The 56,753-nt window shown below is 72.1% G+C and carries 55 protein-coding genes (1 of these 55 running past the window's edge); 35 read left to right on the top strand and 20 right to left on the bottom strand.

Annotated features, from left to right (window positions below; genetic code table 11):
• Positions 1–701 precede the first annotated feature (701 nt).
• Entirely contained in the window at positions 702–4,364 is a 3,663-nt protein-coding gene (gene smc, locus ABWI07_RS26795; RefSeq protein WP_353820159.1) for a chromosome segregation protein SMC, read from the top strand.
• Positions 4,365–4,380: 16 nt separating this feature from the next.
• Here the strand turns inward: smc and ABWI07_RS26800 are convergent, their stop codons facing one another.
• Entirely contained in the window at positions 4,381–5,487 is a 1,107-nt protein-coding gene (locus ABWI07_RS26800) for a helix-turn-helix domain-containing protein (protein WP_353820160.1), read from the bottom strand.
• A gap of 227 nt (positions 5,488–5,714) precedes the next feature.
• On the opposite strand from ABWI07_RS26800, the gene ABWI07_RS26805 reads away from it, so the two are divergent.
• Together ABWI07_RS26805 and ABWI07_RS26810 are read left to right on the top strand one after the other, a co-directional pair.
• The gene (locus ABWI07_RS26805) at positions 5,715–6,920 is read left to right on the top strand and encodes a sensor histidine kinase (protein WP_149257810.1); all 1,206 of its coding nucleotides are present in this window, start codon (positions 5,715–5,717) and stop codon (positions 6,918–6,920) included.
• Positions 6,920–7,606 carry a response regulator transcription factor gene (locus tag ABWI07_RS26810; RefSeq protein WP_149257809.1) on the top strand — a complete coding sequence of 229 codons (687 nt, stop codon included), beginning with the start codon at positions 6,920–6,922 and terminating at the stop codon, positions 7,604–7,606. Before ABWI07_RS26805 ends, ABWI07_RS26810 begins: the two co-directional genes overlap by 1 nt.
• Before the next feature lie 196 nt (positions 7,607–7,802).
• On the opposite strand, the gene ABWI07_RS26815 is transcribed toward ABWI07_RS26810, so the two are convergent.
• Positions 7,803–8,336, bottom strand: coding sequence for a hypothetical protein (locus tag ABWI07_RS26815; RefSeq protein ID WP_353820161.1), 534 nt, complete (start codon positions 8,334–8,336; stop codon positions 7,803–7,805).
• 803 nt (positions 8,337–9,139) lie between these two features.
• Between ABWI07_RS26815 and ABWI07_RS26820 the strand changes: the two genes are divergently transcribed.
• The 16 genes from ABWI07_RS26820 (at position 9,140) to ABWI07_RS26895 (ending at position 24,776) form a co-directional block, all read left to right on the top strand.
• Positions 9,140–9,547: a globin domain-containing protein gene (locus ABWI07_RS26820; RefSeq protein WP_160160857.1), complete on the top strand. Its 408-nt coding sequence runs from the start codon at positions 9,140–9,142 to the stop codon at positions 9,545–9,547.
• A 3-nt stretch (positions 9,548–9,550) separates the two neighbouring features.
• Positions 9,551–10,702 carry a globin domain-containing protein gene (locus tag ABWI07_RS26825; protein WP_149257806.1) on the top strand — a complete coding sequence of 384 codons (1,152 nt, stop codon included), beginning with the start codon at positions 9,551–9,553 and terminating at the stop codon, positions 10,700–10,702.
• A gap of 5 nt (positions 10,703–10,707) precedes the next feature.
• Positions 10,708–11,379 carry a DivIVA domain-containing protein gene (locus tag ABWI07_RS26830; RefSeq protein WP_160160856.1) on the top strand — a complete coding sequence of 224 codons (672 nt, stop codon included), beginning with the start codon at positions 10,708–10,710 and terminating at the stop codon, positions 11,377–11,379.
• 136 nt (positions 11,380–11,515) lie between these two features.
• A complete protein-coding gene (gene ftsY, locus ABWI07_RS26835) occupies positions 11,516–12,670 on the top strand; it encodes a signal recognition particle-docking protein FtsY (protein ID WP_149257804.1) in 1,155 nt (384 codons plus the stop codon).
• A gap of 236 nt (positions 12,671–12,906) precedes the next feature.
• Positions 12,907–14,247 (top strand): ammonium transporter, encoded by a 1,341-nt coding sequence (locus ABWI07_RS26840; RefSeq protein WP_149257803.1) that lies wholly within the window; start codon positions 12,907–12,909, stop codon positions 14,245–14,247.
• Positions 14,247–14,585, top strand: coding sequence for a P-II family nitrogen regulator (locus tag ABWI07_RS26845; protein ID WP_149257802.1), 339 nt, complete (start codon positions 14,247–14,249; stop codon positions 14,583–14,585). Before ABWI07_RS26840 ends, ABWI07_RS26845 begins: the two co-directional genes overlap by 1 nt.
• Positions 14,586–14,596: 11 nt before the next feature.
• Positions 14,597–17,191: a [protein-PII] uridylyltransferase gene (locus ABWI07_RS26850; RefSeq protein ID WP_353820162.1), complete on the top strand. Its 2,595-nt coding sequence runs from the start codon at positions 14,597–14,599 to the stop codon at positions 17,189–17,191.
• 87 nt (positions 17,192–17,278) lie between these two features.
• Positions 17,279–18,853 (top strand): signal recognition particle protein, encoded by a 1,575-nt coding sequence (gene ffh, locus ABWI07_RS26855; RefSeq protein WP_149257801.1) that lies wholly within the window; start codon positions 17,279–17,281, stop codon positions 18,851–18,853.
• A 228-nt stretch (positions 18,854–19,081) separates the two neighbouring features.
• Complete coding sequence (rpsP, locus tag ABWI07_RS26860) at positions 19,082–19,531, top strand: 30S ribosomal protein S16 (RefSeq protein WP_141577564.1); 450 nt, start codon at positions 19,082–19,084, stop codon at positions 19,529–19,531.
• 1 nt (position 19,532) lies between these two features.
• Complete coding sequence (locus tag ABWI07_RS26865) at positions 19,533–19,775, top strand: RNA-binding protein (RefSeq protein ID WP_179843326.1); 243 nt, start codon at positions 19,533–19,535, stop codon at positions 19,773–19,775.
• Positions 19,776–19,786: 11 nt separating this feature from the next.
• Complete coding sequence (gene rimM / locus ABWI07_RS26870) at positions 19,787–20,299, top strand: ribosome maturation factor RimM (protein WP_149257800.1); 513 nt, start codon at positions 19,787–19,789, stop codon at positions 20,297–20,299.
• Positions 20,296–21,159 (top strand): tRNA (guanosine(37)-N1)-methyltransferase TrmD, encoded by an 864-nt coding sequence (gene trmD / locus ABWI07_RS26875; protein ID WP_353820163.1) that lies wholly within the window; start codon positions 20,296–20,298, stop codon positions 21,157–21,159. The genes rimM and trmD overlap by 4 nt, the downstream gene beginning before the upstream one ends.
• A gap of 118 nt (positions 21,160–21,277) precedes the next feature.
• The gene (gene rplS / locus ABWI07_RS26880; protein ID WP_149257798.1) at positions 21,278–21,628 is read left to right on the top strand and encodes a 50S ribosomal protein L19; all 351 of its coding nucleotides are present in this window, start codon (positions 21,278–21,280) and stop codon (positions 21,626–21,628) included.
• A 168-nt stretch (positions 21,629–21,796) separates the two neighbouring features.
• Complete coding sequence (gene lepB / locus ABWI07_RS26885; protein WP_353820164.1) at positions 21,797–22,678, top strand: signal peptidase I; 882 nt, start codon at positions 21,797–21,799, stop codon at positions 22,676–22,678.
• A gap of 1,061 nt (positions 22,679–23,739) precedes the next feature.
• A complete protein-coding gene (locus tag ABWI07_RS26890) occupies positions 23,740–24,465 on the top strand; it encodes a ribonuclease HII (protein WP_353820165.1) in 726 nt (241 codons plus the stop codon).
• Entirely contained in the window at positions 24,462–24,776 is a 315-nt protein-coding gene (locus ABWI07_RS26895; RefSeq protein WP_149257795.1) for a DUF2469 domain-containing protein, read from the top strand. The genes ABWI07_RS26890 and ABWI07_RS26895 overlap by 4 nt, the downstream gene beginning before the upstream one ends.
• 287 nt (positions 24,777–25,063) lie before the next feature.
• Here ABWI07_RS26895 and dprA read toward each other — a convergent pair whose 3' ends face one another.
• Genes dprA through ABWI07_RS26910 form a run of 3 tightly spaced genes read right to left on the bottom strand, consistent with a single transcriptional unit; the run spans position 25,064 to position 28,173 of the window.
• Positions 25,064–26,266 carry a DNA-processing protein DprA gene (gene dprA / locus ABWI07_RS26900; RefSeq protein WP_353820166.1) on the bottom strand — a complete coding sequence of 401 codons (1,203 nt, stop codon included), beginning with the start codon at positions 26,264–26,266 and terminating at the stop codon, positions 25,064–25,066.
• Positions 26,263–27,819, bottom strand: coding sequence for a YifB family Mg chelatase-like AAA ATPase (locus tag ABWI07_RS26905; protein ID WP_353820167.1), 1,557 nt, complete (start codon positions 27,817–27,819; stop codon positions 26,263–26,265). Before ABWI07_RS26905 ends, dprA begins: the two co-directional genes overlap by 4 nt.
• Entirely contained in the window at positions 27,820–28,173 is a 354-nt protein-coding gene (locus ABWI07_RS26910; RefSeq protein WP_149257792.1) for a YraN family protein, read from the bottom strand. It abuts the gene before it with no gap.
• A 156-nt stretch (positions 28,174–28,329) separates the two neighbouring features.
• On the opposite strand from ABWI07_RS26910, the gene ABWI07_RS26915 reads away from it, so the two are divergent.
• Positions 28,330–29,241 (top strand): tyrosine recombinase XerC, encoded by a 912-nt coding sequence (locus tag ABWI07_RS26915; protein WP_235036605.1) that lies wholly within the window; start codon positions 28,330–28,332, stop codon positions 29,239–29,241.
• 99 nt (positions 29,242–29,340) lie between these two features.
• Here ABWI07_RS26915 and ABWI07_RS26920 read toward each other — a convergent pair whose 3' ends face one another.
• Complete coding sequence (locus ABWI07_RS26920; RefSeq protein ID WP_353820168.1) at positions 29,341–30,039, bottom strand: murein hydrolase activator EnvC family protein; 699 nt, start codon at positions 30,037–30,039, stop codon at positions 29,341–29,343.
• Positions 30,040–30,429: 390 nt separating this feature from the next.
• On the opposite strand from ABWI07_RS26920, the gene rpsB reads away from it, so the two are divergent.
• The 5 genes from rpsB (at position 30,430) to ABWI07_RS26945 (ending at position 34,793) form a co-directional block, all read left to right on the top strand.
• Entirely contained in the window at positions 30,430–31,407 is a 978-nt protein-coding gene (gene rpsB / locus ABWI07_RS26925; RefSeq protein WP_149257790.1) for a 30S ribosomal protein S2, read from the top strand.
• Between the two features lie 84 nt (positions 31,408–31,491).
• Complete coding sequence (tsf, locus tag ABWI07_RS26930; RefSeq protein WP_149257789.1) at positions 31,492–32,328, top strand: translation elongation factor Ts; 837 nt, start codon at positions 31,492–31,494, stop codon at positions 32,326–32,328.
• Between the two features lie 58 nt (positions 32,329–32,386).
• A complete protein-coding gene (gene pyrH / locus ABWI07_RS26935) occupies positions 32,387–33,166 on the top strand; it encodes a UMP kinase (RefSeq protein WP_149257788.1) in 780 nt (259 codons plus the stop codon).
• A gap of 74 nt (positions 33,167–33,240) precedes the next feature.
• On the top strand, positions 33,241–33,798 hold the full coding sequence (gene frr, locus ABWI07_RS26940; protein ID WP_149257787.1) for a ribosome recycling factor: 558 nt from the start codon (positions 33,241–33,243) through the stop codon (positions 33,796–33,798).
• Positions 33,799–34,019: 221 nt separating this feature from the next.
• Positions 34,020–34,793: a phosphatidate cytidylyltransferase gene (locus ABWI07_RS26945; protein ID WP_353820169.1), complete on the top strand. Its 774-nt coding sequence runs from the start codon at positions 34,020–34,022 to the stop codon at positions 34,791–34,793.
• Positions 34,794–34,867: 74 nt separating this feature from the next.
• On the opposite strand, the gene ABWI07_RS26950 is transcribed toward ABWI07_RS26945, so the two are convergent.
• The gene (locus ABWI07_RS26950) at positions 34,868–36,013 is read right to left on the bottom strand and encodes a suppressor of fused domain protein (protein ID WP_149257786.1); all 1,146 of its coding nucleotides are present in this window, start codon (positions 36,011–36,013) and stop codon (positions 34,868–34,870) included.
• A gap of 161 nt (positions 36,014–36,174) precedes the next feature.
• Here ABWI07_RS26950 and rlmN point away from each other — a divergent pair, with 161 nt between their 5' ends.
• The 3 genes from rlmN (at position 36,175) to ABWI07_RS26965 (ending at position 38,779) form a co-directional block, all read left to right on the top strand.
• Positions 36,175–37,320: a dual-specificity RNA methyltransferase RlmN gene (gene rlmN, locus ABWI07_RS26955; RefSeq protein ID WP_149257785.1), complete on the top strand. Its 1,146-nt coding sequence runs from the start codon at positions 36,175–36,177 to the stop codon at positions 37,318–37,320.
• Positions 37,321–37,387: 67 nt separating this feature from the next.
• A complete protein-coding gene (locus tag ABWI07_RS26960; RefSeq protein WP_149257784.1) occupies positions 37,388–37,891 on the top strand; it encodes a DivIVA domain-containing protein in 504 nt (167 codons plus the stop codon).
• Positions 37,892–37,954: 63 nt separating this feature from the next.
• On the top strand, positions 37,955–38,779 hold the full coding sequence (locus tag ABWI07_RS26965) for a DUF1963 domain-containing protein (protein ID WP_149257783.1): 825 nt from the start codon (positions 37,955–37,957) through the stop codon (positions 38,777–38,779).
• Positions 38,780–38,976: 197 nt separating this feature from the next.
• Here the strand turns inward: ABWI07_RS26965 and ABWI07_RS26970 are convergent, their stop codons facing one another.
• From ABWI07_RS26970 to ABWI07_RS26995, 6 genes are all read right to left on the bottom strand, one after another.
• Positions 38,977–39,669: a hypothetical protein gene (locus ABWI07_RS26970; protein WP_353820171.1), complete on the bottom strand. Its 693-nt coding sequence runs from the start codon at positions 39,667–39,669 to the stop codon at positions 38,977–38,979.
• Positions 39,666–40,382: an ATP-binding cassette domain-containing protein gene (locus tag ABWI07_RS26975; protein WP_149257781.1), complete on the bottom strand. Its 717-nt coding sequence runs from the start codon at positions 40,380–40,382 to the stop codon at positions 39,666–39,668. Before ABWI07_RS26975 ends, ABWI07_RS26970 begins: the two co-directional genes overlap by 4 nt.
• Before the next feature lie 121 nt (positions 40,383–40,503).
• Complete coding sequence (locus ABWI07_RS26980; protein WP_149257780.1) at positions 40,504–40,941, bottom strand: HIT family protein; 438 nt, start codon at positions 40,939–40,941, stop codon at positions 40,504–40,506.
• Entirely contained in the window at positions 40,934–41,425 is a 492-nt protein-coding gene (locus ABWI07_RS26985) for an NUDIX hydrolase (RefSeq protein WP_353820172.1), read from the bottom strand. Before ABWI07_RS26985 ends, ABWI07_RS26980 begins: the two co-directional genes overlap by 8 nt.
• 27 nt (positions 41,426–41,452) lie before the next feature.
• Entirely contained in the window at positions 41,453–41,710 is a 258-nt protein-coding gene (locus ABWI07_RS26990; RefSeq protein WP_149257779.1) for a type II toxin -antitoxin system TacA 1-like antitoxin, read from the bottom strand.
• Positions 41,711–41,806: 96 nt separating this feature from the next.
• Positions 41,807–42,268, bottom strand: coding sequence for an Lrp/AsnC family transcriptional regulator (locus ABWI07_RS26995; protein ID WP_149257778.1), 462 nt, complete (start codon positions 42,266–42,268; stop codon positions 41,807–41,809).
• Between the two features lie 164 nt (positions 42,269–42,432).
• Here ABWI07_RS26995 and ABWI07_RS27000 point away from each other — a divergent pair, with 164 nt between their 5' ends.
• The 6 genes from ABWI07_RS27000 to ABWI07_RS27025 are packed head-to-tail and all read left to right on the top strand — an operon-like array spanning position 42,433 to position 49,461.
• Positions 42,433–43,866: a gamma-aminobutyraldehyde dehydrogenase gene (locus ABWI07_RS27000; protein ID WP_353820173.1), complete on the top strand. Its 1,434-nt coding sequence runs from the start codon at positions 42,433–42,435 to the stop codon at positions 43,864–43,866.
• A 37-nt stretch (positions 43,867–43,903) separates the two neighbouring features.
• A complete protein-coding gene (locus tag ABWI07_RS27005; protein ID WP_149257776.1) occupies positions 43,904–45,058 on the top strand; it encodes an ABC transporter ATP-binding protein in 1,155 nt (384 codons plus the stop codon).
• Positions 45,055–46,308, top strand: coding sequence for a polyamine ABC transporter substrate-binding protein (locus ABWI07_RS27010; protein WP_353820175.1), 1,254 nt, complete (start codon positions 45,055–45,057; stop codon positions 46,306–46,308). Before ABWI07_RS27005 ends, ABWI07_RS27010 begins: the two co-directional genes overlap by 4 nt.
• Positions 46,308–47,171: an ABC transporter permease gene (locus ABWI07_RS27015; RefSeq protein ID WP_353820176.1), complete on the top strand. Its 864-nt coding sequence runs from the start codon at positions 46,308–46,310 to the stop codon at positions 47,169–47,171. The genes ABWI07_RS27010 and ABWI07_RS27015 overlap by 1 nt, the downstream gene beginning before the upstream one ends.
• Positions 47,168–48,013 (top strand): ABC transporter permease, encoded by an 846-nt coding sequence (locus ABWI07_RS27020; RefSeq protein WP_149257774.1) that lies wholly within the window; start codon positions 47,168–47,170, stop codon positions 48,011–48,013. Before ABWI07_RS27015 ends, ABWI07_RS27020 begins: the two co-directional genes overlap by 4 nt.
• Positions 48,014–48,015: 2 nt before the next feature.
• Entirely contained in the window at positions 48,016–49,461 is a 1,446-nt protein-coding gene (locus ABWI07_RS27025) for an NAD(P)/FAD-dependent oxidoreductase (protein ID WP_353820206.1), read from the top strand.
• A 13-nt stretch (positions 49,462–49,474) separates the two neighbouring features.
• Here ABWI07_RS27025 and ABWI07_RS27030 read toward each other — a convergent pair whose 3' ends face one another.
• Positions 49,475–49,993, bottom strand: a complete 519-nt coding sequence (locus tag ABWI07_RS27030; RefSeq protein ID WP_353820177.1) for a PH domain-containing protein — start codon at positions 49,991–49,993, stop codon at positions 49,475–49,477.
• Between the two features lie 136 nt (positions 49,994–50,129).
• Here ABWI07_RS27030 and ABWI07_RS27035 point away from each other — a divergent pair, with 136 nt between their 5' ends.
• The gene (locus ABWI07_RS27035) at positions 50,130–50,750 is read left to right on the top strand and encodes a hypothetical protein (protein WP_149257773.1); all 621 of its coding nucleotides are present in this window, start codon (positions 50,130–50,132) and stop codon (positions 50,748–50,750) included.
• On the opposite strand, the gene ABWI07_RS27040 is transcribed toward ABWI07_RS27035, so the two are convergent.
• The 6 genes from ABWI07_RS27040 to ABWI07_RS27065 all read right to left on the bottom strand — a co-directional run.
• A complete protein-coding gene (locus tag ABWI07_RS27040; protein ID WP_353820178.1) occupies positions 50,711–51,910 on the bottom strand; it encodes a hypothetical protein in 1,200 nt (399 codons plus the stop codon). The two genes, ABWI07_RS27035 and ABWI07_RS27040, sit on opposite strands and share 40 nt — an antisense overlap.
• 174 nt (positions 51,911–52,084) lie before the next feature.
• Positions 52,085–52,930 (bottom strand): transporter substrate-binding domain-containing protein, encoded by an 846-nt coding sequence (locus ABWI07_RS27045; RefSeq protein ID WP_500202340.1) that lies wholly within the window; start codon positions 52,928–52,930, stop codon positions 52,085–52,087.
• Positions 52,927–54,435 (bottom strand): GlnX family signal transduction membrane protein, encoded by a 1,509-nt coding sequence (locus tag ABWI07_RS27050; RefSeq protein WP_235036601.1) that lies wholly within the window; start codon positions 54,433–54,435, stop codon positions 52,927–52,929. The genes ABWI07_RS27045 and ABWI07_RS27050 overlap by 4 nt, the downstream gene beginning before the upstream one ends.
• Positions 54,432–55,334, bottom strand: a complete 903-nt coding sequence (locus ABWI07_RS27055) for an FHA domain-containing protein (protein WP_353820180.1) — start codon at positions 55,332–55,334, stop codon at positions 54,432–54,434. Before ABWI07_RS27055 ends, ABWI07_RS27050 begins: the two co-directional genes overlap by 4 nt.
• Positions 55,335–55,336: 2 nt before the next feature.
• Complete coding sequence (locus ABWI07_RS27060; RefSeq protein ID WP_149257770.1) at positions 55,337–56,668, bottom strand: vWA domain-containing protein; 1,332 nt, start codon at positions 56,666–56,668, stop codon at positions 55,337–55,339.
• Positions 56,665–56,753: the 3' end of a PP2C family protein-serine/threonine phosphatase gene (locus ABWI07_RS27065; protein ID WP_353820181.1), read on the bottom strand. 1,285 nt of this gene lie beyond the right edge of the window; the window shows 89 of its 1,374 coding nt (coding positions 1,286–1,374); its start codon lies beyond the right edge, outside the window — the gene reads right to left on this strand; it ends in the stop codon at positions 56,665–56,667. Before ABWI07_RS27065 ends, ABWI07_RS27060 begins: the two co-directional genes overlap by 4 nt.

A 56,753-nucleotide genomic window follows, 5' to 3' on the forward strand; every position in this document is an offset into this window, starting at 1 on the left:
CGTTCTCGCCTTGCGGCTCGCTGCGCGATCAGGTTCTCGCTTCGCTCGAACCTGCCTTCGGACGCGATCGCGACCATTGAGGTCGTCGCGTGGTTGCGGCGGTGGTTGAGGTAGTCGCGGTGCCTGTTGTTTGCAGTGCTCTCCTCCTTCGGGCCTGGCGGCCCTCCATCGTCGGGCACTGCGGGCGATCGCTGGCATCGCTTCGTCTCGCCTTGCGGCTCGCTGCGCGATCAGGTTCTCGCTTCGCTCGAACCTGCCTTCGGACGCGATCGCGACCATTGAGGTCGTCGCGTGGTTGCGGTGCGGGCTGAGGTCGGTGCGGTCGGAGACTCGTCCTCGGCCCTTCGGCCCTCGGGGCGCCGTGGTCTACGGGCGGGCGCCTGCACCGCTCTGGTCGTGCGCGACCAGGTTTTCGCATTGCTTGAACTTGCCTTCGGACGCGAGCGCGGGGCCCGAGCAGTCGCGTGGGGTGGCGGTCGTTGTGGTGGCCGGGGCCCGTCAAGGTGCGCGGCTCGGTGGGTGATCGGGTGTCCGTCTCTCGGGCGGTGTTGTTCTGATCGCCCTGTTCTCCTTTCTCCGGTCTCCCGGTCACCGTTGTGGGGCGCCGCCTTGGGCTGGTGGGCGAGTGCCGTGCTCGTGGGTGGTGCTCCCGGTATTGTTCGATGTTCTCGGTGTGGGCACTGGAGGGGGACGGCTAGCGCGTGTATCTCAAGACTCTGACGCTGCGCGGCTTCAAGTCCTTCGCGTCCTCCACCACGCTCAAGTTCGAGCCGGGGATCACCGCCGTCGTGGGGCCCAACGGGTCCGGCAAGTCCAATGTCGTGGACGCGCTGGCGTGGGTGATGGGGGAGCAGGGCGCCAAGTCGCTGCGCGGCGGCAAGATGGAGGACGTCATCTTCGCCGGGACGGCCAACCGGGCGCCGCTGGGGCGCGCCGAGGTCGTGCTGACGATCGACAACTCCGACGGCGCGCTGCCGATCGACTACACCGAGGTCACGATCAGCCGGCTGATGTTCCGGTCGGGGTCGAGCGAGTACGCGATCAACGGCGACTCGTGCCGGCTGCTGGACATCCAGGAGCTGCTGTCGGACTCCGGCATCGGCCGCGAAATGCACGTGATCATCGGGCAGGGGCAGCTCGACCGCGTCCTGCACTCGGGGCCGGAGGGGCGCCGCGCGGTGATCGAGGAGGCGGCGGGCGTCCTCAAGCACCGCAAGCGCAAGGAGAAGGCCCTCCGCAAGCTCGACGCGATGCAGGGCAACCTCACGCGCGTGCAAGACCTGACGGGTGAGCTGCGGCGGCAGCTGAAGCCGCTCGGCAAGCAGGCCGAGATCGCGCGCCGGGCCGCGGTGATCCAGGCCGACCTGCGGGACGCCCGGCTGCGGCTGCTCGCCGACGACCTGGTCACCCTGCGGACGAGGCTGGAGCAGGAGGCCGCCGACGAGGCCGCGATCCGGGAGCGGCGCACCGAGACCGAGCGGGCGCTGGCCGAGGCGCAGGAGCGCGAGGGCGTCCTGGAGGCCGAGGAGGCGGAGCAGGCGCCCAAGCTCGCGCAGGTCCAGGACACCTGGTTCCAGCTGTCGGCGCTGAAGGAGCGGCTGCGCGGCGTCGCCGACCTCGCCGCCGAGCGGCACCGCAACGCCGCCGAGGCGCGCGAGGAGGAGCGGCGCGGGCGCGACCCCGAGGACATGGAGCGCGAGGCCGCCGAGATCCGCGAGCAGGAGGAGATGCTCCGCGCCGCGCTGGACGAGGCGCGCGACGGGCTGTCCCATGCCGTGGACGAGCGGTCGGCGGCCGAGGAGGCCCTCGCCGCCGAGGAGCGCCGCCTGCAGTCCGCCGCCCGCGCCGCCGCCGACCGCCGCGAGGAGCTGGCCCGGCTGCGCGGCCGGGTGGAGGCGCTGCGCAGCAAGGCGCAGGCCGGGCGGTCGGAGATCGGGCGGCTCGCGCAGGCGCGGGAGGAGGCCGAGCAGCGCGCCGAGTCCGCGCAGGCCGAGTTCGAGGCGTTCGAGGCCGAGGTCGTCGAGGACCCGGCGCTCGCCGCCGAGCACGAGACCGCCCAGGAGGCGCTCGCCGCGGCCAAGGAGGCCGCCGAGTCCGCCCGCGCCGCCGTGGACGGCCCGCGCCGCGCGCTGAAGGAGGCCCGGACGGCCGCGGGTGCGGCCCGCACCGCCGACCAGGCGGCGCAGAAGAAGGTCGCGGCCCTCCAGGCGCGCATCGAGGCCCTGAACCTGACGCTCGCCAGCGCCGCCGACGGCGGGGAGGCGCTGCTGGCGGCGGGCTCCGACGGCTCGCTCGACGGTGTGCTCGGCACGGTCGCGTCGCTGCTGAACGTCCGGTCCGGATACGAGACCGCCATCGCCGCCGCGCTCGGCAACGCCGCCGAGGCCATCGCCGTCGGATCGCTGGACACCGCCGAGGCCGCCCTCGCACTGCTGCGCTCCCGCGACGCCGGACGCGCCGGGCTGGTCGTCGGCGGCGGGGCGCCGGCGCGGGCCGAGCGGGTCGCCGGCGTCGACTACGCGGTCGACGCGGTCACCGTCCCGGACGCCGTGCGGCCCGCGTTCGAGCACCTGCTGCGGGACGTGGTCGTGGTCGACGACGTCCCTGCCGCGGCCGCGCTCGTGCGCAGGGAGGCGTCGCTGCGGGCCGTCACCCGGGACGGGGAGCTCGTCGGGGCGCACTGGGCGCAGGGCGGCGCCGCGGGCGGCGGGCAGAGCCTCCTGCAGATGCGCGCGACGCTCGACCAGGCCACCGAGGATCTCGCCGCGGCCGAGACGGCCGCCGCCGTCGCCGCCGACGGCCTCGCCGCGGCGGTGGAGCACGAGCACGCCGCCCAGAGCGCGGTCGAGGCGGCCGAAGCCGCCGCCGGGGAGGCCCGGTCGGGCGTCGACCACGCGCAGGCCGCGCTCGACCGCGTCCGCGCGCGGCTGCGGGAGTACGACGCGCAGGCCGCGCAGGAGGCCAAGCGCGCCGCGCGCCTGGAGGCCGACGTCCGGGCCGCGCGGGGTGAGGCCGAGCGGCTGACCAAGGCCCTCGACGCGGCCGGGGAGTCCCTCGAACGCGACACCGAGGCGGCCGAGGAGCTCGCGGTGCGGCTCGCCGAGGCGGAGGAGGCCGCCGAGGTCGCCGACGAGGCCGGGCACGACACCGAGGCCCGCGACGAGCTGAACGCCAGCTGCCAGGAGCTGCGCAGCGTGGAGATGGAGGCGCGGCTCTCGGTCCGAACCGCCGAGGAGCGCGTCCAGGCCATCGCCGGACGCGCCGACGCGCTCGAACGCGGCGCGCGCCGCGAGCGCGAGGAGCGCGCCCGTGCCGCCCAGCGCCGCGCCCGCCGGGAGGAGCAGGCCAGGGTCGCCAAGGCCGTCCTGCGGGGCGCGCGGGCGGCACTGGAGCGCATCGAGCACTCCCTCGCCGCCGCGGTGCGCCGCCGCGAGGCCGCGGAGCAGGCCAAGGCGGCGCGCGAGGCCGAGCTGAAGGTCGTCCGCGGGCAGGTGCGCGAGCTGTCCTCCACCCTCGAACGCCTCGTCAACGTCGTGCACGGCAACGAGGTCGCCCGCGCCGAGCAGCGGCTGCGGCTGGAGCAGTACGAGCAGCGGGCCCTGGAGGAGTTCGGCCTGGAGGTCGAGGCGCTGGTGTCGGAGTACGGGCCCGACCAGCTCGTCCCGGCCGACCCGGAGAAGGGCGAGGACGCGCCGCCCCTCCCGTACGAGCGCGCCGTCCAGGAGAAGCGCGCCAAGACCGCCGAGCGGCAGCTCAACCAGCTCGGCAAGGTCAATCCGCTCGCCCTGGAGGAGTTCGCCGCCCTGGAGGAGCGGCACGCGTTCCTCACCTCCCAGCTGGAGGACCTCAAGAAGACCCAGCGCGAGCTGCTCGGCCTCGTCAAGGAGGTCGACGACCGCGTCCAGCAGGTGTTCGCCGCCGCCTACGACGACACCGCCCGCGAGTTCGAGCGGATCTTCGCGCGGCTGTTCCCCGGCGGCGAGGGCAGCCTCTCACTGACCGAGCCGGGCGACATGCTCACCACCGGCGTCGAGGTCTCGGCCCGCCCGCCCGGCAAGAAGGTCAAGCGGCTGTCGCTGCTGTCGGGCGGCGAGCGGTCCCTGGTGGCCATCGCGTTCCTCGTCGCCGTGTTCAAGGCCCGCCCGTCCCCCTTCTATGTGCTGGACGAGGTCGAGGCCGCGCTCGACGACACCAACACCCAGCGGCTCATCACGGTGTTCGAGGAGCTGCGCGAGTCGTCCCAGCTGATCGTCATCACGCACCAGAAGCGCACCATGGAGGGCGCCGACGCGCTCTACGGCGTCAGCATGCGCGGCGACGGCGTCACGCAGGTCGTCAGCCAGCGCCTGCGCGACCTCGACTGACCGCGCGCCGGGCGGGCTACGGCGCCGCGGCGGGCGAGAAGAGGTAGCCGCGCACGCCGGACCGGGCGCACGCGGTGTGGATCGCTTCCAGCGCCCCGACCTCCCGGACGCCGATGCCCACGCACATGCCGTCGCCGCCCGTCGCCTGCGGGACGATGCGGAACAGCGGCCCGCCCTTCACCGGCCCATCCACCGGCGCCAGCCCGAACCGCTGCCGCGGATCGTCCCCGCACTTCTCCAAGGGCAGCGGGGAGCGCTCGGCGGGGGTGTCGAGCGTCGCGCACCGCAGTTGGCCTTCCGCCGTGTACGCCCTCAGCTGGAACGTCCCGGCGGAGGCGGGGACGGCGGCGAGCCGGATCCGCTGGAGCGGGTCCTCCGCCACGCACCTGTCCTGCGCCAGCCGCGGCTTCATCCGGTCGTCCGGCAGGATCGACAGGCAGTTGCCGGTCCGGTCGCCGTAGGCCAGCGGCATGACCGTGTACCAGCCGGGCGGGGGCGGCGCGGCCCTTCCGCCCGGGGGCGGCGCGGTCTCGCCGGACGTCCCCGGGGCGGTCCGCGGCCGGTGCGGCTCCGCCCCGCCGCCGAACACCCCTGGCAGCGTCGAGGCCACCACGGCGATCGTGATGATGGCGGGCGCCGCCACGAGCAGCGACACCCGGCGCCGGCCGCCGGACGCGCGTGGAGCCGACCTGCGGTTCCACGGACGCGGCGGCGGCGCCGCGCGGTGCTCGGAGCCGTTGCCGGGAGCCGGTGTGGGCGCGGTGGGCACCGCTGCGGCCGCCAGGTCCAAGTTCATCGGGGGCAGCTCGGCGAACCACTTCTCGTTCCCCACGGCGGCGGAGGGGCCGCAGAGGCGGTCATAGGCCAGCAGCCAGCGCTCGCGCTCGTCCGGCGGAAGGCCGCATGCGGTCACGAAGGAGGCCGTCAGGTCCCGGCTCGGCGGCGTGCCGCCCTGGAGGAACCCCTCGATTCCGGACGGGGTGACCGCGCCGTCCGCGCGCATGCGGTCCTCGAGCTCGGAAAGGGGCAGGCCGGACCATTGCCGCAGACGGCGCATCAGGTCGAGGAAATCGGCGGGGCCGCGGGCCTCCTCCGGCCGCGGAACCGCGCTCGGAGCCGGCACCGGTGTCCTCCCGCGAACGGGAACGCTTGTTCTCGGGGGCATCGTAGCGATCTTCTCCGCCGGAATGACTAATGTTCCCTATGTGGTCTTTGACCAGATCCATGGCGTCATGAGTTCAGCGCCGGTCATGAGCTCGGCGCTCGTCCAGAGTTCGGCGCTCGTCAACGGGAGGGGCCGCCGCGATGCCGCGCTCCGGTGTACCGGTTCCACCTGATTTGCGGCGTTCTGTGGAGAGCAGGATCGGTGCCACGTTCGTCCTTCTGACGCAGCTGCGCGTCCTCGTCATCGGCGTGACCGTGGTGGTGGACGGGCAGGTGCGCGGCGACCCCTGGGCGCTCGGCGTGCTCGTCCTCGCGGCCGTCGCCTCCGGCGCGGTGCTGGCGGGCTGGGAGAAGGTCGTGCCGCGGCTGCTCGCGCAGCCCGCCCTGCTGGCCTTCGACGTGCTCGCCGGCTACGCCGTGCTGCAGGTGGGCGGGATCTTCGGCCCCTACTTCCTCGTGACCGTGGTGACCGCGGGTCTCGCCGGCCTGCTGTACCGGTGGCCGGTCACCGCGCTGCTGTGCGCCCAGCAGGCCGTCCTGTACTACACGGCGCTCTACCGCAACGCGCCGTCCGAGGAGGACGGCGGCGCCACCATGCCGCTGCTGGTCATGCTGCCCGTCTTCTACGGGGTCGCCGCGCTCGCCGGGGCGGTGCTGCGCCGCCTGTTCGACGAGCACGCCGCCGCCGAGGAGGCGCGCTGGCGGGCGGAGGCGCAGGCGATGGCCGCCGAGGAGCGGACCCGGCTGGCCCGCGACATGCACGACTCGCTGGCCGGGACGCTCTCGGGCATCGCCATGTCGGCGAACAGCCTGCCCGCCTGGGTCCGCAGGTCCCCCGACCGCGCCGAGGCCGAGGCGCGGCGGATCGCCGACGCGGCCCGGGTCGCCATCCGCGAGGCGCGCTCGCTCATCGCCGGGCTGCGCGACGACCCGGCCGGCGTCTCGCTGGGCGACGCCCTGCGGAGGCTGGCGGGGGAGTGGGAGGACCGCACCGGCGTCCCGGTGCGAGTGGACGCCGAAGCGGGCGCGGACCTCCCGGCGCCGCGGCGGCGCGAGATGGTCACGATCGTGAGAGAGGCGCTGGAGAACGTGCGGCGGCACGCGCACGCGTCCAGCGTCGCCATCGTCGCCGCGGTCGTCGGCGGCGACCTGGAGGTGCGCGTGCGGGACGACGGCAAGGGCATGCCCGAACGGCCGGACGACCCCGGCCGGCTGGACGTACTCTCCGGCGGCGGCCATTACGGCCTCGTCGGCATGCACGAGCGGGCCGCGCGGGCGGGCGGCCGGCTGGCGGTGCGCTCGATCCCGGGCGGCGGCACCGAGATCACGGCGTCGATGCCGGCGGCGGACCCGGACCCCGAGCCCGCGCGGGCCGCGCTCGGGGGTGGCTGATGGACGAGCCCGTCGAGGGCGAGCCCGGCCGCTACCGCGTCATGGTCGTGGACGACAACCCCTTCATCCGCGCCGGACTCACCTCCGCGCTGGAGGCCGCCGGCGACATCGAGGTGGTGGGCGAGGCGGGCGACGGCCACGAGGCCGAGGAGCTGGCCCGGCGGCTGGTGCCCGACGTGGTCCTGCTCGACGTCCGGATGCCGCGCTCGGACGGGGTGAGCGCCGCCGCCGCGCTGAGCCGGATCAGCCGCGTGATCATGCTGACCCAGGTGGAGGAGCCCGAGGTCGTTCTGTCGGCCGTCCGCAACGGCGCCGTCGGCTACCTCGTGCACAACACCTTCACCGTGGACGAGCTCGCCGCGGCGATCCGGGACACCGTCCGGCACCGGGCCCACCCCCTCTCGCACGCGGCCGGCGCCGCGCTCATCGACGCCGTGCGGGCCGACACCCCCGCGGCGCGCGCGGCCGATCCGGCCGAGCAGCGTGCGCGTTTCGGCCTTTCCTCCCGCGAGGCCCAGGTCATGAATCTGATCGTGCGCGGGCACCCGAACCAGGAGATCGCGGCCACGCTATTCGTCACCGAGAAGACCGTCAAGAACTACATCAACCGCATTTATGCGAAGCTCGGCGCGCCGAACCGGGCGACGGCCATCGTGACCTGGCTCGGGCTCCCTCCCCCTGGCTGAGCTGCACGTTCGTGGTTGGGGTCCCCGGCCGCCTCCGGTTGGGCCCTAGGGCCCTAGGGGTGCCCGCTGAAGATCGAATAGCGTTTCCGGCGAACGGATTCCATGAATGACGGCGCATTTCCGGCGGCTCTTCCTCCGGTGCGCCGTCCGAAGGAGATCATGCTTTTGCCGGCCTTGACCAGTGCGGCGCCCGATGTCATTCGACGATCTGCCAGACCTCTCCGTTGCGGCGCAGGGTGAACTCGCCTTGAAGGGTCCTCTCCGTCATGGAGCCGCTCGTCCAGTGCAGGGCGGAGAAGGGGATGACCGCCCTGCCGCCCGACAGCCGCCCGCCCTTCACGATCACGGTGCGGAGCGCCTCCCGCTCCCGCGGCCGGAGCCAGTGCGGCGTGCTGCGCACGCCGGCCGGGCAGTCGCCGCGGAGCGCGGGACCGCGGAGGAAGTCGCCGCCCTGCGCCACGTAGCGGCACACCGCGTCGTCACCGGCGGCCTGGCCGCGCAGGAACGCCTGGAGCGCGGCCCGCGCGCCCTCGATCCCCTCCCGGGCGCTCGGGTCGGACTCCTGCGCGGTCTCCGAGGGCGACGGGGACGGCGGCCGGGACACCGCGCCGCCGTCCCCGCCGACCTCTCCGTCGCCGTTCTCGCCGCCGCAGCCCGCCGTGAAGAACGCCGCCGCGAGCGCCGCGGCGGTGAGCGCGCCGCCGGTGCGGGCGGTGAACCGGTGGGTCATCGGGTGCCTTCCTCGGGTGTGGGTGTCGGCTCATCGTCAGAGCGCCGCCGTTCCGACAGATCAGACGGCCAGCCGAAGATTAATGCCTTGACCGGAGATCGGCCAGTGGACACGGCGTCGTCCGGTCAGGGAATCTGGACACCCGTCCGGACTGCTTTCCAAGGCGCGACCGCCATTTTCTCGGTCGAATTCCTCGGGTCGTGCGGGCGGAAGAAAGCGGCCTTGCGACCCCGGATCGAGTCGAAGGAAAGCGGGGCGGTCCGGCGAATCAATTTCGCGCGAGAAAGCGTGAGATCGATGGCGGCCGAGCATCGTCCGCGACGCTGAACATCCGCCGCTTCAGGGGCGGTCGGCCGGTCCAGGCGACCTGCCGAACCCTCGCCGAAACCGCCGGAAACCGTCCGCCGGCGGCTGGAGGGGCGCGCCGGATGCCGCGGGAACAGGGGCACGCGGCACCCGGCGCCCCCGAGGTCCCGCTGCCCGGCGCGGGACCGAACGCCATTCACCGTGATGCGCGTCACATTCTCCCATGGAACGTGACATCGCCCAGCGCTCACATTTCGGGCGGAGTGCCGGATCCGATCCCGGGCTTCTTCCCCCGACCTATAGCCGATTGGCGACTTCGCATCCGCGCCGGTGACGCGTAATCGGCGGGATCGACGTGCACCGACCGTGATGATCCGGCGACGCTGGCGGACTTGTGTGCCCCCGGCCAATCCACTACCCATATGCACCTGCGGTTCTCCGGCTCCCACATCGGACTCCCCTCGTCCGTACCGAGAACCGCCGGAGAGGTGCTGCCCGTGGATCCGCGGAAACTCAAAGACAATTTCGCCCTGGTGGCCGCGAACGGCCTGGACGTCGCCGAATATTTCTACGCCGACCTTTTCGCGCGGGATCCCCAGCTCAGGCCGATGTTCCCCGCCGCGATGGCCAAGCAGCACGAGGTGCTGCTGGCGGCGCTGTCCCAGATCGTCTCGACGGTGGACGACCCCGACGCGCTCGTCCCCTTCCTCACCGACCTCGGACGCCGCCACCACGGCTTCGGCGTCCTCGCCGAGCACTACGCCCCCGTCGGCGCCAGCCTGCTCGCCACCCTCGCCTACTTCAGCGGCCCGCAGTGGAGCCCCGAGCTCGAGAGCGACTGGACGGCCGCCTACGGCGTCGTCGCCAAGGTCATGACGGAGGCCGCGGCGGAACCCGTCGCCTGATCCGTGGACGCCCAGCGACTCAAGGACAGCTTCGCGCACGTCGCCGAGCAGGGCGACGCGGTCGCGCTGTTCTTCTACTCCGACCTCTTCGTGCGCAACCCCCACCTGCGCGACATGTTCCCGATCGGGATGAGCGGCCAGCGCGACAAGCTGCTGCGCGCCCTCGGGCACATCGTCTCCCAGGTGGACGACCTGGCCGACCTCGTCCCGTTCCTCCAGCAGCTCGGCCGGGACCACCGCCGGTTCGGCATCGTGGCCGAGCACTACCCGCATGTCGGGGCCAGCCTCCTGACCACGCTGCGGCACTACTCCGGGCCGGCCTGGAACGACGACCTCGAAAGCGACTGGAACGCCGCCTACACCCTCGTCGCCAAGGTCATGCTTGAGGCCGCCGACGAGAACGCCCTCAGCACGCCCGCCTGGTGGAACGGCCAGGTCGTCGCCGTCGAGCGGCGCCGCTTCGACATCAGCGTCCTGCGCGTCCAGCCCGACCGGCCCCTGCCGTACGTGCCGGGCCAGTCCGTCGCGCTGGAGGTGCCGTCCCGGCTGCGGCACTGGCGGTACTACTCGATGGCGAACGCGCCTCGTCCCGACCACACCGTCGACTTCCACGTCCGGCTGGTGGACGGGGGACCGGTGAGCCCCGTGCTGGTGCGCGGCACCCAGACCGGCGACCGCGTCCGCATGGGCGCCCCCATCGGCACGCTCACGCTGGACGAGAGCTCCCCGCGGGACGTCCTGCTCGTCGCGGGCAGCACCGGCCTCGCGCCGCTCAAGGCGATCCTGGAGCAGATCTCCCGCCGGACCGTCCCGCCGCGCGTGCACCTGTTCTTCGGCGCCCGCAGCCGCGACGGCCTCTACGACCTCGAGGACCTGACCAAGCTGGCGGGCGGGTTCCCCTGGCTCACCGTCGTCCCGGCCGTCTCGGACGAGCCGGGCGGGCACGGGTTCTCCTCGCTGCTCCAGTCGGGGGACGACGGGGTCGAGCACGGCAACCTGTCCGACGTGGTCGCCAGGCGCGGCCCGTGGGACGGCCACGACGCCTACGTGTGCGGGCCGTCGGTCATGGTCGGGCACACCGTCGAGCAGCTGACGCGGCTCGGCGTCCCCCGTGACCGCATCCGCCTCGAAACCTTCGCCGACGCACAGAGGTGAGCGCCTTGAACTCCCCGAACCTTCCGGTCGTCTCCGAGGGCTCGCGGCTGACCCCGGGCGAGCTCCACTCGGTGGTGTTCGCCCGGGCCGCCCTCGGGCGCCGCGGGTACGACGAGGAGCAGGTCCGCAACTTCCTGCAGTACGTGGAGCGCGAACTCGTCCAGATCTTCAACGACAAGGCCGCGCTCGCCGAGGAGGTGAACCGGCTGCGCGCCCAGGCCTCTTCTGGCTCCCGCGGCGTGATGGCGCCCGAGGACGCCCACTTCCAGGCCGTCCGCATCCTGTCGCAGGCTCAGCAGACCGCCGACCTGTACGTGGCGGACGCCGAGCGCTACACCAGGGAACTGGCACACGAGGCGAGGCTGCACCGGGAGGCGATCCTGTCCGACGCCAAGGGCCGCGCGGAGCAGATGCTGGAGGAGGCCCACCGCAAGGCCGCCGCCGTGGCCGACGCGGCCGTCCGCGCGGCCGAGTCGAAGGCCGCGCCCGCGCCCGCGTCGAGCCCGGCGCCCCTCCCGGACGACGAGCGCCTCGCCATGGAACGCGAGATCGCCTACCTGCGCACCTACAGCGACGTCTACCGCACCCACCTGCGCTCCTATCTGGAGGCCCTCCTCCGCAACGTGGACGAGTGGGAGTCGTCCGAACGGGCATCCCTTCCTGGGGGTAATGCCTGATCTACCGTCCCGGTGCGGGTACCGGGGCACCCCGGCGTCTCGCGCGGTTGCGCGCCCGGCCGGGCTCGCCGCATGATCGGCGGGCCCGGCGCAGCGTGTTCGCGCGGGAGTGCTCGTCTGGAAAACTGGGGGCGTTATGGAATTTGTGATCGTCATCGTCGCGCTGGCCGTGCTCGCGCTGATCATCGGCGGCGTCACGCTGCTGCGCCCGCGCCGGACCCGTCCGCGCCCGCCCGTCGAGCGCCCCTCCGAACGGACCGGCGGCGCCACCGCCGCCGACGTGGCGGAGGCCGGCGCCCCCACGATCGAGAAGGCCCCGCCGACGGAGGTCCCGCCGCCGCGGCCCACGGTGGAGATCGAGAAGCCGCCGCCCGGCGCGGGCCGGCTCGTGCGGCTGCGGGCGCGGCTCGCCCGCTCCCAGAACGCCTTCGGCAAGACCCTCCTCGTCCTGCTGTCGCGCGAGACGCTCGACGAGGACGCCTGGGAGGAGATCGAGGACACCCTGATCACCGCCGACATGGGCACGGCGGTGGCCCGGCAGGTCACCGACGACCTGCGGACGCGCGTCCAGGTCCTCGGCACGCGCAGCCCTGAGGAGGTCCGCGCGCTGCTCAAAGAGGAGCTGGTCAAGCAGATCGGCCCGGACATCGACCGCTCCCTGCACACCGAGGCGCACGGCGACCGCCCCGCCGTGCTGATGGTCGTCGGCGTGAACGGCACCGGCAAGACCACCACGTGCGGCAAGCTCGGCCGCGTCCTCGTCGGCGACGGCAACACGGTGCTGCTGGGGGCCGCCGACACGTTCCGCGCCGCCGCCGCCGACCAGTTGGAGACGTGGGCGACGCGGGTGGGCGCGCAGGTCGTCCGCAAGGACGAGGGCGCCGACCCCGCCAGCGTCGCGTTCGACGCCGTCAAGCAGGGCATCGAGACCAAGGTCAACGTGGTGATCGTCGACACGGCGGGCCGGCTGCACACCAAGACCGGGCTGATGGACGAGCTCGGCAAGGTCAAGCGGGTCGTGGAGAAGCAGGCCACGGTCGACGAGGTCCTGCTCGTCCTGGACGCGACGACCGGCCAGAACGGCATGCAGCAGGCCCGCGTCTTCGCCGAGGTCGTCAACATCACCGGGGTGGTGCTCACCAAGCTGGACGGCACCGCGAAGGGCGGCATCGTCGTCCAGGTGCAGCGCGAGCTCGGCGTCCCGGTGAAGCTGGTCGGGCTGGGGGAGGGGCCGGACGACCTCGCTCCGTTCGAGCCCGAGGCGTTCGTGGACGCGATCCTCGGCGACTGATCCGGTGCCGCGAGACCGGCCGGTCCGGCCTCGCGGACCGGTTGGTTCCGGCCTCGCGGGCCGGTGGAATCGGCTCCCGAACCGGCTGAAAAAGGCCTGTGAGGATTCGGAAACAGCGGTGAAACACGTCCGGGACGGTTTTCACACCGCGGAAACTTAGCGGCATACCGGGCGAAACGGCCGCGCCCGAGTCTCTGAGCATTCGAGGTTCCTGGCGAGGAGGGACACGCTCAGAGATGAAGATCGATAGCGGTAGTACCGCCTGGATGTTGACGAGCACCGCGCTCGTCCTGCTGATGACACCGGGCCTGGCCTTCTTCTACGGAGGGATGAGCCGGGCCAAGAGCGTGCTCAACATGATGATGATGAGCTTCGTCAGCATCGCCGTGGTGGGCATGGCGTGGGTCGTCTACGGCTACTCCCTGACGTTCGGCGACGGCGGGCCGCTCAGCTCGTTCATCGGCGGGTTCGGCGACTGGGGCCTGGTCGGCCTGGAGAACGCGGCGACGGCCGACGACGGGACGGGCATCCCGCAGCTGGTCTTCGTGGCCTTCCAGGCGACGTTCGCCATCATCACCGTCGCGCTGATCAGCGGCGCGGTCGCGGACCGTGCCAAGTTCGGGGCGTGGGTGGTGTTCAGCCTGGTGTGGGCGACCCTGGTGTACTTCCCGATCGCCCACTGGGTGTGGTGGTCCGACGGCCAGGACGGCGGCAAGTCCGGGTGGCTGTTCCACCTCGGCGCGCTCGACTTCGCGGGCGGGACGGTCGTGCACATCAACGCCGGCGTCGCGGCGCTCGCCCTGGTGCTGGTGCTCGGCAAGCGCAAGGGCTGGCCGAAGGAGCCGATGCGGCCGCACAACCTGCCGTTCGTCCTGCTCGGCGCCGGGCTGCTGTGGTTCGGCTGGTTCGGCTTCAACGCCGGGTCCGCCCTGTCGGCCGGCTCCACCGCGGCCGTCGCGTTCATCAACACGCTCGTCGCGACCTGCGCCGCCGCGTTCGCCTGGATCGTCGTCGAGAAGCTGCGCGACGGGGCGTCCACCACGCTCGGCATCGCCTCCGGCGTGGTGGCGGGACTGGTCGCGATCACCCCGGCCTGCGCGTTCGTCACCCCGCTCGGCGCCCTCGTCCTCGGCCTGGTCGCCGGTGCCGTGTGCGCGTTCGCGGTCAGCCTGAAGTACAAGCTCGGCTACGACGACTCGCTCGACGTCGTCGGGGTCCACATGGTCGGCGGCATCGTCGGCGCCCTGCTGATCGGGCTCCTGGCGACCACCGCCGTCAACGACGCCGGCGCCGACGGGCTGTTCGCCGGCGGCGGGCTCGCGCTGCTCGGCAAGCAGGCCGTCGCCGTCCTGGCGACGCTCGCCTACTCCTTCGTCGTCACCTACGTGATCGCGAAGGTGATCGACCTGGTGATGGGCTTCCGGATCAGCGAGGACGACGAGGCCGCCGGCATCGACAGCACGGCGCACGCGGAGACCGCCTACGACTTCGGCACCATCCGCGCGGGCATCGGTTCCGGGGCGACCGCGGCGGCGCCCGCCCCGCCCGCCCCGGCGAAGAAGGTGGAGGCGAAGTGATGAAGCTCGTCACGGCGGTCATCAAGCCGTTCAAGCTGGACGAGGTCAAGAAGGCCCTGGAGGCCTTCGGGGTCAAGGGGATGACCGTCAGCGAGGCCAGCGGCTACGGGCGGCAGAAGGGCCACACGGAGGTCTACCGGGGCGCCGAGTACCAGGTCGACCTGGTGCCCAAGCTGCGGGTCGAGGTCCTGGTCGAGGCCGAGGACGCCGACGACATCATCGACGTGATCGTCAAGGCGGCCCGCACCGACAAGATCGGCGACGGCAAGGTGTGGGCCGTGCCGGTCGACACCGTCGTCCGGGTCCGCACGGGCGAGACCGGACCGGAAGCCCTCTAGGGACCGCCACGGTGACCCTCGCCCACCCGCCGGCCGGAGGCCGGGCCCCCGTGCCCGCTCCGGCCGGCGGCGCCCCGAGCCGAGAGGCGGCCCGCGCCGTCCTGGCCGCCGCCCGCGCCTCCCGCGCCGCGGCCCTGGACCGCTGGCTGGCGTCCCTCCTGGCCACCGCCCCGCCCCACTCGGCTCCCGCCCCCTCGCCGCGAGCGGCCGCCCCGCGCGGTGGTGCCGCACCCGATGGCGCTGAGCAAGGTGACGCGGAGGCCGGCGCCTCGCACGACAAGACCTCACGCGACGACCTGCCCAGCGCCGGCCCTGCAGGCGGCTCCCCGAGTGGAAGCTCGCAGACGGGCGGTTCGCAGAGCGGCGCTTTCCTGACCGGCGACGGGGGGATGCCGGAGGGGGTGGCGCTCGTCGCGGTGGGCAGCCACGCGCGGCGGGAGCTGACGCCCGGCGGCGACCTCGACCTCGTCCTGCTGCATCGCGGCCTGGCCGGCGTCGCGGCGATCGCCGACCGCGTCTGGTACCCCGTGTGGGACTCCGGGCTGCGGCTCGACCACTCCGTCCGCACCGTCGCCGAGGCCCGGACCGTGGCGCGCGGCGACATGAAGGCCGCCCTCGGCCTGCTGTCGGCCCGCCGCGTCGCCGGGGACCACGCCCTGGTCGACGAGCTGCGCGCCGCCGTCCTCACCGACTGGCGCGCCGACGCCCCCGTCCGGCTCGCCGAACTGTCGGCGATGTGCCGCGAACGCTGGGAGGCCCAGGGCGAGCTGGCGTTCCTGCTCGAACCCGACCTGAAAGAGGCCCACGGCGGGCTGCGGGACGTCCACGTCATGCACGCGGTCGCCGCGTCCTGGGTGGCCTCCGCCCCGGACGCCCGTGTGCGCGCCGCCCACGACCTGCTCCTCGACATCCGCCACGCGCTCCACGAGGTCACCGGGCGCTCCACCGACCGGCTCGTCCTCCAGGAGCAGGCGGCCGTGGCGCGCGCCCTCGGGCTCCTGGACGCCGACGTCCTGCAGCGCTCGATCGCCGAGGCCGCCCGCACGATCACCTACGGGGCGTCCCACCTGTGGCGCCGCGTCGACAACTTCACCAGGGCCAAGCACCGGCAGCCGCCCGGCGATCCGCAGGGGACGGGACGGCGCGGCGTGGAGCGCAGGCCGGTCGGGGACGGCGCCGTCGAGCACGAGGGCGAGGTCGTCCTCGCGCGGAACGCCGATCTGAGCGACCCGGCCCTCGTCCTGCGCGTCGCCGCCGCCGCGGCCCAGACGGGCCTGCCGCTCGGCCTGGCCACGGTGGCCCGGCTCGCCGAGCACGCCGCCCTGCCGCGCGTCCCCTGGCCCGCCGCGGCCCGCGACGCGCTGGTCTCCCTGCTCGGCGCCGGGCCCGCCGCCATCGCGGTCTGGGAGGCCCTCGACCAGGCCGGGCTGGTCGTCCGGCTGCTGCCCGACTGGGAACGCGTCCGCAACCGCCCGCAGCGCAACCCCGTCCACCGCTTCACCGTCGACCGCCACCTCGTCGAGACCGCCGCGGGCGCCGCCGCACTGACCCGCGAGGTGGCCCGTCCCGACCTGCTCCTGATCGGGGCCCTCCTGCACGACATCGGCAAGGGCTGGCCGGGCGACCACTCCAAGTCGGGCGCCGTCGTCGCTCGGGACATCGGCGCCCGCCTCGGCTTCCCGGAGGCGGACGTCCGGGTCCTGGAGACCGTCGTCCGGCACCACCTGCTGCTCCCCGAGACCGCTACCCGGCGCGACATCGACGACCCGGTGACCGTCCAGACGGTCATCGCCGCCGTGTCCGAGGCGCCCGGCCGCGAGCGCGAGGTCCTCGACCTCCTCGCCGCCCTCGCCGCCGCGGACGGCGGCGCCACCGGCCCCGCCGCCTGGGGCGCCTGGAAGGCCGGGCTCGTCGCCGAACTCGCCCGCCGCGCCGCCGCCGCGCTCTCCGGCGGCACGCCCCCGCCGGCCCCCGCGCTCGCCGCCGACCACGCCGCCCTGGCGCGCCACGACGGCGCCGCCGTCCGCGTGACGGGCTCCCGGATCACCATCGCCGCCCCGGACCGGCCGGGTCTGCTCTGGCGCGCCGCCGGCGTCCTCGCCCTGCACCGCCTGGCCGTCAAGACGGCGCGGGTGGTCTCCTCTCCGTCCGTCTCCGGAGCGTCGGCCCCGTCCGCCCAGACGGCGGTGCTGGACTTCACGGCCGTCCCCGAGTACGGGACGCCGCCGGATCCGGCCGGCCTGGAGGCGGACCTGCGGCGGATGCTCGCCGGCCGCCTCGACGTGGCCGAGCGGCTCGAACGGCGGGCGCGGTCGGTCCGGATCCGGCCCGGAGTCACGGTGCCGCCGCCGCGCGTCACGATCGTGGACGACGCGTCGCGGACCGCCACCGTCGTCGAGGTCCGGGCCCACGACCGCCCCGGCCTCCTGTGGCGGGTCGGGCAGGCGCTCGGGTCCTGCGGCCTCCAGGTCCGCGCCGCCCAGGTGGACACGCTCGGCGCCGAGGCGGTGGACGTCTTCTACGTGGTGGACGCCCAGGGCCGTCCGCTGGACGCCTCCGACGCGCTGGACGCCGTCCGGGACCGGGTCCTCGAAAGCCTTCACTGACCGGATCATCGGAGGGGGCGGGGCTCACCCGGTGACCCGATACGCTGATAGGCGATCCCAGAAGCTTTCCAAGGACGGTCCAGACACGTGTTCGAGACGCTCTCCGACCGGTTGACGACGGTCTTCTCGTCGCTGCGCAGCAAGGGCCGGCTCTCCGAGGCCGACATCGACGCGACCGCGCGCGAGATCCGGATCGCGCTGCTTGAGGCCGACGTCGCGCTCCCCGTGGTCAAGGCCTTCATCGCCCAGATCAAGGAGCGGGCGCGCGGCTCGGAGGTCTCGCAGGCGCTGAATCCGGCGCAGCAGGTCGTCAAGATCGTCAACGAGGAGCTCATCGCCATCCTCGGCGGCGAGACCCGGCGGCTCCGGCTGGCCAAGACCCCGCCGACCGTGATCATGCTCGCCGGCCTCCAGGGCGCCGGCAAGACGACCCTCGCCGGCAAGCTCGCCCGCTGGCTGAAGCAGGAGGGCCACACGCCGATGCTGGTGGCCGCCGACCTCCAGCGCCCGAACGCCGTCCAGCAGCTCCAGGTCGTCGGCGAGCGGGCCGGGGTCCCGGTGTTCGCGCCCGAGCCGGGCAGCGGCGTCGGCGACCCGGTCGACGTGGCGCGCCGCTCGATCGACCAGGCCAGGCACGCCCAGCACGACGTCGTCGTCATCGACACCGCAGGCCGCCTCGGCATCGACGCCGAGATGATGCAGCAGGCCATCGACATCCGCGACGCCGTCCGCCCCGACGACATCCTGTTCGTCGTCGACGCCATGGTCGGCCAGGACGCGGTCAACACCGCCCAGGCGTTCATGGACGGCGTCGGCTTCGACGGCGTCGTCCTCACCAAGCTCGACGGCGACGCGCGCGGCGGCGCGGCGCTGTCGGTCCGGCACATCACCGGACGCCCGATCATGTTCGCCTCGACGGGCGAGAAGCTCGAGGACTTCAGCGTCTTCCACCCGGACCGCATGGCGGGCCGGATCCTCGACATGGGCGACATCCTCACCCTGATCGAGCAGGCCGAGCAGGCGTTCGACGCCGAGCAGGCCGAGAAGATGTCCTCCAAGTTCGCCTCGGGCGAGGACTTCACCCTCGAGGACTTCCTCGAGCAGATGATGATGATCCGCAAGCTCGGCCCGATCGGGAACCTGCTCGGGATGATGCCGGGCATGGGCCAGGTCCGCGACCAGATCAGCCAGATCGACGACCGCGACCTCGACCGCATCGCCGCGATCATCCGCTCGATGACCCCGCAGGAGCGCGCCCAGCCGAAGATCATCAACGGCTCGCGGCGGGCCCGCATCGCCAAGGGCTCCGGCGTCGGCGTCGGCGAGGTCAGCAGCCTGGTCACCCGGTTCTTCGACGCGCAGAAGATGATGCGGCAGATGGCCGGCGGCATGGGCCTGCCCGGCATGCCCGGCGGCCGCCGCAAGGCGACCAAGGCCGCGAAGGCGGCCAAGAACAAGAAGGGCAAGCAGCGCAGCGGCGACCCCCGCAAGCGCGCCGCCGGCAAGGGGCCGCAGGAGCAGGCGCCCGCGGCCGACGGCATGCCGAAGGGCCTGCCGCCCGGCCTCGGCGGCGGCGCCCTCCCGCCGGGCCTCGGCGGCCAGCTCCCGCCCGGCTTCCAGATGCCCGACCTGAACAAACTCCAGGGCCGCAAGAAGAAGTGACCCGCACGCCCCGACCGCATGGCTTGAGCGCCGCTCGACGCGACACCCGGGCGGCGCGATTGCGCTTTCGCGGCGAACGTCTGGCAGAATGACAGGCTGGAAACCCGGAATCGCGAGGCGCCCTCTCTCGTCCTGCGCGACCGGAGTCCATCGGACGGCCGTGAGCCGGTGTTCCCCACCTGGCACGGGCCCGTCCATCCCGTGATGAAGTTGGAGTACACCACACCCGTGGCAGTCAAGATCAAGCTCAAGCGTCTGGGGAAGATCCGGAACCCGCAGTACCGGATCGTCGTCGCCGACGCCCGCACCAAGCGCGACGGGCGGGCCATCGAGGAGATCGGGCTCTACCAGCCCAAGCAGGAGCCCTCGCTCATCAAGATCGACTCTGAGCGCGCGCAGTACTGGCTCGGCGTGGGCGCGCAGCCGACCGAGCCGGTCCTCAACCTGCTGAAGATCACCGGCGACTGGCAGAAGTTCAAGGGCGAGCCGGGTGCCGAGGGCACCCTCAAGGTCGCCGAGCCGAAGGCCGACCGGAAGGCCGCGTTCGAGGCCGCCGTCAAGGAGTCGCTGGGCGACGACGAGGCCGCCGGCACCGCGACCCGTGGCAAGAAGAAGGCCGAGCCGAAGAAGTCGGAGGCGAAGGCCACCGAGACCGACGAAGCCAAGAGCGAGGGCTGACGTGCTCGAAGAAGCGCTCGAGCACCTGGTCCGCGGGATCGTCGAGAACCCGGACGACGTCCAGGTCCGCGCCCGCCGGATCAGGGGCGGCCGGGTCCTCGAGGTGCGCGTGCACCCCGAGGACCTCGGGAAGGTCATCGGCCGTAGCGGTCGCACCGCCAAGGCCCTGCGCACGGTGATCAGCGCCCTCTCCGGAGGCCGCTACGTGCGTGTCGACCTGCTCGACGTCAACGAGGTCCGCTGAGTGGCGTCCCGATGAGCGAACCGCTCGTGGTGGGACGGATCGGGCGGCCGCACGGGGTTCGCGGCGAGGTCGCCGTCGACGTCCGCACGGACGAGCCGGAGTCCCGGTTCGCCCCGGGCACGGAGATCGCCACCGACCCCGTCACCGCCGGTCCGCTCACCATCGAGCGGAAACGCTGGCATTCGGGACGCCTGCTCGTGCGCTTCGCCGGGATCGGCGACCGCGACGCCGCGGAGGAACTGCGCGGCACGTGGCTCGTCGTCGACCCCGGTGACATCTCCCCGTCCGCCGACCCGGACGACTTCCACGACCAGGAACTGCTCGGACTCGCCGTGGTCACCACGGACGGGACCGAGGTCGGCCAGGTCGCGGACGTCCTGCACCACGGCCAGGACCTCCTGGTCGTGCGCGGGGCCGGAGGCGAGACGCTGGTCCCCTTCGTGGCCGCGCTCGTCCCCGAGGTGGACGTTCCCGGGGGGCGGCTCGTCATCGATCCGCCCCCCGGTCTGCTCGACGAATCATGAAACTCGACATCGTCACGATCTTCCCCGAGTACTTCGCCCCCCTGGACATCTCCCTCCTGGGCAAGGCTCGGCGCGCCGGACTGCTGGACGTCCGCGTCCACGACCTGCGCGACTGGACCCACGACCGGCACCGCACCGTCGACGACACCCCCTACGGCGGCGGCCCCGGCATGGTCATGAAACCCGACCCCTGGGGCGAGGCCCTAGACACCCTCGTCCCCCCCACGACCCCAACCGCCGAGCCCGATCCCGAGCCCGGAACCGACGAGTCCGGGGCCCGTGAGTTCGGCGCCGGGGCGGCGCCCGCGACGGTCCCGCGGTTGATCATTCCGACGCCGAGCGGGCGGCCGTTCACGCAGGCGGACGCGGTGCGGTACGCGGCCGAGCCGTGGCTGGTCTTCGCCTGCGGACGCTACGAGGGGATCGACACCCGCGTCGCCGAGGAGGCCCGCACCCGGATGCCGGTGGACGAGGTCAGCCTGGGCGACTTCGTCCTCGCCGGCGGGGAGGTCGCCGTCCTCGTCATGGTGGAGGCGATCGGCCGCCTGCTGCCCGGCGTCCTCGGCAACGCCGACTCCGTCGCCGACGACTCCTTCGCCCCGGGCGCCATGGAGTCGCTGCTGGAAGGACCCGTCTACACCAAGCCGCCCGTCTGGCGCGAGCGGCCTGTTCCGGACATCCTCCTCTCCGGCCACCACGGCGCGATCGCCCGCTGGCGGCGCGACGAGGCGCTGCGCCGGACGGCCCGGCACCGGCCCGAACTGCTCTCCCACCTGGCGCCGGAGGCCCTCGACAAGCACGACCGCGCCGTGCTGCGCGAGGCCGGTTTTCCGGTTGACGGCGAAGGTATGGCAGACTAAAGCGTCCGTGCGTCCAGACCGCACGGCACCCGAAGACCACTCTCCGCGGCGCGACGCCCCCACGAAGGACCCACCGGGGCCTCTCGACGCCCGCGTTCGACCATGAGGAACCGCTGCGATGCACACCCTGATCCAGGAGATCGAGAAGGCCGCGATGCGCGCCGACGTCCCGGACTTCCGTCCGGGCGACACGCTGAAGGTGCACGTGCGTGTCACCGAGGGCAACCGGAGCCGTATCCAGGTGTTCCAGGGCGTGGTGATCCGGCGGCAGGGCGGCGGCGCCCGCGAGACCTTCACCGTCCGGAAGGTCAGCTACAGCGTCGGCGTCGAGCGGACGTTCCCGCTGAACAGCCCCTCCATCGACAAGATCGAGGTCGTCACCCGCGGCGACGTCCGCCGCGCCAAGCTCTACTACCTGCGCAACCTGCGCGGCAAGGCCGCGCGCATCAAGGAGAAGCGCGAGCACTGAGCCGATGGACCACGACGCCCCGGGAACCCGCGACGGTGCCCGGGGCGTTGCCCGTTCTGGACCGAGATGATCAACTTGGTCGTCGGCGACACGCCCGCGCGCACCGTCCCACGGGCACACCGCCGCTAGGCTTTTGCTCTGATGACCGACGAGGACGATCGGAGAGACGTGCGATCCGAAGCCGAGGGCGCGGCGCCCGAAGAGAAGGAGCCCGTGGACTCGGCCGATGAGACGGCCGACGAACCCGAAGAAGACGGCAAGCGCAAGAAGAAGCAGGGCTCCTTCTGGAAAGAGCTTCCCGTCCTCATCGTGGTCGCCGTCGTGCTCGCCCTTGTCATCAAGGCGTTCGCGGTCCAGGCGTTCTACATCCCGTCGGGCTCCATGGAGAACACCCTCCAGGTCGGCGACCGCGTCCTCGTGAACAAGATCGTCTACCACACCCGGGACATCGCCCGCGGCGACGTCATCGTCTTCAACGGCCTCGACTCCTGGGACCCCGAGGTCCAGGTCAACGAGCCCAGCAACCCGGTCTCCAAGGCCCTGCGCGCCGTCGGCACCGCCTTCGGCGTCGCGCCCAACGAGAAGGACTACATCAAGCGCGTCATCGGCATCCCCGGCGACCACGTCAAGTGCTGCGACGCCAAGGGCCGCGTGACCGTCAACGGCGTCCCACTCGACGAGAAGTCCTACCTCTTCACCGATCCGATCACCCACGAGCAGAACAAGCCCTCCAACGACCCCTTCGACGTCACCGTGAAGCCGGGTCAGCTCTGGGTGATGGGCGACCACCGCGAACTGTCCTACGACTCCCGCTCCCACCGCGGCGACCCGGGCGGCGGCACCATCCCGGTCGACCGCGTCATCGGCCGCGCCTTCGTGATCGTCTGGCCCCTGGACCGCCTCGGCACCCTGCCGATCCCGGACACCTTCAAACAACCCGGCCTGACGAAGACCGGCGCCGCCGCCGCACTTCCCGCCGCTCCCTACGCCCTGGGCATCCTCTGCACCCTGCCCCTGGCCTACCTGAGACGCCGGCACCACCGCCACTGACGCCCGCCCAGCGCCGCCGACCCAACCGAAAGCCGCCCGACCGCTCCGGGAACGGAGCCGAGGTGGCCGCTCAGATCGGTGCGATGGACACTCACGGTAGGCGTGCCCATCCGAGCCTCCCGGGTCCTGGCCCCAGGCCGGCCGCGCCACATGAAGGTCAGCCGCTCGCCAAATCCTCGACAATTAACTCCTCTAGGTGACCTTCCAGCCGCGAGCGCGCGTTCCAGCGGCAAGAAGAAGATTCCTGGCCACCCCGACGTAGCCGCCCAGAGCCCAACCGACCGCAACAGGCGCCGCCGAACCGCAGCGGCCCACCCGGCGGAGAAGACCCCGCCCGGTGCAGGACGGGGCTCAAACCGCGCCCCCACCTCGCTGCGCCCAAACGAAGACCGTCTCGGTCAGCAGGCCTGGCAACTGCATGCCCAAGAGCTTTGGACGCGCACCTGGAGCAGCCAGGTGGGGGGCCTTGGCCCGTGACTGCTGGGCTGCGTCCTTGCGCGGTCGGCTCGACGGTAGGTCTGTCCGCTGCAAAAGCCGGGTTTCTGGAGGCGGTGCCTGGGGGTGGCCGGGTGGCGCGGGGGCCTTGGCCTGCGGCTGCTGGGCTGCGTCGTTGCGCCGGTCGGTTCGACGGTGGGTCTGGCCGCTGCATAGCCCGGGGTTCTGAGCGCGGCGCCTGGAGGCGGCGGGGTCGGGCGGGGGCCTCGGGCTGTAGCTGCTGAGGTGCGTCCACGTGGCGCGGCTTGACGCAAGGTTTTGCCACCGCGTGATCGGGAGGTCTGGACGCGGCGTCTGGGGTTCGCTGGGTCGCTCGGCGGCTCCGGCCAGTGCCTGACTCGGGCCCTGGTGCCTGAGGTCGGCGGCCCGTTCCGCGTCCACAGGATCGCGTTGCTCCGGCGACGGTTTGCCGGGTGCGGGGTTATGGAGTGCTGCTCGCGTTTTGATCTTGACCCCTGGGGCGGGCTGCGTTCTGGGTTGGGTGGATTTCGGTGGGGTGGGGCATACGCGAGGAAGGGGCGCGTTCGGGGAGCGGTCGGGGCATGGTGGGACGTACGCTGCGGAGCATGAACGGTCGTCCACTCCGCTTCACGCCGCGCCGGGACGCAGGGCTGTTCGCGTACGAGCGGGCTCTCGGTCACGCCGGTTTCAGCCCCGTCGCCGGCGTCGACGAGGCGGGGCGGGGGGCTTGTGCCGGACCGATGGTCGTCGCCGCGGTGATCCTCCAGGGCGGACGGGGCAAGATCGAGGGCCTCACGGACTCCAAGCTGCTCACCCCCGCGCGCCGGGAGCGGCTGTACACGGAGATCACCGAGCGTGCCTACGCGTGGAGCGCCATCGTGATCCCGTGCCACGACATCGACCGGATAGGCCTGCACCGGTGCAACGTCACCGGGATGCGGCGGGCGCTTGCCGCCCTCGACAAGCGTCCCGCGTATGTGATCAGCGACGGTTTCCCGGTGCCGGGGCTGGACGTCCCCGGGCTTCCGATGATCAAGGGCGACCAGGTCGCGGCCTGCGTCGCCGCGGCGTCCATCGTCGCGAAGGTCACCAGGGACCGGATCATGGTGGATCTCCATGAGCGGTATCCGGAGTACGGCTTCGACGTCCACAAGGGCTATGTGACCCGTGCGCACGGCAAGGCGCTCGCCGCGCACGGCCCGTGTCCTGAGCATCGGTTCTCCTACGTCAATGTCGGGCGTGCCTTGCGCAACAATGGAGATGTGGTCCTGGAGGAGGAGACCGAGGGGGAACTCCCCGACCAGGACCGCACGGAAGGGGCACGAGCGTGAGCGCGGAGGATCTCGAGAAGTACGAGACCGAGATGGAGCTGCAGCTCTATCGCGAGTACCGCGACGTCCTCGGGCTGTTCAGCTACGTCGTCGAGACCGAGCGCAGGTTCTACCTCACGAACTCGGTCGACCTCCAGGTGCGCAGCGTCGACAACGGCGAGGTCTTCTTCGAGGTCACCATGCAGGACGCGTGGGTCTGGGACATGTACCGTCCGGCCCGCTTCGTCAAGAACGTCCGCGTCGTCACGTTCAAGGACGTCAACGTCGAGGAACTGGCGAAGAGCGACTTCGAACTCCCCGCCGACCAGTAGCCCGCTTCGACGCCCGACGGCGTCCCGGGCGCATGCTGTGGCGGTCTCCCGACCCGATCGCGATGAGATCCTCTGCGGTCCGTTCCGTGTTCGACGGGGTTCCGGGCGCGTGCTGTGGCGGTCTGCCAACGTGATCGCCATGAGATCCTCTGCCGTCCGGTCCCGTGTGGGGGCGGCCATCACCTGCGGATTTTCGGGCCCATGCGTTTGGTGGGTGGGGCTTTGTGCTGCTTCCTCTGACGGCTTCGGTCCGCTCTTGGCGGGTGAGCATGGGGGATCGGGGTGGCTCATGGGGGCTCCTGGGAGGGGGCGTTGCCGGCGTCCGAGCGAGCGGGTGGGGGCGGTTCGGGTGGGCTGTTCGACTTGCCGGACTTCGTCAGGCGCCAGCCGGAGGGCGTGCGTTCTATGAAGCCGCCGGCGGCGAGGAGGCCGAGTTTGGCGTTGACGGTGTTCAGGTCCACGCCCGCCTTGACGGCGAGCTGGGCGGGGCCGGCGGTGCCGCGGGCCGGGAACGCCTCCAGGACGGAGCGGGTGACCGGTTCCAGGCGGTCGCGGGGCAGGACGGGGGTGGCCGGGGGAGGGGCCAGGTCGGCGCCGATGCGGCCGACGGCCTCGATGATCTCCTCGGGGCGGGTGACCAGGGTGGTGGCCTCCTCGCGCAGGAGGCGGTGGCAGCCGACCGAGGAGCGCGAGGTGATCGGGCCCGGGACGGCCATCACCACGCGGCCGAGCCTGGCGGCCCAGCTCGCGGTGTTGAGGGCGCCGCTGCGCGCCTCCGCCTCGACGATGACGGTGCCGCGGGAGAGGGCGGCGATCACCCGGTTGCGGACGAGGAAGCGGAGGCGGTGCGGGTGGGTGCCCGGCGGCGACTCGCTCACCAGCAGTGCTCGCCGCGCCATCTCGGCGAAGAGCCCCTCGTTGGACGCCGGATAGGGGACGTCCACCCCGTTCGCCAGGACCGCGACCGTCGGGCCGTCGGCGGCCAGGGAGCCGCGGTGGGCGGCCGCGTCGATGCCGAGGGCGCCGCCGGAGACCACCGTCCACCCCCGGTCGGCGAGCTCGGACGCGAAGTCGGCGGCGGCGCGCAGACCGTAGGGGGACGCGGCGCGGGAACCGACGATGGCGACCGAACGCAGGCAGCTGTAGCGCAGGTCGCCGGGGCCGCGCAGCCACAGGGCGTACGGGCGCCCGAGGCCGAGGTCGTCGAGGGTCGTCGGCCATTCGGGCTCTCCCGGGCAGATGAGGCGGCCGCGGAACCGGGCGCACACGGCCATGTCCTGGTCGGGTTCGGCGGCGATGAGGCGGATCCGCCAGGTGTCGAGACGCCGTGCCTCCTGGGGTGTGGCCGGCACGCCGGGCGGGACCCGCGTGGTTCGGATCGCCTCCAGCGACTCTTCGGGGCCGCAGTGGTCGATCATGCGGTTGAGGAAGGCGTCGCCGGGCTCGGCGACCGCGGTCAGGGTGGCGCGGGCGGTTCGCTCGTCGCTCATTGGCGCCCCGCCGACCAGAGGGTGAGCGCGCCGCCGACGTCGTCGGGCCCGGGTTCGTCGTGGCCCGCGAGGTCGGCGATCGTCCACGCCACCCGCAGGACCCGGTCGAGGCCGCGTGCGCTGAGGGTGCCTCGTTGCAGGGCCTCGTCGACCCCCTGCATCGCCTCCTGGGCCGGGGTGAAGCGGCGGCGCAGCTCCGGCCCGGGGACCTCGGAGTTGGACCGCCACGGGGTGCCGGCCAGGCGCCTCATCGTTCGCTCGCGGGCCGAGATGACCCGTTCGGCCACGACCTTGCTCGACTCGGCGAACTCCAGGTCGTAGCGGAGCTCGGCCCGGCTGGCCGGGGTGAGCTCCAGTTTGAGGTCGATGCGGTCGAGGAGGGGGCCGGACAACCGGCTGGCGTACTTGCGGCGGACGCCCGGGGCGCAGGAGCAGTCGATCTGCTTCGCCGCGGCGCACGGGCACGGATTCGCCGCGAGGACGAGCGTGAACCGTGCGGGGAAGTGCGCCATGCCCTCGATGCGGCTGATCCGCACTTCGCCCTCCTCCAGCGGCTGCCGGAGGGCGTCGAGCGTCCCGGCCATGAACTCCGGGGCCTCGTCCAGGAACAGGATCCCGCGGTGTGCGAGGGACACCGCGCCCGGCTGGAGCACGCGTCCCGAACCGCCGCCGACCATCGAGGCGCGGGAGGCGGTGTGGTGCGGCGCGTAGAACGGCGGCTGCGTGATCAGCGGCTGGCCCGGCCGGAGGGTGCCGGCGACGGAGTGGATCGCGGTGACCTCCAGGGCGACCTCCGGTTCGAGCGGCGGCATCAGCGTCGGGAGCCGTTCCGCGAGCATGGTCTTCCCGCACCCGGGAGGGCCCGCGAAGAACAGGTGGTGCCCTCCCGCGGCGCTGATCTCCAGGGCGCGGCGCGCCTCGGCCTGGCCTCGGACGTCGGCCAGGTCGAGGTCGGGCGCGATCTCCTGCTGCCGCAGGGCGAACCCGTTCGCGGGCTCGGAGGCGCCCTCCTCCTCCCCGTCCTCCTCGATGGGCGGCGGTTCGTCGCGCAGTAAGCACAGGAGTTCGCGCAGGGTGCCCGCCGGCACGACCTTCATGTCCGGGACGAGTTCGGCCTCCGCGGCGTTGGCGCGCGGGACCACGACCGTGCGGCACCCGCGGTTGGCGGCGGCCAGCACCGCGGGCAGCACGCCCTGGATGGGACGGATGCGCCCGTCCAGGCCCAGCTCGCCGACCAGCACCAGGTCAGCGCACCCGCGCGGGGGCACGACCTCCGCCGCTCCGAGCAGCGCGATCGCTATGGCCAGGTCGAAGGCCGAGCCCTTCTTCGGCATGCTCGCAGGGAACAGCGAGACCGTGACGTGGCGGTTGGGCCAGTCCTCGCCCGAGTTGAAGATCGCCGCCCGGACGCGGTCGCGGGCCTCGCTGAGGGCGGTGTCGGGGAGGCCGACGAGGTGCAGGCCGGGCACTCCGCTGGTGATGGCCGCCTCGACGTCCACGACGAATCCGTCCACACCGACCAGGGAGACCGAGCGCGTCTTCGCCAGCGTCATTCAGCACACCTCCCGGAGGTGGTCGATCGAGAAGTCGTCGCCGTCGCCGATCAGGCCGAGCACGTCGACCCGCATCTGTGCGCCGCGGACGCCGTGCGCGGCCGCCCACCGCCATGCCAGCCGCCGCAACCGGGCGGCCTTGTCGGTGGTGATCGCTTCGAATGGATCACCGAATCGGGCCGACCTGCGGGTCTTCACCTCGCATGCGACGTGTCTTCGCCCGTCGTGGGCGATGATGTCCAGCTCGCCCTCGCTGCACCGCCAGTTGCGGTCGAGGATCGTCCAGCCGAGCCCGGCCAGGTACGCGGCCGCGGCGTCCTCGCCGCGGCGGCCGAGATCGATGTGGGTGTTCATGGGCCTCACCTCCGGCCTTCGACGGTGCCGGAGCGTGGCGGAGAGTAGTCGTAGAACTGCGTTCTGTGGATAACGTCCTGCGGGCATTCCGGGTGATTCGCTCGAAACCGGGGTCGGTGCTTGCTTCGGCCGTGACCTTGGCGCAGCGTGGCGCCTGTGACCAACGCGCTGGAGGACGCCGTCGCCGAGTTCGGGCGCCATCTGCGCGCCGAACGGGACGTCTCGCCCCATACCCTGCGGGCCTATCTCGGCGACCTGGCAGACCTCTGCGCCTATGCCGCCCTTGCCGGTCTGACGGAGCCTGCGGAACTGGACGTCACGGTCCTGCGGGCATGGCTCGCCCGTCAGCACGCTCTCGGCCGTTCCCGGGCGACCTTGGCTCGCCGGACGGCCGCGGTCCGCGCCTTCACCCGCCATCTCCACCGGCGGCGGCTCCTTGAGGACGACCCTGGCCTGCTCCTAGGCACACCCAAGCGGCGGCGTGACCTGCCCACAGTCCTCACACAGGACGATGCGGCACACCTCCTCGACACCGTGGACCCCGAAGGCCCCTTGGGGCTCCGCGATCTGGCCGTCCTGGAGGTCCTCTACGGGACGGGTGTCCGCGTGAGCGAACTGTGCGGGCTCGACATAGACGACCTGGACACCGGTCGCAGGACCGTGCGAGTGCTGGGGAAGGGCGGGCGTGAGCGCACGGTCCCTCTAGGAGAGCCCGCTGCCCGCGCCGTCCAGGACTGGCTGCGCGCAGGGCGCCCCGCGCTCGCGACGGACAAGAGCGGCCCGGCCCTCTTCCTCGGCGCACGCGGAGGCCGCCTGCACCCGACGAGCGCCCGGCGGATCGTCCACTCGAGGATCTCGGAGGTCGGACGGATCCCGGACCTCGGCCCGCACGGTCTGCGCCACTCCGCCGCCACCCACCTTCTCGAGGGCGGTGCCGATCTCCGGAGCGTCCAAGAGATCCTCGGCCACGCGTCCCTGCAGACGACCCAGATCTACACGCACGTATCGGCCGAGCGCCTGAAGCAGGTCCACCGTCAAGCCCACCCCCGGGGAACCCGCTCCGACTAGCCGCAGTACTCCTTCCGTCGATTCGGCCGTAAGCGCTAAGGGGCTGGAGCAGAGTTGCCGCCCGGCTGGCGGAGCCGGGCGGCAGGAGCGAGGGGCGGGTCAGGGAGTGCGCCGCAGGCGGCGTTCCTGGGAGAGGTTGATGACGCCCGGTGGCTGACGGCGGCGGCGGTGCAGGCGGAAGCGGATGCGGGTCCGGTGCCAGGCGAAGACCAGGGCGAAGGACAGGGCCATGCCCGTGAGCGCGCCGCCCGTGGCCGTGGCAGCGCTGCGCAAGGCCATCCTTGGCTGCGGAGACGGCGGATCGACCGCGCGGGGAGCCGCCGCCCGGGAGGGCCGCTGCCAGAGAGGCAGGAGGCGGACCTGATGCTGGACGAGGTTCAGCGGGTTCAGGTACAGGGCGCCGCGGCGCAGGCCCCAGTGCAGGCACGTCGTGGGGCAGTGGAGCGTCCCGCGCTGCAGGACGCCGATCCGCGTGCCGGACGTGACGCGGCGGCCGACGTGGACGCTGGGCCGGACGGGCAGGTAGGTGGTCCGCAGGGCGCCATGGTCGATCGCCACGACGCCCCGTCCGGCCAGATCGTCGGCGTACGCGACGCGTCCCGGCCCGGCGGCGTAGACGGTCTGGCCCGGACGCGCCGCAAGGTCGACGCCGCGGTGGCCCGCGCCCCACGGGACGGCCGGCGGCGAGAAGCCCCGGACCACCCGGGGAGCGGGCGGCCCTAACGGCCAGCGCCAGGCGTCCAGGCCGGGCGAGCCGATGGCGATCATGCAGGTGAGGAGCAGCGAGAACACGGTCATGGACCGAACCCTGCCCGGCGGCGGACCACCGCGTCGACATGGTCCGCCAACTGTGGATAACCGCGGGGATCGATGAGGCCCGGACACCTTCGCGCCCTGATAATCTGTAGGGGTGTCCGAAAGGACATCGGTCAGGGCCAGGCCGTCGTCGTCCCGCTCCTTGGCGGGCAGGCGAGAAGCCGCTCCCAGAGCGGGCGGGGCCCAGACCCGGAGACGGGTCACAGCCGCCTGGAGGTATCCCGGCGGCTGATTTCACGCGTCCGCATGCCACCGCAAACCTGGTGGGGCGCAGTCCCTCGGTCCGTCGCCTCGGCGACGGTGGGGCAGCACCCGGGCGCAGGCAGACAACCAAATGCGGCCCGGCAGGGCCAGAGAAGGAGAACACGGGCAATGGCACCCGTCGTCACCATGCGGCAGCTCCTTGAGAGCGGCGTCCACTTCGGCCACCAGACCCGCCGGTGGAACCCGAAGATGAAGCGCTTCATCCTCACCGAGCGCAACGGCATCTACATCATCGACCTGCAGCAGTCGCTGTCCTACATCGACCGCGCCTTCGAGTTCGTCAAGGCCACCGTGGCCCACGGCGGGACGATCCTGTTCGTCGGCACCAAGAAGCAGGCCCAGGAGTCCATCGCCGAGCAGGCCACCCGGGTCGGCATGCCCTACGTCAACCAGCGCTGGCTGGGCGGCATGCTCACGAACTTCTCCACCGTCCACAAGCGGCTCACCCGGCTCAAGGAGCTGGAGGAGATCAACTACGACGACGTGGCCGGCTCCGGCATGACCAAGAAGGAGCTCCTCGGCCTGCGCCGCGAGAAGGACAAGCTGGAGCGCACCCTCGGCGGTATCCGCGACATGGCGAAGGTTCCGAGCGCCATCTGGATCGTGGACACCAAGAAGGAGCACATCGCGGTCAACGAGGCCAAGAAGCTCGGCATCCCGGTCGTCGCCATCCTCGACACCAACTGCGACCCCGACGAGGTCGACTACCCGGTCCCGGGCAACGACGACGCCATCCGCAGCGTCAGCCTGCTGACCCGCGTCGTGGCCGACTCCGTCGCGGACGGCCTCATCGCCCGCGCGGGCGCCGCGTCCGGTGGCGACGAGAAGCCCGCCGCGGCCGCCGGCGGCGAGGAGCCCCTGGCCGAGTGGGAGCGCGACCTGCTGAAGCCCGCCGAGGCCGAGGACGCCGCGCAGGCGCCCGCCGAGGCTCCGGCTGAGGCCCCCGCTGAGGCCCCGGCCGAGGCCCCTGCTGAGGCCGCCGCCGAGGCTCCGGCCGAGGCCCAGGCCGACGCCGCCGAGGCCGCCCCGGCAGAGGAGGCCCCGGCCGAGGAGGCCCCGAAGGCCGCCGAGGCCGAGCAGGCTTGATCCCGCGGTCCCGGCGGCTCCCGTGCGGAGCCGCCGGGACCGTCGCGGGTCCCACGACCAACGACGAGAGAAGCGAAGAGAGCGATGGCCAACTTCACCGCCGCTGACGTCAAGCGGCTGCGCGACCTGACCGGCTCCGGCATGATGGCCGTGAAGAACGCCCTCACCGAGGCCGACGGCGACTTCGAGAAGGCGACCGAGCTGCTGCGCCTCAAGGGCGCCAAGGACGTCGGCAAGCGCGCCGAGCGCACCGCCGCGAACGGACTGGTCGCCGAGCACTTTGCGAACTCCGGTGACGGGGCGCTGCTGGAGCTCAACTGCGAGACCGACTTCGTCGCCAAGAACGCGCAGTTCATCGAGCTCGCCCAGCGCCTGGTCGAGTTCGCCGCCGGCAGCGGCGCCGCCGACGCCGACGCCGTGCTGGCCGCCGAGATCGAGCCCGGCAAGACCGTGCAGGCCCTGATCGAGGAGAACAGCGCCAAGATCGGCGAGAAGCTGGAGCTGCGCCGGTTCGCCCACTTCCAGGGCGCCTACGTGGCCAGCTACCTGCACAAGTCCGACCCGTCCCTGCCGCCGACCACCGGCGTGCTGGTCGAGCTGGACACCGAGAACGCCGAGGTCGCCAAGGACGTCGCCCAGCAGATCGCGGCGATGGCCCCCAAGTACCTCACCCGCGAGGAGATCCCCGCCGAGGCGATCGAGAAGGAGCGGGCGCTCGCCGAGCAGCTCACCCGCGACGAGGGCAAGCCCGAGAAGGCCATCCCGAAGATCGTCGAGGGCCGGGTGAACGCCTACTTCCGCGACTTCGTGCTCGTGGAGCAGGCGTTCGTGAAGGACAACAAGAAGACGATCGCCAAGGTCCTCGACGAGGCCGGCGTCAAGGTCGTCCGCTTCGCCCGGTTCAAGGTCGGGCAGGCGTAAGGGCACTCTGGAGACGAGTACCCGTCAGAAGCAGCGACGCAACGAGGAGGCCGCCGACGTGCCGGACAAGACGACCAGTAGCGCGACGGCGGCCTCGTCGTCCCGCCAGCACGCACCCCGCTCGGGCTGGAAGAGGGTGCTGCTGAAGCTCTCGGGCGAGGCCTTCGCCGGACGCGACCCGCTCGGCATCGACCCGGAGGTCGTCCAGCACGTCGCCGAGGCGATCGCCGAAGCCGTCCGGGACGGCGTGCAGGTGGCGGTCGTGTGCGGCGGCGGCAACATGTTCCGCGGCGCCGTCATGGCCGAGCGCGGCATGGACCGCGGCCGCGCCGACTACATGGGGATGATCGGCACCGTCATCAACTGCCTGGCCCTGCAGGACTTCCTGGAGAAGCTGGGGCTCGACACCCGCGTGCAGACCGCCATCACCATGAGCCAGGTGGCCGAGCCGTACATCCCGCGCCGCGCCATCCGGCACCTGGAGAAGGGCCGCGTGGTCATCTTCGGCGCCGGGCTCGGCCAGCCCTTCTTCTCCACCGACACCACCGCCGCGCAGCGCGCGCTGGAGATCGGTGCGGAGGCGGTGCTGAAGGCCACGCAAGTGGACGGTGTCTACGATGCCGATCCCCGAAAGAATCCAGACGCGGTCAAGTTCGACCGTTTGGAATACGGTGAAGTTCTACAGCGGGGCCTGAAGGTCATGGACGCCACGGCCATCAGCCTCTGCATGGACAACGCGCTCCCCATAGTGGTCTTCGACCTCATGGGGCAGGGCAACATCGTCCGGGCCGTCCGGGGTGAGAAGATCGGCACGCTGGTCAGCCCGGCGGAGGGCTGACCGCAGCCCCGGACCGCGCCGGACGCGGCGCGGAACCGCAGGACCAGGGCCGACCAGATGACACGGGAGTCACAGTGATCGACGAGACCCTCCTCGAAGCCGAGGAGAAGATGGAGAAGGCGGTCGCGGTCGCCAAGGAGGACTTCCAGGCCATCCGCACCGGCCGGGTCACCCCCGCGATGTTCAACAAGATCACCGCCGAGTACTACGGGACGCCGACGCCGGTCAACCAGCTCGCGTCGTTCACGCTGCCCGAGCCGCGGATGGTCATCGTCCAGGTCTTCGACAAGTCGTCCATGCAGGCCGTGGAGAGGGCCATCCGCGACAGCGACCTCGGCGTGAACCCCACCAACGACGGCAACGTCATCCGGGTGGTCTTCCCCGAGCTGTCGGAGGAGCGCCGCAGGGAGTTCATCAAGGTCGCCGGAACCAAGGCGGAGGAGAGCCGCGTCTCCATCCGCAACATCCGGCGCCGCGCCAAGGACGCCCTCGACAAGCTCGCCAAGGACGGCGAGGTCGGCGAGGACGAGGTCAGGCGTGCCGAGAAGGAACTCGACGACACGACGCACCGCTACGTGGCGCAGATCGACGAGCTGCTCGAGCACAAGAAGGCCGAACTGCTCGAAGTCTGATGGAACTCGACGACGCCGGGGAGCCCTCGGGCTCCCCGGACGAGCCGGAGGTCGACATGGCCGGCCCACCCCCCGGAGAAGCACTGGACTCGCCCCCCGGGCAGGGGCCGGACGGCTCCGGCGACTCCTCTCCTCCTAGCGGCGCGACTCCTTCCGGTGGCGCGACGTCCGCCGGAAAGCCTCCGAGCAGGACAGGGCGAAACCTCCCGATCGCCATAGGCGTGGGCGTCGCGCTCGGCGCCCTCGTGCTGGTCTCGCTGTACACGATCAAGGAGATCTTCCTTGGCGTGATGGTCGTGTTCCTGTTCCTCGGCATGCGGGAACTGACCGAGGCGCTCAAGAGCCGCGACATCCGCGTCCCGTTCATCCCCGTCGCGACGGGCATGGTCGGCACGCCCGTCGTCGCCTACGTGTGGGGCGCGACGGCGACCGTCGCGGCGGTCTCGCTGACGGTCCTGGCGCTGCTGATGACGCGCATGGCCGAGGGCGCCTCCGGATACGTGCGGGACGTCACCGCCGGGTCGCTCGTGGCCGGCTACCTGGTGCTGATGGGCGGGATCGTCGCGCTGCTCATGCGCCCGGCGGACGGTGACCACCGCATCGTCATCTTCATCGCCACCACCGTCGCCAGCGACATCGGCGGCTACTTCGCCGGGTCCTTCCTGGGCAGGCACAAGCTGGCGCCCACCATCAGCCCGAAGAAGACCTGGGAGGGCGTCACCGGGTCCGCCCTCACCTGCATGGCCGTCGGCGGATGGCTGGTGTGGTGGCTCCTGGACGGCGGCCACGTCTGGCAGGGCGTGATCATCGGGCTCGCGGCCGTGGTCACCGCGACCGCCGGCGACCTCGTCGAATCGATGATCAAGCGGGATCTCGGCATCAAGGACATGGGAACGCTCCTGCCCGGACACGGCGGGGTGATGGACCGCCTCGACTCCCTCGTCGCGACGGCTCCCGTCGTCTGGCTGCTGCTGGAACTGTTCGTCCCCAGCTAAAAGCGACCCCAGGGGACGAGCGTCCCTGGCCCGGCTGCGGGCCGTTTTCTGGGGCGTTCCCAGAGACGAGTCGCCTAGGAGACGATCCAGGAGCGGCCCTGCTGGGCCAGGCGCCGTATGAGCGCGTCCGACCCCTCGCTCTTGGCGAAGCGGTGCTCCTCGCCCGTGATGGGGACGAGCCACAGCCATCGGACGGCGTCCCCGTTGAGCGTCAGCCCGGTCATGGCAGGCGCCCCGGGACCTGCTAGACGGTTCGGGTCGTCCAGGAGGAGCACACCTTCCCAGGACGTCTCACCGGTGCTGAGCGGGAACGTGCGCGCCTCGTGGTACCACTTCACGACGTCCCCTGGGGCGAACCAGGTCACCGACCGCCACGGGTACTGCGCCAGCCACGGGAAGATGCTCCCCGCGCGCTGGCTGGGCAGGGTGCTGGCGACGGCCAGCTCGATGCGTCCGTATGGGGCGACGTCGTCCTCGTACAGCTCGACCGTGGGCATCCGCTGGCGGCTCATCCCGACCGTGCTCAGAACCGTGAACTCCCGGCCGCCCCTTGCGGGCCGCTCCGACACACCTACGGTCGGGGCCACGCTCGGCCTGCCCCTCGCCAACTGCCGTCCGACGTCGTGCCAGTAGTGGCCGCTGGGGCCGAGACGTTGCAGCAGGTGGCCGAGCACCGACTGCTGGAACTCCGCCCAAGAGCCGTCTGCGCGGCACCTCTTCCAGTGCTCGCGCGCTAGCTCGATGCGCGGCCCGAAGTCCTCGATCTCCTCGTCCAAAGGGAAGGCGAAGGGGCTCTGCAGCGTGGCGTCGCGCGCGTAGCCCGGGATGCCGCGGCCCATGTCCGACCAGCCGGGGATCACCAGCAGCGGGTCGCCCGCCTCCAGGACGGCGACCCCGTCGCCCTCCTCGAACCACACGACCTCCAGCGCCTCGGCGTCCAGCGGGGGGCGTCCGGCGGGGTGGCGCACATGGGTCTCCGGGAGGAGCGGTGTGAGGCCCGCGTCGAGCCGCGCCACGTCCAGCTCCTGCGGGGCCTCACGGTGGTTCGCGACCCAGACCGCCCCGACCACCGAGTCGCGCGCGTCCTTCAGGTAGGCCGCGGTGACCTCGCCGTCGGTCTCGACGGTGAGCCGCCGGCTGCCGTACGGGCTGGCCGCCGCGTGGACGACCGTGGCCGCTGACCCCCGGGGCGAGGCCGCGCCCCTGCGCAATACCGACATGATCGAGACCTTAGCCGCAGACAAGGCCGTGTGCAGGGATGTCGCCGTTCGGGAATGGCGGTGCTGGAAGCGTCCCCTGCCGCGGGAGCGGCGCGGTCCGGGGATGGCGGGAGTCCCGGACGGACGATGCACGCGCGGGTGTTTGCGACACTGGAAGGACCATGTCTACCACCCAGCCCGCCGCGACCGGCGCCGCGTCCGAGAAGACCCCGGCGAAGCTCGTCTTCGCCGCCCCCAGGCGCGGCAAGCCGCCGAAGCACCTCGCCGACCTCACCACGGCCGAGCGCCGCGAGGCGGTCGCCGCGCTGGGGGAGAAGCCGTTCCGCGCCGACCAGCTGTCGCGCCACTACTTCGCGCGCCTCGTCGACGATCCCGCCGAGATGACGGACCTGCCGGCCGCTGTCCGGGAACGCCTCGTCTCCGAACTGCTGCCGTCGCTGCTGACCCCCGTACGCGAGATGGACTGCGACGGGGGGACGACCCTCAAGACCGTCTGGAAGGCCTTCGACGGCGTCCTGTTCGAGTCGGTCCTGATGCGGTACCCCGACCGGGCCACGATGTGCGTCTCGTCCCAGGCGGGCTGCGGGATGAACTGCCCCTTCTGCGCGACCGGTCAGGCAGGGCTCACCCGCAACCTGTCCACGGCCGAGATAGTCGAGCAGGTCGCCGCCGGCGCGCGCGCACTCGCCCGTGGACGCATCCCAGGCGGGCCCGGACGCGTCTCCAACATCGTCTTCATGGGTATGGGCGAGCCCCTGGCCAACTACAAGGCCGTGATGGGCGCGGTCAGGCGCATCACCGATCCGGCGCCCGCCGGCTTGGGCATCTCCCAGCGGTCGGTGACGGTCTCCACGGTCGGGCTCGTTCCGGCCATCGAGAAGCTCGCCGCGGAGGACATGTCGGTCAGGCTGGCGGTGTCCCTGCACGCGCCCGACGACGAGCTCCGCGACGACCTCGTGCCCGTCAACAACCGGTGGAAGGTCGCCGAGGTGCTGGACGCGGCCTGGGCCTACGCCGACCGGAGCGGCCGCCGCGTCTCGATCGAGTACGCCCTCATCAAGGACGTGAACGACCAGGCGTGGCGGGCCGATCTTCTCGGAAGGCTCTTGCGCGGGCACCTCGTGCACGTCAATCTGATTCCGTTGAACCCAACGCCGGGTTCCAAGTGGACCGCCTCACGGCCCGAGGACGAGCGCGAGTTCGTCCGCCGCCTGGAGGCCCACGGGGTCCCGGTCACGGTGCGCGACACTCGGGGCAGGGAGATCGACGGGGCCTGCGGGCAGCTGGCCGCGGCGACCAAGGACTGAGCGCGCCGCCGGTGCGTTCCTGGCGCCGCGCGGGGCGCAGGGGACACGGCTGAGGAGCGCGGTGCCGGTGAAGACGGGTACACGGCTGCCGGTGGTCTTGCGGGGCTACGACCGGGACGAGGTCGACGCCCTGCTGAAGCGGGTCTCGCAGGCGCTGAGCGGCGGACCGCCGATGTCCGCGGACGAGGTGCGCCAGGCGCGCTTCACCACCGTCCTTCGCGGCTACGAGCATCGCGCGGTGGACGAGCTGCTCCGCGAGTGCATCAGGGAGCTCCAGGCCATGGCGCCGTTCGGGGAGCGCCCCGGCCGCACGCGCGCCCAGCCGGCCTGGCTGATCAACTGGATCCAGAACGCGCGGTTCTCGGGCGCCGGGCTGCGCCCCGGCTACGACGTGCGGGACGTGGACGCGTTCCTCGACCGCGTGATCGCCGGGCTGCGCGGCGTCGCCCCGCCCGTGACCGCTCGCGACGTGCGGGAGAGCGCGTTCCGCACCGTCCGGCTCGGGCCCGGCTACGACGAGCAGGAGGTCGACCGCTTCCTGCTGCAGCTGTCGGCCGCGCTCGAACGCTGACGCGGTTATCCACAATTTCACGGGATGCTGCGCGCCGGGTGAGGGCCGCGCCACGCTACGTGCATGGACCCCTTCGCCGCACAGTACCGACGGCTCCGCGCCCTGTTCGACTCCTTCCTCGCCCCCGAGATCACGGCCCTCCTGCTGCCCCTGGTCAAGCCGGCGCTGCGCCTGTCCGGCCATGGCGAGGTGCCCGTCCGCCTCGGCGGCGCGCCGCTGCTGCCGCCGGGCGAGCCATGGCCGACGTGGAAGGGCCGCCCGCTCGACTTCTTAGGTGCGATCGACATCGCGGGCCTCGCCCGCCTCGCCGAGATCCCCGGCCTGCCCGCCTGCCGCGCCGCGTTCTACTACGCGAGCGAGATCCCCCGCCCCTGGGGCGACGAGCCCGGTCACCGCGGCGGCTGGCGCGTCCTCACCGGCGACCTCCGCCCTACGGCCCCGCCTCCGGGCAGCATCTCCTACCCGGAGACCACCTTGGGCGCCGCTCCGTTCCTCTCCCTGCCCTCTCCCCAGGAGGCAGCCGTCCAGCGCCTGGAGAGCGTCTACGACGGCATCGTGGCCGTGTACGAACAACTGCACGCCGCCTGGACCCGCCACACCTGCCCGGACGACGCACCCGCCCACCAGTTGGGCGGCTGGCCGACGCTCGTCCAGCGTCCGCTCGGCCCCGACTGCCTGTACGCCTCGACCGGCCGCACCCTGAACTCCCTCCACCCCCCAGCCCTTACCCCGGATGAGCGGCGCGCGGTCGAGGAGTGGCACCTGCTCCTCCAACTCGACTCCGACGATCGCCTCGGCTGGTACTGGGGCGACCCGGGCCGCGTCTATTTCTGCAACCGCCGCGACACCCCCTTGGAGCAGGCATGGCTGACCGTCCAAGCCGCCTGAAACACGCCACACCGCCCCTGCAGGGGCGAGTTCCCCCCGGCCCCCGCCTATGAGCCGTCGTGGCGTCGTGGTGAGGGGGCGGGGGGACGGCGTGGCGGAGCGACGTGGCAGCGGCGTGGGCGGAAGAGGCCGGTATCACCACTCCTGGGCCCGTACTCCTGGGCCCGTCCTGCGGACGACCACCCCGCACGGGGCTCTCAGAGGGTGCGGCGGGGGACGGTGAGGAGGTAGGCGGCGCCGACCACCGCGGACCAGACGAGCACGTGGAGGGCGGTCGCGGGGAAGTGCGAGACGAAGGCGCTCGGGCCGTCGTGGGCCGCGTGCATCCAGCCGATCATCGGGATGGAGAGCCAGGAGAGCCGTCCCATGCCGAGGAGAAGGAGCGCGGTCGCGCCGCAGAGGAGCGCCAGCAGCGAGACGCCGGGATCGGGGATGAGGGCGCGGCTGGTCCATGCCCCCAGCAGCGTGCCCGGGACGGCGACGAGGAGGTTCAACGCGCACCCCGCCAAGACGGCTCGCCCTGGCGAACCGACCAGGAAGGCCTGAATGAGAGGAACGGCCAGTGCCAGCGCGCCCAGTGAGACGTTCACGCAGTAAGCGGCGAGCAGACCGGCCCATGTGGGTGCTGACGGGTGGCGGGCCGCAGTGGCGGTCAAGGCGCGCTGCTCGTCGGGCTGGGTGTCGAGGAGGGCGCGGGCCGCCCACGCCCACACGGGGAACAGGATCGCCGCGACGTCCGCGAGCGTCCGCACGGCGAGGGCGGCGGCGTCCGGGCCGCTCGGCCCCTGTGAAAGGACCAGCGCGACGACCAGCGCCACGACGATCAGCGGCTGCAGGACGCGCAGCGAGCGGAGGTATCCCGCCACCTGGAACCGGACGAGCGCGATCACTCTGCGGGCCTCCGGACCCGGTAGCCGTCGGCGCGCAGCTTCGTCTCCACGGTGTCGGCCTCGTCGGCGGGCACCTCGACCTCCAGGACGGTCCAGGCGCTTCCGCCCCCGGCCGACAGCGGGGTCACGGAGCCGTCGGCGACGTGCAGGCGGTCGACGCCGGGCATCGCCTCGATGCAGCGCTGGTGGTCGCTGACGACGACGGTGGAGCCGCGCGCCGCGAACTCGGAGATCAGCCCGGGGAGCGCGTCGCGTGTGGCGGCGTCCAGGCCGGCGAAGGGCTCGTCGAGGACCAGCAGTTCGGGGTCCGCCATGAGCGCCTGCGCGATCCCGATCTTCTGGGCGCTGCCCTTCGACAACTCGGCAAGCCGGACATCGAGGAGGTGGTCAAAGCTCAACCGCTCCGCCCAGGCGTCGCAGGCGGCGGCGGGGACGCGCCGAATGGCCGCCATGTGGCCCAGGTACGCGCGGACGCTGAACGGCTGGTCCACCGGGAACCGCTCAGGCGCGTAGCCGACCCTCGCGGGACGGCCCTTGACGGCGCCCGCACGGGGCCTGCGCAGGCCGGCCATCACGCGGAGAAGAGTGGACTTCCCTGCGCCGTTATGCCCGGTCACCTCGGTCACACTTCCTTCCGGCAGCGACAACGAGACGTCCCGGAACACCCACGGATCCCGCCGACGGTAACGAAAGGCGACACGCTCCAGCCGCATGACAACCAGACGCTAGAGCCCACCGCATAAGGAGGCCGTTAGACCCGCCACCAAGAGGCGCCCCCGAACCGCAGCGTCCCCTCACCCACCGAGCCGTGCTGTCGTATCGCCCGCAGGGTTGTTAGGTGGGGGTGGTGAGGGCTTTTGAGAGGCGGGTTGCGTAGGTGGCGGCTTCGGTTTCGGAGGCGTATTTCTGGCGGGGCCAGAAGAAGCCGCGGAGGCCGTCCTTCGGGTTGCGGGGGACTACGTGGACGTGCAGGTGCGGGACGCTTTGGCTGATCCGGTTGTTCATGGCGACGAACGAGCCGGCTGCTTCGAGCGTGTCCTCCATCGCCTTCGCCAGGCGTTGGGCCTGGGCGAAGAACGGTCCGAGGAGGTCTTCGGGCAGGTCCGTGAGCGTCTCGTAGTGCGTCCGGGGGACCAGGAGGGCGTGCCCCTTGAACAGTGGCCGAGTGTCGAGGAACGCCATCGCGTCCGGTGCGTCGAGCACGATGTGCGCGGGACGCTCACCCTTGATGATCTCGCAGAACAGACAAGCCTTGCTCGCAGCTTCAGCCATCCCCCCATTCTCCAGCCCCGCGCACCAGCCGGCCGGGTGGGGTCATCAGGGCCAGGGTCGTGTCGAGGATTTGCGCGCGGTGGGGACGGGGGGTGGTCGGGTCCCACAAGCGGATCGCGGCTATTTCGTCGGTGGGGGTGAAGTTGCTGGGGCGGGTGGGGGATTCGCCCGTGTAGAGGGCGGCGTACTCCTCTCGGGGCGGCGAGACCAGGCGGAAACGGGCGTAGCCGGCGAGGGTGAGGGCGGGAAGGTGGAGGCCGGTCTCCTCGTGAAGTTCGCGGACCGCCGCTTCCAGGGGCGACTCGCCCGCCTCGATCACTCCGCCCGGGAGTTCCCATTGGCGGCGGTGGCGGTCGTAGACCAGCAGGAGGTGATGGTCGTGCCAGACCGCCGCCAATGCCGCGGGCATCGGGGCGTCACCGGGGACGGGATGGGCGGCCGGGAGGAAGTCCGTGAGCGCGTTGCCTTCGCGGTCCTCCGCCAACGGGTTCCCTCGGCCGGGCATGGCGGGTCAGGTCAGGGCCAGCAGAAGGGCCGTGTAGGGAGGGATCGGGTCGGGGGCGGGTGCCGCCGCCTCCTGTGCGGCGGCGTGTTCGTAGAGGTCGCGTTCGGCGCGGTCCAGGGCGGCTGACAGGACGTAGTCGGTGACCGTCCAGCCGATCAGCTCGGCCGCCGTGCGGATCATGAGGAACTGCTCCGCGGAGGTCCGGAAGGCGATGTGATCGTCGGCGGGATCGACCGGAAGGTCCTGGCGAACCGACTCGGGCATGGCCGGTCTCCCTTCCTTGCGGCCTTTAAAAGTACGCCGCGAGGTGTTGCCAGAACATCCCCTCAGAGAACGAGAATCGTCGGGTGTCTGATGGAGTCAGCGGGTTCCCCAGGAGTAGGTCTGTTTGCGAAGTTTGAGGTAGACGAAGCTCTCGGTGGAGACAACGCCGGGTATGGCGCGGATTCGGCCGAGAAGTTCCAAAAGGCGTTCGTCGTCCTCGCAGACGAGTTCCAGGAGGATGTCGAACGAGCCGGCGGTGATCACGACGTAGTCGATCTCGTCGAGCGCCGCGAGCTCGTCGGCGATCTTCTCCAGGTCGCCCTCGCACCTGACGCCGATCATCATCTGCCGGTGGAAGCCGAGCATGAGCGGGTCGGTGACGCCGACGATCTGCATGACCCCCGTGTCGAGGAGCTTCTGCACGCGCTGGCGCACGGCGGCCTCGGAAAGGCCCACGGCCTTGCCGATGGCGGCGTAGGAGCGGCGGCCGTCCTGCTGGAGCTGCTCGATGATCTGCTTGGCGGTCTCGTCGAGCTGGACGCGGGGGGCCCGTTCCATCAGGATCTCCTAGCTGCGGCATCGAGGGTGTGAGGCCTCTGGGTCAAGTGAATCAGTCGTGAAACTGGATCGTAACAACGGAATCACTTGTGTTGGGCTGAATCCTCTGTCAGGGTCGGGCCAACAGGACACAACGGGCGAAGATGCCCAGGAGGGACCTGAGGATGAGCGGCGAGCGGCTGCGCAACTTTATCGGCGGAGAGTACGTCGACGCCAAGGACGGGCGGACGCTGGAGGTGGTCGACCCCAGCACCGGCGAGACGTACGCGGAGGCGCCAGTGTCCGGCGCCGAGGACGTCGACGCCGCGTTCCGCGCGGCGGCCGACGCGTTCCCCGCCTGGCGCGACGCCACGCCGGGCGAGCGGAGCCTCGCGATGCTCCGCTTCGCGGACGCGGTCGAGAAGCGGGCGGAGGAGCTCGTCAGGACGGAGAGCCGGGACACCGGCAAGCCGCTCCAGATGACCCTCGAGGAGGAGGTGCCGCCGATGGTGGACAACCTCCGGTTCTTCGCCGGCGCGTCCCGGGTGCTGGAGGGCAAGGCGTCCGCAGAGTACATGGCGGACCACACCTCCTCGATCCGTCGGGAGCCGATCGGGGTGTGCGCCCAGGTGACGCCCTGGAACTACCCGATGATGATGGCGGTCTGGAAGATCGGGCCCGCGCTGGCGACGGGCAACACCGTCGTGCTCAAGCCGTCCGAGACCACCCCCGCGAGCACGCTGATGCTGGCGGAGATCGCGGCCGAGTTCCTGCCCCCGGGCGTCTTCAACGTCGTCTGCGGCGACCGCGAGACCGGGCGTTCGCTGGTGGAGCACCCGACGCCGCAGATGGTGTCCATCACAGGGAGCGTGCGGGCCGGCATGGAGGTCGCCGCGTCGGCCGCCAAGGACCTCAAACGGGTGCACCTGGAGCTCGGCGGCAAGGCGCCGGTGATCGTCTTCGACGACGCCGACGTCGAGGCGGCGGCGACGGGCATCGCCGAGGCGGGGTACTTCAACGCCGGCCAGGACTGCACGGCCGCCACCCGCGTACTGGTCGCCGACCGGCTGCACGGGGAGTTCACCGAGGCGCTCACCGAGGCCGCCAAGGGGACGGCCGTCGGACCTCCCAGCGACGCCGACGCCTTCTACGGGCCGGTGAACAACGCGAACCAGCTGGAGCGCGTCCAGGGCTTCATCGAGCGGGCGCCGAGCCACGCGAAGGTCCTCACCGGCGGTGAGCGCGTGGGGGACCGCGGCTACTTCTTCGCGCCGACCGTCGTCGGCGGCCTCCGCCAGGACGACGAGATGGTGCAGAACGAGGTGTTCGGTCCGGTCATCACCGTCCAGAGCTTCTCGGACGAGGCGCAGGCGATCGAGTGGGCCAACGGCGTCCAGTACGGGCTGGCGGCCAGCGTGTGGACGCAGAACCACGGCCGCGCCATGCGGATGACCAAGGCACTGGACTTCGGGGCCGTGTGGGTCAACACCCACATCCCGCTGGTCTCGGAGATGCCGCACGGCGGCTTCAAGCATTCCGGCTACGGCAAGGACATGTCGATGTACGGAATCGAGGACTACACCCGCGTCAAGCACGTCATGCACTACATCGGCGGCTGAGCGCCGCCGACCGGAGCCCGTGAAGGAAGTCCCGCCCATGACCGAGACCCGACCCGTCGCGGCGCCGCGCGACGATCCGGCCAGCGCCGTCCCCGCCATCGAGCTCGAGGGCGTCCAGAAGTCGTACCACGCCTACGGCGAGACCGTGGCGGCCGTCCGCGGCGTCGACCTGACGATCGCGGAGGGGGAGTTCTTCTCCCTGCTCGGCCCGTCCGGATGCGGCAAGACGACGACCATGCGCATGATCGCCGGCTTCGAGGAGCCGTCGGCGGGCCGGGTCCGGTTGCACGGGCAGGACGTCACGGACGTGCCGGCCAACCGGCGCGACGTGAACATGGTGTTCCAGTCGTACGCGCTCTTCCCGCACATGAGCGTCTTCGAGAACGTCGCGTTCGGCCTGCGCCGGCGCGGCGTTCCGAAGGCGGAGATCACGCGGCGGGTGGGCGGGATGCTGGAGATCGTCGACCTGACGGGCCGGGAGAAGCGCCGTCCCGCCGAGTTGTCCGGCGGCCAGCAGCAGCGGGTCGCGCTGGCCCGGGCGCTGGTGAACGAGCCCCGGGCCCTCCTGCTGGACGAGCCGCTCGGCGCCCTCGACCTGAAGCTGCGCCAGGCCATGCAGGTCGAGCTGAAGCGGATCCAGCGGGGGGTCGGCGTGACGTTCGTGTACGTGACGCACGACCAGGGCGAGGCGCTGACGATGTCGGACCGCGTCGCCGTCATGAACGACGGGGTGATCGAGCAGCTCGGCACGCCGCGGGAGATCTACGAGCATCCCGCGACGCGCTTCGTGGCCGGCTTCATCGGGACGTCCAACCTGCTGGAGGGGGAGGTCACCGGCACCGAACCGGGCAGCGCGGTGCTCTCCCACGGCCCGGACGGGCGGATCGAGGTCCCGATGCGGCACGGCCGCGAGGCCGCCGAGGGGGACCGGGTGGAGCTGACGGTCCGCCCCGAGAAGATCTGCATCGGGCTGGACAAGCCCGGTGACGGGCTGTGCGCGGTCCGGGGGACCGTGACCGAGGTCGTGTACCTCGGGACGTCGACGAACTACAACATCACCACCTCGGCCGGCGCCGACGTCGTGGTGTTCCTCCAGAACGCCACGTCCGCCGAAGACGTCGCCGTGCGCGGCGACAGCGTCTGGCTGTCGTGGGACCCGTGCCACTCGTACGCCATAGGAGCCCCACAGTGAGCCAGTTCGACCCCGCCTTCCTGCGCGGACTCACCAGGCCGCGTCTGGCGCGTTCCAGCGCGGGCGGCCCCGCCCGCCGCGACGTCCTCAGGCTGATGGGCGCGGCCGGCGCCGGGCTCGCCCTGTCGGCGTGCGGGGTGAAGGGCCAGGGCGGCAAGGAGAAGGTCAGCCAGAGCGACGTCGAGAAGTACTGGGCGGGCAAGACCAAGAACGGCACGCTCAACTGGGCGAACTGGCCGGGCTACATGCAGGACGACCGGGAGACCATCAAGGCGTTCGAGAAGGAGACGGGCGTCAAGGTGACCTACAAGGAGGTCATCCAGGAGATGGGCCCCTGGTTCGGCAAGATCCAGGCGCCGCTGGCCGCCGGCCAGTCCATCGGCTTCGACCTGATGGTGATGACGAACGGGATCCAGCTGGAGCAGTGCCGCCAGCTCGGCTACCTGGCGCCGCTCGACCTGTCGAAGCTGCCGAACTTCCAGGCGAACGCCGGGCCGTCGTTCAAGAACCCCTCCTACGACCCCGGCAACGCCTTCACGATCCCGTACGAGTCGGGCGTCACCGGGATCGCGTACAACACCAAGTACGTGAAGGAGGAGATCACCAGCATCGCCCAGCTGTTCGACCCGAAGTACAAGGGCAAGGTCGGCATGATGGGCGACTCGCAGGAGCTCGGGAACTTCGGGATGTTCCTGCTCGGCATCGACCCCGAGAAGTCGACGAAGGCGGACTGGGAGAAGGCCGCCGCCAAGCTGCGGGAGCAGCGCGACAAGGGCATCGTCCGCAAGTACTACAGCCAGGACTACGTCGACGCCGTCAGCAAGGGCGACGTGTGGATGACCATGGCGTGGTCCGGCGACGTGTACAGCCTGACCAGCCCCGACGTGAAGTTCGTGGTGCCCGAGGAGGGCGGCACGATCTGGACCGACAACCTGTGCATCCCGAAGACCGCCGAGAACCCGGTGGACGCGCTGATGCTGATGAACTGGCTGTACGTCCCGGAGAACAACGCGCCGCTGACCGAGTTCATCAACTACATGCCGCCGATCCCGGCCACCCAGAAGCTCATCGCGCAGAAGGCGGAGCAGGCCGGCGGCTCTGACAAGAAGGACCTGATCCGGCTCAGCACCAGCCCCCTGATCTTCCCCTCGCAGGCCGACCTGGCCCGGCTGCGGCACTACCGGCGGCTCACGCAGGCCGAGGAGGCCGAGTACCAGAAGATCTTCGAGCCGATCTCCAAGGGCTCGTGATGGGCGGGGTGCGGGGGCGGCTCGCGCCGTACCTCATGATCCTGCCGGGCGGGCTGTGGCTGGCGGCGTTCTTCCTCGTCCCGCTCTTGCTGATGGTCTCCCTGTCGCTGCAGACCGGGAACCTCATCGACGGCTTCCAGCAGACGCTGCACTGGCAGAACTACACCGACGGGCTGAGCACCTACGGCGACAAGTTCGTCCGGTCGCTCTGGTACGGGCTGCTCGCGACGATCGCGTGCATCGTGCTCGCCTACCCGGCCGCGTACTGGATCGCGTTCCGGGGCGGGCGCGCCAAGTCGACGTACCTGTTCATGCTGCTGCTCCCGTACTTCGTCTCGTTCATCCTGCGAACGGTCTCGTGGAAGCTCGTCCTCACCGACAACGGGCCGATCCTCGGGCCGCTGCGCGACCACGGCGTCCTGCCGCAGGGCTTCCACATCCTCGACACCGGCGCCGCGGTGGTGTCCGGGCTCGCGTACAACTTCCTGCCGTTCATGGCCCTGCCGATCTACGTGGCGCTCGAACGCGTCGACCCGCGCGTGGTGGAGGCGGCCTACGACCTGTACGCGAGCCGCACGCAGGCGTTCCTGCGGGTCATCCTGCCGCTGTCGCTGCCCGGCGTGTTCGCCGGCGTGATCATGACGTTCGTGCCGGTGTCGTCGGACTACGTCAACGCCGAGGTGCTCGGCGGCCCGCAGAACACCATGATCGGCAACGTCATCCAGACCGAGTACTTCAACAACAGCGCCTACCCGATGGCGTCCGCACTGTCGTTCGCGCTGATGGCGATCCTGCTCGTCGGCATCTTCGCCTACGCGCGCACGCTCGGCACGCAGGACGTCCTGGAGGCGGCCGGCCGATGACGACGCATACCGAGGCCCCGGTGACCCTCACCAAGCAGCCCCCGCGGCCGCGCCGCGCACCCCTCAGGCGCCGGATCTCCGTCCTGCACCTCTACACCCTCGCGCTGATCGCGTGGCTGATCCTGCCCATCGCGATCATGATCCTGTTCGGGTTCAACGACACCCGCAGCAAGCAGAACTTCCAGTGGCAGGGCTTCACGCTCAAGTGGTACGCCCACCTGTTCGACAAGAGCGACCTCACCGCGGCGGTCGTCAACTCGCTGACGATCGCGGTGTTCAGCACGCTGATCACGACGGTCATCGGGACGTTCGCGGGCCTCGCGCTCGGACGGTACCGGTTCCGCGGCAAGGGCTCGACGAACCTGGTGCTGTTCATGGCGATCTCCTGCCCGGAGATCGTGATGGGCGCGTCGCTGCTGTCGATGTTCGTCACGTTCAACCTGCCGCGCGGCTACCTGACGATCCTCCTCGCGCACGTGATGTTCTCGATCGCCTTCGTGGCCGTGACGGTCCGCGCCCGCGTCGTCGGGCTCGACCCCTCGGTGGAGGAGGCCGCGCAGGACCTCGGGGCCGGCCCGTGGACGCGGTTCCGCCTGGTCACCCTGCCGATGATCATGCCGGGCGTGCTGGCGGGCGCGCTGCTGGCGTTCGTGCTGTCCATCGACGACTTCGTCATCACGAACTTCACCAGCGGCGCCACCGTGACGTTCCCGCTGTGGATCTACGGCTCCACCAGGACCGGCACCCCGCCGCAGGTCAACGTGATGGGGACGATCATCTTCGCGGTCGGCGTGGTGATCGCGGTGGTGTCGGCGCGGCGCAGCTACCGCGCGCGGACGTGAACGTGAACGTGGCCCAGTCGCTCGCCGACGCCGCGCCGGAGCCCTTCTGGCTCCAGGACCCGGCCCGTCCCGCCGCGGGCCCCGCCCTGACCGGTGCGCTGACATGCGACCTCGCCGTCGTCGGCGGCGGGTACAGCGGCCTGTGGACGGCGCTGCTCGCCAAGGAGCGCGACCCGTCCCTGGACGTGGTCGTGCTGGAGGCCGGCCGCATCGGCACCGCCGCGTCCGGACGCAACGGCGGGTTCTGCGCCGCGAGCCTCACCCACGGTCTGGAGAACGGCCTCGGACGCTGGCCGGACGACGTCCACACCCTCGAACGCCTCGGCTGGGACAACCTGCGCGCCATCGGTGAGACCCTCACCCGCTACGGCATCGACGCCGAATGGGAGCCCACCGGGGAGATGAGCGTCGCCACCGAGGAGTGGCAGGTCCCGCTGCTCCAGGAGGCGGCGGAGAAGGCCTACGAGCACGGCTGGGAACCGATCCTGCTCGGACCGGAGGCGGTCCGCGCCGAGGTCGACTCGCCCACCTACCTCGCGGGCCTGTGGGACCGCGACGCCGTCGCCATGGTGCACCCGGCCAAGCTCGCCTGGGGCCTGGCGGACGCCTGCCGCTCCCTCGGCGTCCGCGTCTTCGAGAACACCCGCGTCACGGCCATGCGTTCCGACGCCCGCGGGCTCCGGCTCACGGCCGCCGCGCCCCCGCGGCGGAACGGCGGCGAGCCCGGTCCGCTCGGGACGGTCACCGCCCGGAAGGTCGCCCTGGGAACCGGCGCCTTCCCGCCGGTCCTGCGGCGCCTGCGCCACTACGTCGTCCCCGTGTACGACTACGCGCTCGTCACCGAGCCGCTCTCCGCCGCCCAGCGCGAGGCCATCGGCTGGCGGCACCGGCAAGGGCTCGGCGACAGCGCCAACCAGTTCCACTACTACCGGCTCACCGCCGACGACCGGATCCTGTGGGGCGGCTACGACGCCGTCTACCACTTCGGCAACGGCTTCCACCCCGGCCTGGAACGGCGCCCCTCCACGTACACGACGCTGGCCCGGCACTTCTTCGCCACGTTCCCGCAGCTGGAGGGCATCCGCTTCAGCAACGCCTGGGGCGGCGTCATCGACACGTGCAGCCGCTTCTGCGCCTTCTTCGGGACGGCCTACGACGGCAGGCTCGCGTACGCGGCGGGCTACACCGGCCTCGGTGTCGGCGCCACCCGCTTCGGCGCCGACACCATGCTCGACCTGCTGAGCGTCGGCCTCGCACCCGGCGAGGAGACCGAGCGGACGCGGCTGGAGATGGTGCGCACCAAGCCCGTCCCGTTCCCGCCCGAACCGCTGCGCTACGGCGTCATCGAACTGACCCGGCGCGAGATCGCCCGCGCCGACCGCAACGCCGGACGCCGCGGCCTCTGGCTCCGCACCCTCGACCGCATGGGCCTCGGCTTCGACTCCTGACCCCGAAGGGGGATCAGTCCGGCGACTCGTCGACGGAGCCGAAGATGACGGACGAGACCTCCAGGTACAGCTGCTCCGGGTACGGCATGAAGCCGACGTTGCGGAGCGCCTGCTTCTGGCCCGCGGACTCCATCACGAACTCGCCGTAGCCGAGGATCCGCCCTGTCACCGAGCGGTTCAGCGCGATGTCGGTGACCTTGGCGAGCGGCATCATCGCGACGTTGCGGTTGAGCACGCCGTTGACGACCATCACCCGGTGCTCGGTGACGAGGAAGAAGTCCACCGACCAGGCGATCACCTTCCAGGCCAGGAAGCCGACGGCGATCAGCCACAGCCACCAGAGCCAGACCTGCCCGGTGACCGCGCTCGCCGCGCCGCACGCGATGAGCCCGAGCACGACGACCGACACCGGCAGCAGCAGGACGGCGGGGTGCCGCCGCACCGCGATGACACGGCCCTCGTAGGACATCAGATACTTGTCGACGGTCCGCGACGAGGTGTCGCGGTGCACCATCATGTCCTGCAGATTCACGGCGGCGTCCTCGTCATGATCCGGGTGGGTCAACCGTAGCCGACGCGGAACCGGCGGTGCAGGGGCCGCGCGGTAAGGGCTCCGCCCCCGTGCGGGGCCTTGTCGGAGGCGGATCCGTTCGCCGATCATGGTTCTCATGGACGGTGACGCCGCGAAGCCGCAGGGGGCCGGCGGCCCGCGCGGCGAGTTCGCTCCCGACGTGACCGGACGTCCCATCTGGCGGCTGCTGCTGCGGGGCCTCGGGGTGTACCTGCCCGGCTGGGAGATGCCCGCGGGCGCGCTGCGCGTCCGCGAGGGGGCGCCGGCGCCCGGGTTCGGCCCGCCCGCCTACCTGAACGGCGACGCCGGCTTCGGCGTGCACGTCCCGGACCGCCGCCGCGGCCTCGAACCGGACCGCGAGATCTACGTGCGCGGCCGGGAGGACCCGAGCTTCGGCATCGTCGTGGCGGGCCCGTCGGCGGCGATCGGCAGCCGCGTCGTGGACGCCGCCGTGCTGATGCGGTTCGCGCGGCGGCTGACGTTCGAGGAGCTCTTCGACACCGGTGACGCCGACTCCGTGCCGTACGCGGTGCGCGGTGCGCGGGCGGTGGAGAACGCGGTGTTCCTCGACCGCGCCGCCGGGATCGGCCTGTGCGTCGAGGCCGACCCGTGGACCGGCGCCCTGACGTGCCCTCTCTACGTGCGCATCGGCGGCCCTTCGGAGCGTTCCGTGCGGGCCTACGGCGCAGTGGCCCAGCCGGTGAGGTCCCACAGCTGATGGGACGGCAGCCGCCGCAGCCGGACGCTCGCGGCGGCCGGGTCCCAGAACACCTCGTCGCTCTCCAGCTCCAGTGACTGCGCGGCCGTCAGCACCGCGCACAGCAGCTCGTCCCGCGTCCGGACGGCCATGAGCGGGCCGATCTGCGCGACGGCGCCCGAGCACTCCGCCAGCGTCCGCAGGAGCGCCTTGAGCGCCGCCTCGTCCTCGGGGGCGCGGACCGGCTCCACACCCGGCGGGACGCCCGGCTCGACCCTGGCGAGCCCGCGCTTGGCCTCGCCGCCCGACAGCCCGCCGTTGGGGCGCGCCCCGGCGCCCGCCGAGATCAGCAGCGCGCTGAACACGCCCGCGAGGTCCTCGCTGGCGTGGCCGCCGAGGAAGTAGCGGCGGCGCTCCGGGGAGCCGGACGCCGAGCCGTTCGCGTCCTCGGCGGTGCGGAACCGGACGTCCAGCCGGCTGGCGCGCACGCAACGCTCGTAGATGTCGCAGAGGATGTCCTCCAGCTGCTCGTCGCGCGTCCACAGCCGCCCCGTGGCGGTGACGGCGCCGCCGTGGGCGCGGGGGCGCCCGGTGAGCGCCGCCGTGACGGTGTCGTCGAGCTCGCCCTCGGTGAACTGCAGCAGCTCGGCGACGACGTCCTCGACGTCCTCCAGGGTGCGGGTGAGGGCGCGCTGCAGCTCCAGGATCTCCTCGCCGCCGCGTTCGAGCTCCGCGAGCCGGCCGAGCGCCGCGTCGACCCTGCCGTCGGCGGTCTCGCCGCCCGCGCGGGTGACGGACCGCACCGACGTCTCGACCTCGCCGAGCTTGCGGCGCAGCGCGGCGAGGGTGATGCGCTGCTGCTCCAGCTCGTGCAGCCTGCCCGCCTGGGTCCGCAGGTAGTCGTCCGCCTGGTGGACGAGCCCGGCCAGCTCCTCCACCTGCCCGGTGTTCTGCCGGAGCCGGTTGTCGAGCGCGGGCAGCACGTCCTGCTTGACCCGCGACAGCTCCGCGGTGAGCTGCTCGCCGACGGTGACCAGGACGTTGTTCTGCTTGGTGACCTGGTCGTTCAGCTCGTCGATCCGGCGGGTGAAGGCGTTGGCCTGGTCCCGGCTCTGCTTGCCCGCGTACAGTTCGAGCGCCCCCACCACGACGCACATCACCACCAGGATGACCGTCGTCATTGCACTCCTCGGGCGTGACGCTGATTACCGGAACGGGTTTTGATCGCGACCATAACTTACGATCACGTGGGCCGACCAAAACTTACGTAACCGACTGATCTCAGTGACCGGCCGGCCTCACCGGTCCGTCCCGTGCCATTCCGTGACACTTCCCATGCGCTCGGTGACGAATTCTCAGACGCAGCCCTCGAATTGCGGGACGGTGGTGGTGACTTTCAGCCCGGCGGGGCGGAACCATTTGTCCAGCAGGCGTGGGGCGGTGCCGTCCTGGTACATCCCCGTGATCGCCTTGTTGACCGCCTCGCAGCCGTTGACGTCGCCCTTCCTGATGCCGACGCCGTACGGCTCGTCGGTGAACGGGGCGTTGACGATCGTGAGCCCGCCGCCGCTCCCGGACGCCTTCGCCGCGAGGCCCGCGAGGATCAGGTCGTCGGTCGAGACGGCGTCGAGCCGCCCCCCGGTGAGCTCGGTGAGGCACCCCGCGTACCCGCCCGCCTCGACCGGCAGCGCCGCGACGCCCTGCTCGTCGTGGACGCGCGGGAACGACACCGACCCGGGGACGCGGCACAGCCGCCGCCCTTTCAGGTCGTCGATGTTCCGGATGCGGCCGGCGTCGGAACGGCGGACGAGAATGTCCTGGTGGGCCACATAGTAGGGACCCGCGAACGACACCTGAACCTTGCGTTCGGGCGTGACGGAATAGCTGGCCACCACGAGGTCGACGTCGCCGTCCTGAAGCATTTTCTCGCGGGTCGCCGACGTGACCCGCTTGAACGTCACGTCGCCGGCGCGCACTTTCAGGCGCCGGGCGATCTCCTTGGCGATGTCGACGTCGAATCCGGTGAACGAGCCGTCGCCCTGGCGCTCGCCGAGCCCCGGCTGGTCGCCGTTCACGCCGATGACGAGCGCCTTCTTGCCGGCGACGGAGTCCTCCCGGGCGTCCGCGATCGCGCAGGCCGTCCCCGCGCCGAGGACGGCCGCGGCCGCGAGCGCCGCCGCCGCGAGGCGCCGCGCCCTCACTTCGACCACCGGTACTCGGCCAGGCGGGGGCGCACGCCGATGAGCACGAGCGCCGCGATGACGACGCCGGCGGCGGGCAGGACGGCGTACCAGCCGCTCGTCCCGCCGTCCCCGTCCTTCACGGCCTCGTCGAACGCCCTCTGGTGGATGGCGACCAGCGCCTGGAGGGAACGGTCGTACCGGGTGAAGTCGGCGGCGGCCGCACCGCGGGCGGCGACCGCCTGGTCGCGCTGCCCCCCGTCCGCGAGGTCGCGCATCCGGCGGTCGTTCGCCTGGACCTTCTGGTAGTCGGCGAGCACCTTGTTCATGCCGTCCGCGAGCCGCGCCTTCTGCGCGGCCGACCGCGCCGGCCGCCCGGCCTCGGCGCCCAGGAAGCCGAGGAACGGCACGCGTCCGGGCTCGAAGGACAGATCCTTCTGGACGGCCGCGTTGTACTGGGTCAGGTTCCCGGCCTTCAGGTACAGGACGGTCTGCGACTTGCTCAGGTACACCTGCTCGTAGGCGTCGGCCCGTCCGGGGTCGAGCAGGAACCGGGTCTCGTCGGCGTTCGCGCTGTTGCTGATGGCGCGGGTCCGCGAGAGCCCCAGGATCGAGTCGAAGCCCTCCTCCTTGGCCTGGCGCAGATGGTCCGCCTGGCCGGTGAGCATCAGGGAGCCCGCCGCGACAAGGACGAGCGTTCCGAGCGTCGCCAGCGCGAGCGGAACGTTCAGCAGCCGGCGGAAGCGCCGGGCCAGGTAGAGCTGGAATCCGGCGAGGACGGCCACGAGCGCCAGGCCCGTGGCGAGGATGCCGGTGCGGCCGGCGAGGACCGCCGACCGCTTGTCCTCGTAGGTGTGCCGGACGAGGGTGCCGTTGTCGAGCGTCAGGTTGTACGCCTTCGGCAGCAGGTCCAGCTTCATCAGGTCGGTCGCCTGCCGGTAGAGGTCGACGACCTTCTGCGCCGGAGGCCCGGACGCGTGGGGGCTCTGCCGGTCCAGCAGCAGGGCCTGCCCGGCGAGGCGCTCGTAGCGGGCCAGCGCGTCCAGCAGGTCGCGGGCCGTGTTGTTCTCGGTCGTCTCGTCGGCGAGCTTGGCGGCCTTCAGCAGCGCGTCGCCGGCCCTGCGCCGGTTCTGGTCGTAGCGGGCGAGCGCCTGCTCGCGCCCGCCGCCCGCCGCGTCGCCGATCAGCAGCGCGTTCGCGAGCTGCGCGTCCATGTCGCTGAGCTGGAAGTACAGGTCACCGGTGGCGACGACCTGCGGGCCCGCGTCGTGCCCGATGACCCGCACCCCCTCGCGGGCGTCGCCGATCGCCGCCCAGGCGACGCCGAGCAGCGCCACCAGCAGTACCAGCGACAGCACGGTCAGCGCCCGGACGCGGGCCGCGACGGTGCGGGGCAGCAGCCGCGCGACACCGGTCGGCGCGGCGGCCGGGCGGAGGTCCCCGCCGCCTCCGCCCCGGGCCGGGGGCGGCGCGTGCGCGGCGGGGCTCGGCGGGCCCGCCGGCGGGGACTGCTGGACGGCCGTCATGTCGCCTCGCCTCGGGTGAGCGTGATCGTGGTCCAGGCGCCCACGTGGATCCGGTCGCCGTCGGTGAGCGGGACCTCCACGTTGTAGGGGATGGGGGCGGTGGAGCCGTTCACGCAGGTGCGGTTGGTGGAGCCGGGGTCGACCAGCGTCCAGGTGCCGTCGGGCTTCGCCAACAGCACCGCGTGCACGTGGGAGACGCCGGGGTCCTCGGGGGGCTCGCGCAGGTCGATCTCGGGCGGAGAGGGTTGCGAGGAGCTGCGCCGCCCGATGCGGACCTGGCCCCCGGTGAGCGGGATGCGCCGCTCGGGCGCGTACGGCGGGAACGACAGCGACGCCGAGTCGGGCCCCTCTTCGGCGATGACCGTGTTGTAGTACTCGCGGTCGGCGCGGACGACCGCCGTCCACACCGCCCCGGGGGCGGACGGCTCCGGGACGGGATGCGTCGGAACCGGCGGCGCGGGGACCGGCGGAGCCGGGACCGGGGGAGCGGGCACGGGCGGCGCCGGCACGGGCGGCGCCGGAATGGGAGGCGCGGGCGGGCGCCGCGGGTCGGACGGCCCGCGCTGCGCCGCGTGGGGTCCGGACGCGACGGACGCAGGGGACCCGGACGGGACGGACTCAGGGGACATGGCCTCATACGGCGCGGTCTGCGCCGGTGAGGGGGCGGGCTCCGACGCCGGGGTGGGCTTGCCGCCCCCGATGGCGAAGTCATAGCCGCACGCCTCGCAGAAGCGGTCGGTGCTCGGGGTCCCGCAGTCGGGGCACGGAGTCCCGCCCGGCGACGGCTGCGGGGCGGACGCGCCCGCGGCGGCGCCGGAGGGGGCGCCGCCGATGCGCTCGCCGCAGACGTCGCAGTAGTCCTGCGACTGCGAGGTGTGTCCGCTGGGGCAGCTCGCCATGCTCAGCCCTCGCTCCTCCTGGTGGTCACCGTCTCGTCCTTGCGTGTCCGGACCGTCTTGCTGGAGCGCGTGTCGAGCTCCATCTCGTCGGCCTTGGCGACGTCGCGCTTCAACCGGACGGTACCGGTCGCCTCGTCCACGACGTCCACCACCTTGCGCAGCATCGCGGTGATCTCGTCGTTGCCGGCCTCGCCCGCGAGCACCACGGCCCGGCCGAGCCGCGCCGTCGCGGTGTCGACGTCGCCGTCCTTGCGCGCCTGGAGGCCCTCCTGGATCGCCGCGGCCAGCTCCGCCTGCCCGGTGTAGCCCGCGACCCGCGGGTTGATCCGGGTGGACTCCGCCTCGTCGTCGGTCCACTGGGCCAGGACGTTCGCGCTCGCGGCGACCCGCGCCTCCTCGCCGGGCGCACCCGGCACGACGAGCTTCACCCACGCCGCGCGCAGCTCCTTGCCGACCTCCCCGGGCGGCAGCTCAACGCAGATGTGGTAGTCGCGGCTCTCGGCGCCCCACGCGCCGAGCGGGTAGTCGCCGGCCTGCGGGCCCGACTCGGCGCGCTTGGCGGTGAGGTCCTCCACCGAGGGGGAGACCTGCTTGACGAACCGCAGCCGCGCCGTCTGGGGCGTCCACACGCGCAGGGCGACGTCGGCGACGGACTTGCCCATCGCCGCCTCCGTCATGGCGCGGAAGTCGGCCACCAGGCCCGCCGGGTCGGCCACGATGTCCACGCTGCCGAGCAGGGCGGACGCCACCTTGCGCAGCTCGGCGACCTCCCAGTCGGTGCCGACGCCGCGGCAGTCGCAGACGAACCGCCCGCCGCAGCGGGCCAGGGCCGCGTCGAGCTGCTCCGGCGTCTCGTGCTGGTTCTTGCCGTCGGTCAGCAGGATCGCGTGCCTGATGCCGTCGCGGCCGGCGAAGAGGTCGTCGGCCAGCCGCAGCCACGAGCCGATCGCGGTGCCGCCGGACGCCTTCAGCCGGCTCAGCACGTGCTTGGCCTCGGCGCGGGTCTCCGGCGACGCCGGGACCAGCCCCTGGTGCCGGGGGAAGACCATCGAGGCCGTGTTGGAGCCGGACACGACCGCGAACTCCACGCCGTCGCGCAGCGTGTCGATCGCGACCTGCGCGGCCGCGATCGCCGCGCGCAGCTTGGTCTCCGGGTAGGACATCGAACCCGAGGTGTCGATGATGACGACCTCGGCCGCCCGGGTCGCGGACGGGGCGGGGGCGCCGCCCGGGGCGGCGACCGCCTCGACCGACACGATGGCGTGCATCTCGCGTCCGCCCACGGGCAGGTACTTGTTCTGGTCGATGGAGAGGGTGAACTGCGGCTCGCTCATCGGGGCTGCTCCGTGGTCTGGGAGATGCTCTCGTGGACGCGGCTGCCGGAGCCGCCGGGGGAGGGGACCGGGATCACGGCGACGG

The organism is Actinomadura sp. NPDC000600 (assembly GCF_040492135.1).
Lineage (GTDB): Bacteria > Actinomycetota > Actinomycetes > Streptosporangiales > Streptosporangiaceae > Spirillospora.

Bases quoted from the DNA above. Each gene is read 5' to 3' on its own strand.
- ABWI07_RS26810 (WP_149257809.1), top strand. From the start codon at position 6,920: ATGGACGAGCCCGTCGAGGGCGAGCCCGGCCGCTACCGCGTCATGGTC.
- ABWI07_RS26815 (WP_353820161.1), bottom strand. From the start codon at position 8,336: ATGACCCACCGGTTCACCGCCCGCACCGGCGGCGCGCTCACCGCCGCG.
- ftsY (WP_149257804.1), top strand. From the start codon at position 11,516: ATGGAATTTGTGATCGTCATCGTCGCGCTGGCCGTGCTCGCGCTGATC.
- ABWI07_RS26840 (WP_149257803.1), top strand. From the start codon at position 12,907: ATGAAGATCGATAGCGGTAGTACCGCCTGGATGTTGACGAGCACCGCG.
- ABWI07_RS26845 (WP_149257802.1), top strand. From the start codon at position 14,247: ATGAAGCTCGTCACGGCGGTCATCAAGCCGTTCAAGCTGGACGAGGTC.
- rimM (WP_149257800.1), top strand. From the start codon at position 19,787: ATGAGCGAACCGCTCGTGGTGGGACGGATCGGGCGGCCGCACGGGGTT.
- trmD (WP_353820163.1), top strand. From the start codon at position 20,296: ATGAAACTCGACATCGTCACGATCTTCCCCGAGTACTTCGCCCCCCTG.
- rplS (WP_149257798.1), top strand. From the start codon at position 21,278: ATGCACACCCTGATCCAGGAGATCGAGAAGGCCGCGATGCGCGCCGAC.
- ABWI07_RS26890 (WP_353820165.1), top strand. From the start codon at position 23,740: ATGAACGGTCGTCCACTCCGCTTCACGCCGCGCCGGGACGCAGGGCTG.
- dprA (WP_353820166.1), bottom strand. From the start codon at position 26,266: ATGAGCGACGAGCGAACCGCCCGCGCCACCCTGACCGCGGTCGCCGAG.
- ABWI07_RS26905 (WP_353820167.1), bottom strand. From the start codon at position 27,819: ATGACGCTGGCGAAGACGCGCTCGGTCTCCCTGGTCGGTGTGGACGGA.
- ABWI07_RS26910 (WP_149257792.1), bottom strand. From the start codon at position 28,173: ATGAACACCCACATCGATCTCGGCCGCCGCGGCGAGGACGCCGCGGCC.
- ABWI07_RS26920 (WP_353820168.1), bottom strand. From the start codon at position 30,039: ATGACCGTGTTCTCGCTGCTCCTCACCTGCATGATCGCCATCGGCTCG.
- rpsB (WP_149257790.1), top strand. From the start codon at position 30,430: ATGGCACCCGTCGTCACCATGCGGCAGCTCCTTGAGAGCGGCGTCCAC.
- tsf (WP_149257789.1), top strand. From the start codon at position 31,492: ATGGCCAACTTCACCGCCGCTGACGTCAAGCGGCTGCGCGACCTGACC.
- ABWI07_RS26950 (WP_149257786.1), bottom strand. From the start codon at position 36,013: ATGTCGGTATTGCGCAGGGGCGCGGCCTCGCCCCGGGGGTCAGCGGCC.
- rlmN (WP_149257785.1), top strand. From the start codon at position 36,175: ATGTCTACCACCCAGCCCGCCGCGACCGGCGCCGCGTCCGAGAAGACC.
- ABWI07_RS26965 (WP_149257783.1), top strand. From the start codon at position 37,955: ATGGACCCCTTCGCCGCACAGTACCGACGGCTCCGCGCCCTGTTCGAC.
- ABWI07_RS26975 (WP_149257781.1), bottom strand. From the start codon at position 40,382: ATGCGGCTGGAGCGTGTCGCCTTTCGTTACCGTCGGCGGGATCCGTGG.
- ABWI07_RS26980 (WP_149257780.1), bottom strand. From the start codon at position 40,941: ATGGCTGAAGCTGCGAGCAAGGCTTGTCTGTTCTGCGAGATCATCAAG.
- ABWI07_RS26990 (WP_149257779.1), bottom strand. From the start codon at position 41,710: ATGCCCGAGTCGGTTCGCCAGGACCTTCCGGTCGATCCCGCCGACGAT.
- ABWI07_RS26995 (WP_149257778.1), bottom strand. From the start codon at position 42,268: ATGGAACGGGCCCCCCGCGTCCAGCTCGACGAGACCGCCAAGCAGATC.
- ABWI07_RS27000 (WP_353820173.1), top strand. From the start codon at position 42,433: ATGAGCGGCGAGCGGCTGCGCAACTTTATCGGCGGAGAGTACGTCGAC.
- ABWI07_RS27005 (WP_149257776.1), top strand. From the start codon at position 43,904: ATGACCGAGACCCGACCCGTCGCGGCGCCGCGCGACGATCCGGCCAGC.
- ABWI07_RS27015 (WP_353820176.1), top strand. From the start codon at position 46,308: ATGGGCGGGGTGCGGGGGCGGCTCGCGCCGTACCTCATGATCCTGCCG.
- ABWI07_RS27020 (WP_149257774.1), top strand. From the start codon at position 47,168: ATGACGACGCATACCGAGGCCCCGGTGACCCTCACCAAGCAGCCCCCG.
- ABWI07_RS27035 (WP_149257773.1), top strand. From the start codon at position 50,130: ATGGACGGTGACGCCGCGAAGCCGCAGGGGGCCGGCGGCCCGCGCGGC.
- ABWI07_RS27040 (WP_353820178.1), bottom strand. From the start codon at position 51,910: ATGACGACGGTCATCCTGGTGGTGATGTGCGTCGTGGTGGGGGCGCTC.
- ABWI07_RS27050 (WP_235036601.1), bottom strand. From the start codon at position 54,435: ATGACGGCCGTCCAGCAGTCCCCGCCGGCGGGCCCGCCGAGCCCCGCC.
- ABWI07_RS27055 (WP_353820180.1), bottom strand. From the start codon at position 55,334: ATGGCGAGCTGCCCCAGCGGACACACCTCGCAGTCGCAGGACTACTGC.
- ABWI07_RS27060 (WP_149257770.1), bottom strand. From the start codon at position 56,668: ATGAGCGAGCCGCAGTTCACCCTCTCCATCGACCAGAACAAGTACCTG.